The sequence below is a fragment of the Pseudomonas sp. P5_B3 genome, from assembly GCF_056400405.1.
On record NZ_JBFULI010000033.1, the window covers coordinates 1 to 57,671 of the forward strand.

A 57,671-nucleotide genomic window follows, 5' to 3' on the forward strand; every position below is an offset into this window, starting at 1 on the left:
CCCTTTAGTCCATCGCGAGCAAGCTCGCTCCTACAAAAAAATCACATCCGGAACACGCCGAAGCGGCTCGGTTCGATTGGCGCGTTCAACGACGCGGACAAGGCCAGGGCCAGTACGTCGCGGGTCTGGGCCGGGTCGATGACACCGTCGTCCCACAGGCGCGCGCTGGAATAGTAGGGGTGACCCTGCTCTTCGTACTGGTCGAGGATCGGTTGCTTGATCTCGGCTTCCTGCTCGGCGCTGAAACCCTGGCCGCTGCGTTCGGCCTGCTCACGCTTGACCTGCACCAGTACGCCGGCCGCCTGTTCGGCACCCATCACGCCAATACGCGCATTCGGCCACATCCACAAAAAGCGCGGGTCGTAGGCGCGACCGCACATGCCGTAGTTACCGGCACCGAAACTGCCGCCGATGATCACGGTGAACTTCGGCACCTTGGCGCAGGCCACGGCGGTCACCAGTTTCGCGCCGTGCTTGGCGATGCCGCCAGCTTCGTATTTCTGGCCGACCATGAAGCCGGTGATGTTCTGCAGGAACAGCAGCGGGATGCCGCGCTGGCACGCCAGTTCGATGAAGTGCGCGCCTTTCTGCGCCGCTTCAGCGAACAGGATGCCGTTGTTGGCGAGGATCGCGATCGGGTAACCGTGCAGGTAAGCAAAACCGCAGACCAGCGTTGTCCCGAACAGCGCCTTGAATTCGTCGAATACCGATCCGTCCACCAACCGCGCAATCACTTCGCGCACGTCGAACGGTTGCTTGGCGTCGGCCGGGACCACGCCGTACAGCTCGTCGCTGCTGTAGAGCGGGGCGATCGGAGTGCGTTGCTGAACCTCACCTTGCTTGCGCCAGTTGAGGTTGGCGACGCTGCGGCGGGCGAGTGCGAGTGCGTGCTCATCGCTCTCGGCGTAATGGTCGGCCACTCCGGAAATCTTGCAGTGCACATCGGCCCCGCCGAGATCTTCGGCGCTGACCACTTCACCGGTCGCGGCTTTCACCAGCGGCGGGCCGGCGAGAAAGATCGTTGCCTGTTCGCGGACCATGATTGCTTCGTCGGCCATCGCCGGTACATAGGCGCCGCCAGCGGTGCAGGAACCCATGACCACGGCAATCTGCGGAATGCCCATGGCGCTCATGTTGGCCTGGTTGAAGAAAATTCGCCCGAAGTGCTCGCGGTCCGGGAACACTTCATCCTGGCGCGGCAGGTTGGCGCCGCCCGAGTCCACCAGGTAGATGCACGGCAGACGGTTCTGTTGGGCGATGGTCTGGGCACGCAGGTGTTTTTTCACCGTCAGTGGGTAATACGAGCCACCTTTTACCGTGGCGTCGTTGGCGACGATCATGCATTCGACGCCCTCCACTCGGCCGATCCCGGCAATCACGCCAGCGGCAGGGACGTCTTCGCCGTACACCTCGTACGCCGCCAGTTGGCTGATCTCCAAAAATGGCGAACCCGGATCGAGCAAGCGGTTAATGCGCTCGCGAGGCAGCAGTTTGCCCCGCGAGGTGTGGCGTTCCTGAGCCTTCGGGCCACCACCTTGCGCCACTTGGGCGAGCAGGGTGTGCAGGGCGTCGACTTGTTTGAGCATCGCCGCGCTGTTGGTGGCGAACTCCGCTGAACGGGGGTTGAGCTGGGTATGCAGGGTAGCCATGGGCAGCTCCGTTTAGCGGGTTTCGTTGAACAGTTCGCGACCGATCAGCATGCGACGGATCTCACTGGTGCCCGCGCCGATTTCGTACAGCTTGGCGTCACGCAACAGACGGCCGGCCGGGAATTCATTGATGTAGCCGTTGCCACCGAGAATCTGGATCGCGTCGAGGGCCATTTGCGTGGCGCGTTCGGCGCTGTAGAGGATCACGCCGGCGGCGTCCTTGCGCGTGGTTTCGCCGCGCTCGCAAGCCTGGGCCACGGCGTACAGGTAGGCGCGGCTGGCGTTGAGTTGGGTGTACATGTCAGCGACCTTGCCCTGGATCAGCTGGAATTCGCCGATGCTTTGGCCGAACTGCTTGCGGTCGTGGATGTACGGCACGATCAGGTCCATGCACGCCTGCATGATCCCGGTCGGGCCACCGGAGAGCACGACGCGCTCATAGTCGAGGCCGCTCATCAGCACTTTCACGCCGCCGTTGAGCACGCCGAGGATGTTTTCTTCCGGCACTTCGACGTCATCGAAAAACAGTTCGCAGGTGTTCGAACCGCGCATGCCCAGCTTGTCGAACTTGTTGCTGCGGCTGAAGCCTTTCCAGTCGCGTTCGACGATGAAGGCGGTGATGCCGTGGGGGCCCTTTTCCAGATCGGTCTTGGCGTAGATCACGTAGGTGTTGGCGTCCGGACCATTGGTGATCCAGGTCTTGCTGCCGTTGAGCACGTAATGATCGCCGCGCTTGTCGGCGCGCAGCTTCATCGAGACCACGTCGGAGCCGGCGTTCGGTTCGCTCATGGCCAATGCGCCGATGTGCTCGCCGCTGATCAGCTTGGGCAGGTATTTGGTTTTCTGTTCGTGGTTGCCATTGCGATTGATCTGGTTGACGCACAGGTTGGAGTGGGCGCCGTAGGACAACGCCACCGAGGCCGAGCCACGGCTGATTTCTTCCATGGCCACCACGTGGGCCAGGTAACCCAGGCCGGCACCGCCGTACTCTTCCGGCACGGTAATGCCCAGCAGGCCCATGTCGCCGAATTTGCGCCACAGGTCGGCGGGGAACAGGTTGTCGATGTCGATCTGAGCGGCGCGCGGGGCGATCTCCTTGGCGACGAAGGACTGAACCTGATCGCGCAGCATGTCGATGGTTTCACCGAGGGCAAAGTTCAGGGATGGATAGCTCATGGGTCACCTTTTGGCTTTTTTATCGGTTGGTGAGACTGTCAATGGGTTCTCACCTTTACGTTAACGTAAGCCTGTGATGAATGGCTGTCAATCACCCTTTACGTTAACGTCAACTTGAGCGAGAGTAGAGCCAGTTCAAGATAGAACGCGGACCACGCCTGTGGCACCGCCGGTAGCCCATAAATAAAGACAATAGGGGTCGTCATGGATCAAACCAGTGCAAGCCCGCAACGCAGTTATACCCGCGGTTCCCAGGACAAAGCCTTACTGGCGATGACCATCGGCCAGGCTTTCGACAACACGGTCGCGCAATACCCGGACGGGGAGGCGCTGGTGGTGCGTCATCAACAGCTGCGTTACACCTGGCGGCAATTGGCAGAGGTCGCGGACCTGCACGCCAGAGCACTGCTGGCGCTGGGGCTGCAAGCCGGGGACCGCCTTGGCATCTGGGCACCGAACTGTGCGCAGTGGTGCATCAGTCAGATTGCCACCGCGAAAATCGGCGTGATCCTGGTCAACATCAACCCCGCCTATCGCAGTTCCGAACTGGAATACGTGTTGAAGCAATCCGGCTGCCAATGGCTTGTGTGTGCCGGGGCCTTCAAGTCCTCGGACTATCACGCGATGCTGCAAGGCCTGGTGCCGGAACTGGCCGGGCAATCCATCGGCAAACTGCACAGCGAGCGGCTGCCGGAGTTGCGTGGTGTCATCAGCCTGGATGCACAACCACCGTCAGGGTTCCTGCCATGGTCGCAACTGGCCGATCTGGCGGGCAGCGTCACGGTCGAGCAACTGCATGAGCGTCAGGACAGCCTGCACTTCGATCAGCCGGTGAATATCCAGTACACCTCCGGCACCACCGGTTTCCCCAAGGGCGCGACCCTCAGTCACTACAACATTCTCAACAACGGTTACATGGTCGGCGAAAGCCTGGGCCTGACGGCGGCCGATCGGCTGGTGATCCCGGTGCCGCTGTATCACTGCTTCGGCATGGTCATGGGCAACCTCGGCTGCATCACCCATGGCAGCACGATGATTTATCCAAACGATGCATTCGATCCGTTACTGACCCTAGGCACCGTCGCGGAAGAAAAAGCCACGGCGCTATACGGCGTGCCGACCATGTTCATCGCCGTGCTCGATCAGCCTCAGCGTGCCGGGTTCGACCTGTCGAGCCTGCGCACCGGGATCATGGCGGGCGCGACCTGTCCTATCGAGGTGATGCGCCGGGTCATCAGCGAAATGCACATGAGCGAAGTGCAGATTGCCTACGGCATGACGGAAACCAGTCCGGTGTCATTGCAGACCGGTCCTTCAGATGACCTGGAGCTGCGCGTAACCACCGTCGGTCGTACCCAGCCGCAGCTGGAAAGCAAGATCATTGACGAGGCGGGCAACCTGGTACCGCGCGGCACCATCGGTGAGCTGTGCACCCGCGGTTACAGCGTGATGCTGGGTTACTGGAACAACCCTGAAGGCACGGCGCAAGCCATCGATCAGGCCGGCTGGATGCACACCGGTGACCTGGCGAGCATGAACGATGAGGGCTACGTGTGCATTGCCGGGCGCAACAAGGACATGATCATCCGCGGCGGTGAGAACATTTACCCGCGGGAGCTGGAGGAATTTTTCTTCACTCATCCGGCCGTTGCGGATGTTCAGGTGATCGGTATTCCTTGCTCGCGTTACGGCGAAGAGATCGTCGCCTGGATCAAGTTCCACCCCGGCCACAGCGCCACCGAGCAAGAGCTGCAAGCCTGGTGCAAGGAGCGCATCGCGCACTTCAAGACGCCGCGTTACTTCAAGTTCGTCGAGGAGTTTCCGATGACCGTGACCGGCAAGATCCAGAAATTCCGGATGCGCGAGATCAGTATTGAGGAATTGCGCAACAAGCAGGGTTGATGCGTAACCCTGAGGGAGCGGGCTTGCCCGCGATGACGGCAGCACATTCAACATGGATGTTGGCTGACCCACCGCTATCGCGAGCAAGCTCGCTCCCACAGGGGGCGGTGGTGGAAACACAAATGCCAGACAGCACAAAGGGGAGCCGAAGCTCCCCTTTAATTTTGTTGCGCGTGCTCTTTTTTTATTATTGAGGGTCGGTCTGTTGTTGTTTTTGGCAACCGTTGCCCTTTACCGCTGTTTTTGGCGATCCCCATCCGGGATCAAGAGCAAACGTATTTTTTTGAGCGCTGATCTACTTTCTCGCTGAGCGATCCAACCGAATCGGGAGCTACCTGAAGGTAGTTTTATTATTCTCTGCCCGGTTGCGGGTAACTCCGAAAAGCACCCTGAAAAGCACATCTTCTCCAAAAAAATCTGTTAGCTGCGTCTCTGCCGTGTTGTTTTTGTTATGTCAGAGTCGTTACGTCTTGTTTTTATTAGGTTTGCCGCAATTTTTTTATTCTTGTTGTGCGATAGATATAGCAGGAGCCATGCCAACTTTTTAAAAGCCTTTAAAATCAACGGTTTGGAGATTTTCAGAGTTTTACGCTTCAGGCAAAACCCTACATTTTGTTTCCGTGTTACTCGCTTGCGCCCACGTTTGAGTCCGTGCGGTAACACCCGGACACACTCAGCGCACTCACTGTGCGCTGCGGGCCTTGGCCACGCGGGAACCGGTAGGGCGACCCAGTACGGTACAAATCTGTTGACCGGCAACCATCAAGGCGTCGAGGTCGATTCCGGTGTCGATGCCCAGGCCGTTGAGCAGGTAAACCACGTCCTCGGTCGCGACGTTACCGCTGGCGCCCTTGGCATAGGGGCAGCCGCCGAGACCTGCGATGGAGCTGTCGAACACCGAGATGCCTTCCAGCAGGCTGGCGTAGATGTTGGCCACAGCCTGACCATAGGTGTCGTGGAAGTGTCCGGCGAGTTTTTCCCGGGGCACATCCTTTGCTACCGTTTCAAACATCTTGCGGGTTGCGCCGGCGGTGCCGGTGCCGATGGTGTCCCCCAGCGAGACCTCATAGCAGCCCATGGCATAGAGCTCGCGAGCGACTACGGCGACTTGTTCCGGGGCGACGTTACCTTCATAGGGGCAGCCCAGCACACAGGAAACATAACCGCGCACGGTCACCCCGTGTTGTCTGGCAGCGTCCATGATCGGTGCGAAACGCTCCAGGCTTTCGCTGATCGAGCAATTGATGTTGCGTTGGGAAAACGCCTCTGAAGCCGCGGCGAACACGGCCACTTCCTTGACCCCGGCGGCGAGGGCGTCTTCGAAACCGCGCAGGTTGGGAGCGAGCGCGCCGTAGACCACGCCCGGCTTGCGCTGGATCTGCGCGAAGACCTCGGCGGAGCCGGCCATCTGCGGCACCCACTTGGGCGACACGAAACTGCCGACTTCTATATAGCCGAGCCCGGCTGCGGTCAGTGCATCGACCAGTTGTACCTTGTCGGTAACACTGATGGGCCGGGCTTCGTTTTGCAGGCCGTCGCGTGGGCCGACTTCGACAATGCGTACGTGGGTGGGGAGGGACATGGGCTTCGACCTGTTGTAATTGTCTGAATGCGCTGAGAACCCTGTGGGAGCGAGCTTGCTCGCGATGAGGGCATCACATTCAACATTTTTGGTGACTGACACTCCGCTATCGCGAGCAAGCTCGCTCCCACAGTGGATAGTGTGGATTTATTGAACCGATTCCTGGCTTTTGAGCGTCTGCTCCAGCGCCTGCACACAGCGCTCTTCAGCGGTATCCAGCTCAAGCTTCATCTGTTCGATGTCCAGCAACTGCTGTTCAAGCTGCTCACGGCGTTCGCTGATTTTCGCCAGCATGCTGTGCAACTGCTTGGTGTTACCGCTGGAGGGGTCGTAGAGCTCGATCAGTTCGCGGCATTCAGCCAGCGAAAAGCCGATGCGCTTGCCCCGCAGGATCAGCTTCAGGCTGACCTTGTCGCGGGGTGAGTAAATGCGTTCCTGGCCACGACGCTCGGGGCTGAGCAGGCCTTGCTCTTCATAAAAGCGAATGGCCCGGGTGGTGATGTCGAGCTCGCGGGCGAGATCGGAAATGCTGTAGGTCTGGCTGCTCATGGAAGCGCTCGCAAAAGGTCATGGCGCTAAGCTAATGGCAGGTTGACGTTTACGTCAAGGGGCAGGGGTTTTCGCTGTTCTTGCTGGCCTCATCGCGAGCAGGCTCGCTCCTACAGGGGATCTTCGTAGAACACAGATTTCGTGTTCACAGCAGATCCAATGTGGGAGTGAGCCTGCTCGCGATGAACGATAACTCGGTACAAGGCATTACACCTTCTCGAGCTTCTTCTCCTGCGCCGTCACCTGCTGGCACAGCTCGATCATCTGCTCGCGCATCCAGCGATTCGCCGGGTCCTGGTCAGTGCTTTCGTGCCAGTAAAGATGGGTTTCCACCGGCGGCACATCGTTGACTGGCAGATAAAAGGCGTGCAGGTCGTTACGCCGGGCGAAGCGTTCCGGCACGGTCATGACCATGTCCGTCTGTTGTAGCACTTGCGAGGCCATCAGGTAATGCTGGGAGCGCAGGGCGATCTTGCGCTGGATGCCCATCTTGCCCAGCGCCAGGTCGACATAGCCGAGGCCGCTGCGGCGGCTGGAAATATGGATGTGGGTCAGGCCCAGGTAATCATCCAGGGTGAGTTTCTCTTTGCCCGCCAGCGGGTGCCCCTTGCGCATGGCGCACACGTAGCGGTCTTCCATCAACTTGACATGACGTACCTGCGGGTCGGTGTTGAGCGGCGCATCGACCGCGAAGTCGAGGCGACCGGCCGCCAGTTCCTTGGTGGTTTCGCGGCGTTTGGACAGGAAGCTTTCGATGATCACCGTCGGCGCCAGGCGGCGCAGGCGCTGGAACAGCGGCGGCAGGATCACCGCTTCGGTGAGGTCGGTCATGCTGATGCGGTAGGTCTTGACCGCTTGCTGCGGGTTGAAAATGCGGCTTTCCTGCACCGATACGCGCAGCAGCGAGAGGGCGTTGCGCACCGGGCCGATGATGTTCTGCGCCATCGGCGTGGGCACCATGCCCTGGGCAGTGCGCACGAACAACGGGTCGTTGAAGGTCTCGCGCAGACGCGCCAGCGCGTTCGACACCGCCGGCTGGGTGATGCCGACGATTTGCCCGGCGCGGGTCAGGTTGGCTTCGGTGTAGATCGCGTCGAAGACGATGAAAAGGTTGAGATCGACCTTGCTCAGATTCATTACGCGGCTCTCTTATTGTGTGTGCGGGCTGACCTTGACGATCAGCCGATCATATATCGGTGATGAATGTTTATACACGCCGAGAATAGGCTAGGTAAATGTTCATGGCTGTTCTAGCATCGATTGCATGATCTAAACAACCTCCCCCAAGAAGGTATCTCGCTCATGGATTTCGCTTATTCGCCCAAGGTTCAGGAACTGCGCGAGCGCGTGACTGCGTTCATGGACACCTACGTTTATCCCGCCGAAGCCGTGTTCGAACGCCAGGTCGCCGAAGGCGATCGCTGGCAGCCGACCGCGATCATGGAAGAACTCAAACTCAAGGCCAAGGCCGAAGGCCTGTGGAATTTGTTTCTGCCTGAGTCCGAGCTCGGTGCCGGCCTGACCAACCTCGAATACGCGCCGCTGGCGGAAATCATGGGGCGCTCGCTGCTGGGGCCAGAGCCGTTCAACTGCTCGGCACCGGACACCGGCAACATGGAAGTGCTGGTGCGTTACGCCAACGAAGAGCAGAAACAACGCTGGCTCGAACCCTTGTTGCGCGGCGAGATCCGCTCGGCCTTCGCCATGACCGAACCGGACGTTGCGTCCTCCGACGCCACCAACATGGCTGCCCGTGCGGTGCGCGATGGCGACGAGTGGGTGATCAACGGCAAGAAATGGTGGACCTCGGGTGCTTGCGACCCGCGCTGCAAAATCCTGATTTTCATGGGGCTGAGCAATCCTGACGGGCCACGCCACGCGCAGCACTCGATGATTCTGGTACCGGTGGACACCCCCGGGGTAAAAATCCTGCGTCCACTGCCGGTGTTCGGCTACGACGATGCGCCTCACGGTCACGCCGAAGTGCTGTTCGAAAACGTCCGGGTGCCGTACGAAAACGTCCTGCTGGGGGAAGGTCGCGGCTTCGAAATCGCTCAAGGTCGCCTTGGTCCGGGCCGGATTCACCACTGCATGCGTTCGATCGGCATGGCCGAGCGTGCACTGGAACTGATGTGCAAGCGCTCGGTGAGCCGCACCGCATTCGGCAAACCCCTGGCGCGGCTGGGCGGTAACGTCGACAAGATCGCCGACTCGCGGATGGAAATCGACATGGCTCGCCTGCTGACGTTGAAAGCGGCGTACATGATGGACACAGTCGGCAACAAAGTGGCGAAAAGCGAGATCGCGCAGATCAAGGTCGTCGCTCCAAACGTTGCGTTGCGAGTGATCGACCGGGCGATCCAGATTCATGGTGGAGCAGGGGTTTCCAACGATTTCCCGCTGGCCTACATGTACGCCATGCAGCGCACCCTGCGCCTGGCCGACGGCCCGGACGAAGTGCACCGAGCGGCGATCGGTAAATTCGAGATTGGCAAATATGTGCCGAAGGAGATGATGCGTAGCGGGCAGTAAGACCGCGTTATCGTTCATCGCGAGCAGGCTCACTCCYACAGGTTCACTGCGATCCCTGTRGGAGTGAGCCTGCTCGCGATGGCGTCAGTAAATTCACCCTCTCAACCTCAACCTCAACCTCAACCTCAACCTCAACCTCAACCTCAATATACCCAAACCTCAACCCGCCGATTCTTGATCCTTCCCTCATCAGCGCTATTGGCCGCCACCGGCATTTCGGCACCGAATCCGCGAATCTCGCGAAACACCACGCCGCTCTTCACCAACTCCCGCCGTACCGCCATGGCCCGCAGTTTCGACAACAGGTCGGCACGCGCCGGGTCGCTTTTGGCGTCACCAAATCCCACCAGCGTGACCTGTCCATCGGTCTTGTCGTGCTGCTTTATATAGTCGAGCACCCGCCACAGGTCTTGCCGCGCCTTGTTGTCCAGGCTGGCACTGCCTTCCTCGAAACGGAAATTCACCGACAGCCGTTGAGCATGTCGACTCAGTGCCTGATAACCCTCGGGCATCAATGCATTGGGGGTAACGGCCATGGCCTGGACGGTTTGGGCAATAAAACCGTTGGCGGCCACAATGGCCTGGCCGTCAGTACTTTGGGCAAAGGTCACCAGTGCTTTAGCCCAGGGATTTTTGCCATTGGGTGGCAGGTAGAAGAACAATCGACGGGACAGCGGATAGTCTTCCGTGGCAATCAGGCTGTTGAGCGGCAACATGGCTTGCGATTGCCCGTCGACAATGGCCACGGTTTTGGCCTGGCGCACATAGGGCAATCCGATAAATCCGATGCCTTGCGGGTCGGCGCTGACCGCATCGGACAGTTGCTCGCTGGACTCGAAGCGTTTCGCCGTGCTGCTCAGAGCTTTCCCACGGCTACTGAGGAGCAGTTCCTTGAAGGTGTCGTAAGTCCCGGACTGATCATCCCGCGCATACAGATGAATGGGTCCGCCGCGGCCGCCGATGTCTTCCCAGTTTTTTACCTCGCCATTGAAAATGCGCGCCAGTTGCACGGTGTCGAGTTGGTTCAGCGGATTGCCCGGATGCAGGATGATCGCCAGGCCATCGATGGCAATGACCTGTTCGGCGCTCGGGCTTTTCAGGTCACCGAGGGATTGCAGGCTGCCCAGTTCGCTGTCCTTGATCGGGCGCGACGAGGCGGCCAGGTCGGCGCTGGCTGCTTTGAGCGCAGTGAAGCCTGTGCTGGAACCATGGGCCGCCACCTCCACCATGACCCGCCGGCCTTGAACGGTTTCGCCGACGATGCGCAGTTCATTGGCGGTGTCCGGGGTTTCGCGGTGAATCCTGCGCAGGCCCTGTTCGCTCAGCAGGCCCTCGACCAGTGCCGGTCCCAATGCCGCGCCGATGGTGTTGGAACCCTGGATGCGCAGCACTGTGCCGTGTTCGGGTATCGGCAAGTCGCCGGCCGGGGCCGCCTGCGGCAAGCCCATGCACAGCATCAACAGGAACAACACGCGCAGCATCATGCCGGCACCTTACATAGCCAAAGGAGGTGCCGGGAGAATAAGTCAGTAAGGTTTCCGAAAAATGACAGGTTGTGCGATGGACCAATGTGGGAGCGAGCTTGCTCGCGATGGGGCCTTAACATTCAATATCGATGTTGAATAAAAGACCGCTATCGTCGGAACGCCGCCCGGAGCAAGCTCGCTCCCACAGGGTATTGATGTGATCAGGAGAAATCAGCTCAACTCAAGCCAGATCGGCGCATGGTCCGAAGGTTTTTCCATACCGCGCAGTTCGTAGTCCACCCCTGCGGCCTTCACCCGTGGCAGCAAGCCCTGGGAGGCGAGGATCAGGTCGATGCGCAGGCCACGCTTGGGTTCGTCTTCGAAGCCACGGCTGCGGTAGTCAAACCAGCTGAAGGTGTCGGTCACGTCCGGGTTCAGGTGACGGAAACTGTCGACCAGGCCCCAGTTCTTCAAGCGGGCCATCCACTCGCGCTCTTCCGGCAGGAAGCTGCATTTGCCGGTTTTCAGCCAGCGCTTCATGTTGTCCGGGCCGATGCCGATATCGCAGTCTTCCGGGGAGATGTTCACATCGCCCATCACCACCAGTGGCTGGTCGTTCTCGAACTGGCTTTCCAGCAGTTGCTGCAAATCGCTGTAGAAGCGTTCCTTGGCCGGGAATTTGGTCGGGTGGTCGCGGTTTTCGCCCTGTGGGAAATAACCGTTCATGATGGTCACCGGCACACCATTGGCGTCGGCGAAGGTGCCCCAGATGAAGCGTCGTTGGGCGTCTTCTTCGTCGGTGGCGAAACCCTTGTGCAGGGCCAGCGGCTCCTGTCGCGAGAGCAGGGCGACGCCGTAATGCCCCTTTTGTCCGTGGAAGTACACGTGGTAGCCCAGTGCTCTGACTTCATCGAGGGGAAACTGGTCGTCGTGGACCTTGGTTTCCTGCAAGCCGATCACATCGGGCTGGTGCTTTTCGATCAGCGCCGCCAGCTGATGGGGACGGGCGCGCAGCCCGTTGATGTTGAAGGAGACGATCTTCATGGTCGGCAGTCCTGGCAAAAGGGCGATGCTAGCTGACATGTGGGAATCGGGCCAGTGTGGGGTGAGGGGATTTACTGTGTTCTGTCGGACCTGTGTTGACCATCCCGGCCTCTTTGTCGATTTCATTGCCTACACTGATTTCGGATCTGTAAGGAACTGTGTCAGCGCCGATCCGCTCGTAACAACAAGAGTGCAGCCACCCGAGCTGTACCGGGGAGATCAACCGTCATGCCCGAAACCTCGACCGCCATCGCCGATATTCACATGCTTGACAGCGGCTACGCCCGCGAAGCGCGTTCGCTCCTGTACCAGGCTTATCGACACGAGCCGACTTTCGGCTATTTGTTCGAAGCCGAACGCCCCGGTTACGAACAGCGGGTTCGTGCCACCGTGCGCGAACTGGTGAGCCAGCATTTTCTCCAGGACCTGCCCGCCATCGGCCTGCTGGTCAACGACCGCCTGATCGGCATCGCTCTGATCGCACCGCCGCAACGTCGGCTTGGCGTCACCGAAAGTTGGGCCTGGCGCCTGCGCATGGTGCTCAGTACGGGATTTCGCTGCACCCGTCGCTACCTCGAATATCATGCTGCCGTGGAGGCCTGTGTGCCGAACGACTCGGTGCACGTCCTGCCATTGCTGGGGGTGCATCCACAATTCCAGGGCAAACATTTCGGCGAGCAGTTGTTGCAGGCCGTGCACAACTGGTGCGCGGTGGATGAAAACTCACAGGGCGTGATCCTCGACACCGGGAATCCGCGTTATCTGGAGTTCTACAAGCGTCAAGGCTACGAGGAAATTGGTGAGGTCGCCGTAGGACCGATCCGCGAACACGTGTTTTTTCACCCCAATCCCCAGGTGTTACAAACAGCAACTGCTTGAACGGCGAACTTTCCGGGCATGTCAGGCTCTATCACGCTCTCAAGCTCGTGATAGCATCCGCGCCTATGAAGTTTCCAGGAAGAATTACCAGTGGCGTGCTCATGCTGTTATCCAGCTGCACGGCGCTGGCGCAAAGTGAATTGGATGTGCGGATCAAACCGTCCAACGATGAACTGAAGGCCAATATAGAGGGCTATATCGGCAGCCTCGGCGATCGTGACGAAGAAGCCTTGCAGCGCTTCGGTCGTGGCGCCGAAGAGCAGGCGCGCAAGGCCTCCCAGGCCTTGGGTTATTACCAGCCGCACATCGACAGCGAGGTGAAAGGTGGCAAGACACCACGCCTGGTGTTGACCATCGATCCTGGCGAGCCGGTGCATCTGCGCAATGTGACGATACGCGTCGACGGACCGGCGGCCTCCCTCAAAACCTTTCGTGTACCCAAGAGCGACGCGCTCAAACCAGGGGCGGTGCTCAATCATGGGCATTACGAGGACGCCAAGCGCCTGATCCAGAATCAGGCTTCGCGCTATGGCTTTTTCAGCGGCCGTTTCACCCGTTCAAAATTGTCGGTCGACCCGCGAGCCGGCGTCGCCGATATCGAACTGATCTATGAAAGTGGCCCGCGCTATACCTTGGGCAAGGTCAGTTTCGAGGGTGATACGCCGTTCGATGACGAGCTGCTGCAACGCATGGTGCCATTCAAGGCCGGCGAGCCGTATGACTCGGAACTGATCGCCGAACTCAATCAGAATCTGCAATCGAGCGGGTACTTCGAAGGCGTGCGCGTGGACGCGGCACCCAAGGCGTCCAAGGACGATGCGATCCCGGTGGACGTCAAGCTCGAAACCCGCAAGCCGCGGACCATGGGCCTGGGCCTGGGTTTCTCCACCGACGTCGGCCCACGCGCCAAGGCCAACTGGACCCGACACTGGGTCAACGCCCAAGGGCACAGTTATGGCTGGGAGACCGAAGTCTCGGCGCCGCGGCAAAACGTCGGGCTGTTCTACGACATTCCACTGGACCCGCCACTGACCGACAAACTGCGTTTTGCCGGCGGTTATCAGAATGAGGACATCGCCGGCACCGACACCCACAGCAAGTTGCTGACCCTCGGCCCCGAATGGCACAGCAAATTGCCCAGCGGCTGGCAACGGGTGGTGTCGCTGAAGTGGCAGCGCGAGGATTACCAACTTGGCGATGACTCCGGACTCAGTAACCTGCTGATGCCCGGCGTGAATTATTCGTACCTGAAAAGCGACAACCGCATCGACCCGCATAACGGCTATCGGCTGCAATTCGAATCCAGAGTGGCCAAGGAAGGTTTGGGTTCCGACAGCAACCTGCTCTACGGCACGGCGCTGGTCAAAGGCTTGACCACGGTGTTCGACAACCATCGTTTTCTCGGGCGGGTGCAGGTCGGCGGCAGTGCCACCAACGGCTTCAAATCGGTGCCGCCATCGCTGCGCTTCTTCGCCGGTGGCGATCAGAGCGTGCGCGGTTACGACTATCAGAGCCTGTCCCCGGAAAACTCCGACGGTGCCCGTATCGGTGGTCGCTACATGGTGGCCGCCAGCGCGGAATATCAGTATTCCATCGCCGAAAAATGGCGGGTCGCGACCTTTGTCGATCAGGGCAACTCCTTCAATACACTCGAACTGCCGAATCTCAAGACCGGGGTCGGTATCGGCGTGCGCTGGGTATCGCCGGTGGGGCCTATCCGCCTCGACCTGGCCCGCGCGCTGGACGACGATGGCGGCTTTCGACTGCACTTTTCCATGGGGCCTGAGCTGTGAAGCGTGGTTTGAAAGTAACGCTGCTGGCGATAGCGGCATTGTTGATGCTGGTTGTCCTGACGCTGGTCACGGTGCTGGGCACGGCGACGGGCAGCCGCTGGGCATTGGGCTTCGTGCCGGGCTTGACCCTGGACAACTTCCAGGGCCGGCTGGGCGGGCAGTGGAGTGCCGACCGGGTGTTGTGGCAACAGGCCAACAACCGGGTTGAGCTGAGCAAGGTGATTTTTGCCTGGTCGCCGTTGTGCCTGACTCGCATGACCTTGTGCATCGAGCAATTGCAGGCCGATCAGGTCAGCCTGACGTTCCCGCCGGGTGCCGAAGAGTCAGACAGCGGCCCGATCACACTTCCGCAGCTCAAGTTACCCTTGGCCATCGAACTGGGGGAGATCAAGGTCGGCAGCCTGTTGTTCAACGGCAGCGAAGAGCTCAAGGGCTTGCAACTGGCGGCGCACTGGACGACGGCCGGTTTGAGGATCGATTCGGCGGCGTTGCAGCGCGATGACCTGAGCCTGAACCTGTCCGGCCTGCTGCAACCCTCCGGCAACTGGCCCCTCAGTGCCGAAGGCAAACTGACCCTGTTGTCGACGCCTGAACCCTTGGCGCTGGCGCTGAAAGTCGACGGCGATCTGCTCAAAACCCTGAACTTGAAAGCCGACAGCAGCGGTTACCTCAACGGGCAACTGAGCGGCGAACTGCAACCGCTGGTGGAAAACCTGCCGGCCAAGGTGCGGATCACCGCCGATGGCTTCAAGCCGAGTACCGATCTGCCGGACACCCTGCAACTCAATCAGCTGGAGCTCACCGGCGCTGGCGACCTGAAGAACGGCTACGCGCTGCTCGGCAAAGCCACGCTGCCCGCCGAGCAAGGGCCAGTCGCCCTGGTGCTGCAAGGCAAGGTCGACGCCAAGGGCGCGCAGATCGCCGCGCTGGACCTGACCGCCAACGACAAGCAAAGCCTCAAACTCACTGGACAGCTGGATTGGAGCAAGGGCCTGAGCGCCGAGGCGAAGATCGACTGGCTGGACTTCCCATGGCACAGGCTCTATCCGCTCATCGACGAACCGCAAGTAGCGCTTCGCACGTTCACCGGCGAAGTCTCCTACACCGACGGTAAGTACCTTGGGCATTTCGCCGCCGCGGCGGACGGTCCGGCCGGCGCTTTCACCCTGGCCAGCCCGTTCGCGGGCGACCTGACGAAAATCTATCTGCAGCAGATTCAACTCCAGGCTGGGCAGGGTAAGGCCGAAGGTCACCTCAACCTGCAATTCGCCGACGGCATTGCCTGGGACACCGCGCTGGACCTGTCGGCGATCAACCCTGCGTACTGGGTCGCGGAGCTGCCGGGTACGCTGGCCGGGCCGTTGCGCAGCACGGGCGAAATGAAGAATGACACGCTCAGCCTCAATGCCGACCTGGACCTCAAAGGCAAACTGCGCGGGCAACCGGCGGTGATCCAGGCCAAGGCCGATGGCCGTGGCGAGCAATGGAACCTCAATGCCCTGCAAGTTCGACTCGGCGATAACAGCATCAGTGGCAAAGGCAGCCTGCAACAGAAACTCGCCGGCCAGATCGATCTCAAGTTGCCGCGCCTGGCCCAGCTCTGGCCGCAACTGCGCGGCCAACTCAATGGCCGCGTGGATGTCGCCGGCACGCTCAAGGCGCCCCAGGGCAAGCTTGACCTGCAAGGCTCGCAACTGGCTTTCCAGGACAATCGCCTGCAAAGCCTGAACCTGGACGCCACCCTGGACAGTGCGCAAAGGGCGAAAATCGACCTCAAGGGCAGCGGCATCCGGGCCGGTGACACCTCGCTGGGAACGCTGACCGCCAGCGGCCAGGGCGATATCAAGAACCAGAAGCTGAACCTCGATCTGCAAGGGCCGAAGCTGAAACTGGCGCTGGGTCTGGACGGTGCGCTGGACAAGGGCAATTGGCGCGGACGCCTGGCCAGCGGTGACATCCAGGCCGGTGGCCAGGACTGGAAGCTGCAAGGGCCGGCGAAACTCGAACGCCTGGCGGACGGCAAAATCAGTTTTGGCGCCCATTGCTGGGCATCCGGCCAGGCCAGTCTGTGCGGTGAAGACTCGCGCCTGATGCCCGAGCCGAAGCTGCGTTATCACCTCAAGCAGTTCCCGATCGACAGCCTCGCGCAATGGTTGCCGAAGGATTTCGCCTGGCAGGGTCGTCTCAACGCCGACCTGCAACTGGACCTGCCGGCCAGCGGCCCGAACGGCCAGATCAGCGTCGATGCCGGCGGCGGCACGTTGCGCATCAAGGAAAAGGAGCAGTGGCTGGACTTCCCGTACCAGACCCTGAAACTCACCAGCAAACTCACGCCCAAACGCATCGACACCGAGCTCAATTTCGTCGGTGGCAAACTCGGTGAGTTGATGGTGCAGGCGCAGCTCAATCCGTTGCCGAAGAACAAACCGTTGAGCGGCTCGTTCCGCTTGAGCGGGCTGGACCTGTCGGTGGCGCGACCGTTCGTGCCGATGGTCGAGAAACTGACCGGGCGCTTGAACGGCAGCGGCACGATTTCCGGCGGGCTGCTGGCGCCGCAAGTCAACGGCAGTCTGCAACTCAGCGACGGTCAGATCTCCGGGCCTGAATTGCCGATGGAGCTGAAAAACCTGCACGTTCAAGCTCTCATCGCCGGTGAAAGCGTAGAACTGAACGGCGGCTGGAGCAGCGGCAAGGCCGGGCAGGGCAGCCTGAACGGCAACATAGCCTGGGGTCAGGCACTGGTGGTGGACCTGGCGCTCAAGGGCTCGCAGTTACCGGTCACCGTCGAGCCATACGCCAAGCTGGAAGTCGCACCGGACCTGAAAATCTCGATGAAGGGCGACGAGTTGGCCATCGTCGGCAAAGTGCTGGTGCCCAAGGGCGAAATCACCATTCGCGAGTTGCCGCCGTCAACGGTCAAGGTCTCCGATGACACGGTGATCGTCGGTCAGCAAACCGAGGAGGGCAAACCGCCGCTGGCGATGAAGATGGACATCGAAGTGCTGGTCGGCGAGGACAAGCTGAGCTTCGCCGGGTTTGGCTTGACCGCGAATGTGCAGGGGCATGTGCACATCGGTGACAACATGGACACCCGTGGCGAGCTGTGGCTAAACGATGGCCGATACCGCGCCTACGGCCAGCGGCTTTCGGTGCGCCGGGCACGCTTGCTGTTCGCCGGGCCCATCGATCAGCCGTATCTGGACATCGAGGCCATTCGCAAGACCGACGATATCATCGCCGGCATTCGCCTGAGTGGCAGCGCCGAGCAGCCGACCACACAGATCTTTTCCGAACCGGCCATGAGCCAGGAGGAGGCCCTGTCTTATCTGGTGCTCGGGCGTCCGCTGAGCAGCAATGGTGAAGACAACAACATGCTCGCCCAGGCAGCCCTCGGTCTGGGCTTGATGGGCAGTTCCGGAGTGACCAGTGGTCTGGCCAAGAACCTGGGCATCCAGGACTTCCAGCTTGACACTCAGGGCAGCGGTACCACCACCAGTGTGGTGGCCAGCGGCAACCTTTCCGAGAAGCTCAGCCTGCGCTATGGCGTCGGTGTGTTCGAACCGGCCAACACCATTGCCTTGCGCTACAAGCTGAGCAAGAAGGTCTATCTCGAAGCTGCTGGCGGCGTGGCCAGTTCGCTGGATATCTTCTACAAGCGGGATTTCTAGGCCTGCGTTTTCTTTAAAACCGAGTCGCCCCCATCGCGAGCAAGCTCGCTCCCACAAGGTCCAGTGCGATCCTTGTGGGAGCGAGCTTGCTCCGGGCGGCGTTCCGACGATGGCGTCAGAGTGGCCGCAACAAATTCCGACACCGTTTGTCAACTATTTACAAAGCTTGCTAACTATTGCATTGACATTCGCTGCCTAGGCAGTAACATCTCGACATACATTCACTGCCTAGGCAGCTAATTGGTGGTCAGATGAAACATTTCTCTCCGGAAGATTTCCAGAATTGCCATCTCGGCCTGTTGCTCGGGCGCGCCGCGCTGCTCAAGGACCGGATCATCGACACCCACATGGAACCCCACGGCATTACCGCCGCGCAGTTCAAGGTGTTGATCATCATGGCCCAGTTCGGCGTCGATTCGCCGGGCGAGTTGTGCCGTCACCTGTCCCTCGACAGCGGCTCGATGACGCGCATGCTCGATCGCCTGGAACAGAAAGGTTTCCTTGCCCGCCAACGCTCCGAGGCGGATCGCCGCCAGGTGCAGTTGGTACTGACCGAAGAAGGGCAGAAGCTGGCCGACCGCCTGCCGCACATCGGCGCCGAAGCCATGAATGAACTGGCCGGTGCAATCACTCCAGAAGAATTGAAAACCCTGGAGCTGATCCTGAAGAAAATTCTGGTGGCAGCCGGTGACGCGATCACCCTGCTGCGGGTAGGTGACAAATGAGCAGTAACCCCTTGCGTACCGGCCTGAGCCTGGTGTTGTTGGCCATGAGCCTGGCCGGTTGCGCCAGTTACAGCGGCCTGAAAACCGAAGGCGTCAACCTCGATGCGAAGAGCCTCAAGGCCGGGCAATCCCTTGGCGGCGTGACCCTGTCGCCAGCCGCCTGGCCGAAAAGCGACTGGTGGAAAAGCCTCGGCGACCCGCAACTCGACGGTCTGATCCGCGAGGCCCTGCGCGACAGTCCGGACATGCAGATCGCCGACGCCCGTGCCCATCAGGCCAGCGCTGCCGCTTCCGCAGCCGACGCCGAGCGGATGCCGACCCTGGATGCCAGCGCCGGTGTCAGCCGCTCTCGCCTGGCCCGAGACCAGGACCCGCGCGGGCAGGGTGATGCATACGCCACCATTCGCAACATAAGCACCGGTTTCAATTACAACTTCGACCTGTGGGGTGGCCAGCGCGATGCCTGGGAAGCCGCTCTGGGCCAGGCTCGTGCCGCCGAAGTCGACCAGCAGGCCGCGCAACTGACGCTGGCCGCCGATGTCGCCCGGGCCTACAGCGATCTGGGGCAGGCGCACATCGTCTATGACCTGTCCAGCGAAGACCTCAAGCGCACCCGACAAATGCTCGAGCTGAGCCAGCGGCGCCTGACTGCCGGGATCGACAGCCAGTATCAGTTCCAGCAGACCGAAAGCCTCGAAGCCACATCCCAGGCCAATCTGATCGATGCCGAAAAACGCCTGAACAGCACGAAAATCGCGCTTGCGGTGCTGCTCGGCAAAGGTCCGGACCGAGGCAATGAAATTGCCCGTCCGAACATTCTTCAGCCGAGTGCGGTAGCGCTACCTTCAGTGCTGCCGGCCGAGTTGCTCGGGCGTCGCCCGGACCTGGTGGCCGCGCGCTGGCGGGTCGAGGCGGCGAGCAAAAACATCGATGCCGGCAAGACCCGGTTCTATCCCAACTTGAACCTCAGCGCCGCTGCCGGTGCCGAATCCCTGTTGGGCGATGCGATGTTTGGTTCGGCCAGCCGCTTCTTCAACATTGCACCGACGATCTCTGTGCCGATTTTCGACGGTGGCCGCCTGCGCGCCGACCTCGATTCGCGCGACGCCGATTACGACCTCGCCGTGGCGCAGTACAACAAAAGCCTGGTGAAGGCGCTGGGGGATGTCAGTGACAGCATCAACCAGCTGCGTGATATCGGCCGGCAGATCGCTGCCCAACAGCACGCCACCGACATCGCCCAGGATTCCTACAACACCGTGGTCCAGCGTTACGGTTCCGGCATCGGCAACTACCTGGACGTGCTCAGCATCGAGCAGCAATTGCTCCAGGCCCAGCGTCAGCTGGCCAACCTGAATGCCGAGCAGATTGACCTGTCGATCCAGTTGATGCAGGCGCTGGGCGGCGGATTCCAGCCTGAGGCCATCGCCTCGGCCAACGCCACGCCAGCCACGCTGACCCACTAATTCAAGGTACTTGTCATGGCCACTGCCGATACAACTCAACCTCCTGAAAACACCCAGGGCAACCCCAATTCGGGCAAGCGCAAATTCATGCTGTTGATCCTGGCGGCCTTCGTCGTGCTGAGCGGCGCGGGCGTCTGGGCCTACCACGAATTCTACGGGCGCTGGAGCGAAAGCACCGACGACGCCTATGTGAACGGCAACGTGGTGGAAATCACGCCGCTGGTCACCGGCACCGTGGTCAGCATCGGCGCCGATGACGGCGATCTGGTCCATGAAGGCCAGGTGCTGGTGAACTTCGACCCGAACGACGCCGAAATCGGGTTGCAAAACGCCCAGGCCAATCTGGCCCGCACCGTGCGTCAGGTGCGCGGCTTGTACAGCGATGTGGATGGCATGAAAGCCCAGGTCAACGCCCAGAAAGCCGAAGTGCAAAAGGCCCAGGACAACTTCAGCCGACGCAAGAATCTCGCCGCTGGCGGGGCGATTTCCCAGGAAGAGCTGTCCCACGCCCGCGACGACCTGACCTCGGCGCAAAACGCCCTGGCCAACGCCGAACAAAGGCTCAAGACCACCAGCGCGCTGGTCGATGACACCGTGGTTTCGTCGCACCCGGACGTGATGGCCGCCGCCGCGCAATTGCGTCAGGCCTACCTGAACAACTCGCGCAGCGTCCTGATTGCACCGGTCACCGGTTATGTGGCCAAACGCTCTGTACAGCTTGGTCAGCGTGTACAACCGGGTACCGCGCTGATGGCGGTGATTCCGCTGGATCAGCTGTGGATCGACGCCAACTTCAAGGAAACCCAGCTGCGTGACATGCGTATCGGTCAGCCGGTGGAGATCGAAACCGACCTCTACGGCAGCGACGTGAAGTACAGCGGCACCATCGACAGCCTCGGCGCCGGGACCGGCAGCGCATTTGCCTTGCTGCCGGCGCAGAACGCCACCGGCAACTGGATCAAGATCGTGCAGCGCGTGCCGGTGCGAGTCCACGTCAATGCCGAGGAGCTGGCCAAACATCCGCTGCGGGTCGGTTTGTCGACCATGGTCGATGTGAACCTGCGCGATCAGAGCGGGCCGGTGCTGGCGCAACAACCGCCGCAGAAGGCTTCGTTCAGCACCAACGTCTACGACCGTCAACTGGCCGAGGCCGACGCGATGATCACCCAGTTGATCCACGACAACAGCGCCGCGGTCAGCAAGACCGCGCAACGCTGATTCGCCAATCCGTCAGCTGCGCCGGCAACCGGCGCAGCGCCAGACCCGCTCCAAAAAAATCAGCTTCAAAGGATTCGCGATGAGCAATAACGCGTCTTTCACACCGCCCAGCCTGCTGCTCAGCACCATCGGCCTGTCGCTGGCGACCTTCATGCAGGTGCTCGACACCACCATCGCCAACGTGGCGCTGCCGACGATCTCCGGCAACCTGGGCGTGAGTTCGGAGCAGGGCACCTGGGTCATCACTTCATTCGCGGTGAGTAACGCCATCGCCTTGCCGCTGACCGGTTGGCTCAGTCGCCGTTTTGGCGAGGTGAAGCTGTTTGTCTGGGCGACACTGCTGTTCGTGCTGGCTTCTTTTCTCTGCGGGATTTCCACCTCGATGCCGGAGCTGGTGGGCTTCCGGGTGCTGCAAGGTGTAGTGGCCGGGCCGCTGTACCCGATGACCCAGACCCTGCTGATTGCAGTTTACCCCCCGGCGAAACGGGGGATGGCGCTGGCGTTGTTGGCGATGGTCACGGTGGTCGCGCCGATTGCCGGGCCGATCCTCGGCGGCTGGATCACCGACAGCTACAGCTGGCCGTGGATTTTCTTCATCAACGTGCCGATCGGCCTGTTCGCCGCGTGGGTGGTGACCCAGCAGATGAAAAAGCGCCCGGTGGTCACCAGCCGCCAACCGATGGATTACGTCGGCTTGATCGCGCTGATCATCGGCGTCGGCGCGTTGCAGATTGTCCTCGACAAGGGCAACGATGCCGACTGGTTCGAGTCCGGTTTCATCGTGATCGGTTCGGTGATTTCGGTGGTGGCCCTGGCGTTCTTCGTGATCTGGGAAATGACCGACGAACACCCGGTGGTCAACCTGCGCCTGTTCGCCCATCGCAACTTCCGTTACGGCACCATTGTGCTGATTCTGGGCTATGCCGGGTTCTTCGGAATCAACCTGATCCTGCCGCAGTGGCTGCAGACGCGCTTGGGCTACACCGCGACCTGGGCCGGTTTTGCCGTGGCACCGCTGGGGATCCTGCCGGTGCTGCTGTCGCCGTTTGTCGGCAAGTACGCGCCGCGATTCGACATGCGCGTGCTGGCGGGCGGGGCGTTCCTGGCCATCGGCCTGAGCTGTTTCATGCGCGCAGGTTTCACCAATGAAGTGGACTTCCAGCACATCGCCATGGTGCAGCTATTCATGGGGATTGGTGTGGCGCTGTTCTTCATGCCGACCTTGACCATCCTGCTCTCGGACCTGCCGCCGAGCCAGATTGCCGACGGTTCGGGGTTGGCGACGTTCTTGCGGACCCTGGGCGGTAGTTTTGCGGCGTCGCTGACCACCTGGATCTGGATTCGTCGTGCCGATCAGCATCACGCCTACCTGACCGAAAGCATCACCCCGTTCGATCCGGCGACCCGCGAAGCGCTGACCCATCTGGGCGGGGCAGGGGCCAGGGCCTATACGCAACTGGAGCAGACGGTGATCAGCCAGGCGTACATCATGTCCACGGTGGACTACTTCACCTTGCTGGGCTGGATGTTCATGGGGCTGATATTGATTGTGTGGCTGGCCAAGCCGCCGTTTACTGCCAAGGCGGGGCCTGCGGCTTCAGCGGGACACTAAACACCGCACAACCCCTGTAGGAGCGAGCCTGCTCGCGATAGTGGTGGATCAGTCAACAGAGATATTGAATGTTAATCCGCTATCGCGAGCAGGCTCGCTCCTACAGGGGTTTGTGTTTGGTAGTTAGTTCGCGGGTGCAGCCAGTTGTGGTGGCGGAGTGAAATCAAAGGGCGCCAGCGCAAACCCTTGCTCATCCACCTGTAACGCCCACCCTTGGCGATCCCAATCCCCCAGCACAATGCGCCGGGCCGCTTGCTCACCTAGCTGCAATTTGTGAATCGCGGGACGATGGGTATGCCCGTGGATCAAGGTCTTCACGCCGTACACCTGCATGATCCGTGGAATCTCTTCGGGCGTGACATCGACGATGTCGTTGGCCTTCATCCGTGTTTGTGCACGGCTTTCACTGCGCAGCTTGCGCGCCAGCTTGTGCCGGGTGCGCAGCGGCAGGTGCCGCAGGATAAACAGGGTGACCGGGTTGCGCAGGTAGCGACGCAGCTTCATATAGGCTTCGTCGCGGGTGCAGAGGCTGTCGCCGTGCATCAGCAGCACCGGCTCGCCGTTGAGTTGCACGACACTCGGATCTTTCAACAAGGTGCAGCCTGCCTGTTTGCAGAACGCCTTGCCGAGCAGGAAGTCGCGATTGCCGTGCATCAGAAAAATGGCCGTGCCGCTGTCGCTGAGGTCGCGCAGGGCCTGGCAGATGGAACGCTGGAAGGGTGTCATGGCGTCGTCGCCAATCCATACCTCGAAAAAGTCGCCCAGAATGTACAACGCACTCGCCGAGCGGGCGCGTCCGGCGAGCAAATCCAGAAACGCCCGGGTGATGTCCGGGCGCTCCTCTTCCAGATGCAAGTCTGAAATCAGCAATATCACTCAATGATCTCGGCTTTCTCGATGATCACGTCGTCTGCCGGTACGTCCTGGTGGCCGGACTTGGAGGTGGTGGCCACGCCTTTGATCTTGTCGACAACGTCGGTGCCTGCGGTCACTTTACCGAATACCGCGTAGCCCCAGCCTTGAACGTTCTTGCCGCTGTGGTTCAGGAAGCTGTTGTCCGCCACGTTGATGAAGAACTGGGCGGAAGCCGAATGCGGTTCCATGGTGCGGGCCATGGCGACGGTGTACTTGTCGTTGGAAAGGCCGTTGTCCGCTTCGTTCTGGATGCTTGGACGCTTGTCTTTCTTTTCTTTCATGCCTGGCTCGAAACCGCCGCCCTGGATCATGAAGTTACCGATGACGCGGTGGAAAACGGTGTTTTCGTAGTGACCGGCTTTGACGTATTCGACGAAGTTGGCCACGGTGATCGGGGCTTTATCGGCGTTCAGTTCGAGGACGATGTCGCCGAAGTTGGTAGTCAGTTTGACTTGGGTCATGATCGTTACTCTTTATAAGGAATTCGTGGTGTTGGAACATCATGTCCCGCCACCGGTTCAGCCTGTTTTGGCCAAGGTGCGCAGTTTAGCGTGCCAGACGCGAATTTCGAGGCTGTTTTTTCATTTACGGCCTATTAAATGCGACGGTTTACAGAGTGCGCTCTGTCAGGCACTTGACAGCATCGGCTATGATAGCGGCTTTGTTTTGTCCGGCCTTCATTACGGCCACGCACTTGTACGTTCAAGGATCCTATGAGCAAGCCCACTGTCGACCCTACCTCGAATGCCAAGACCGGCCCTGCCGTGCCGGTCAACTTCCTGCGGCCGATCATCCAGGCAGACCTGGACTCGGGCAAGCACACGCAAATCGTCACCCGTTTCCCGCCTGAACCCAACGGCTACCTGCACATCGGTCACGCCAAGTCGATCTGTGTGAACTTCGGCCTGGCCCAGGAGTTCGGCGGCGTCACGCACCTGCGTTTCGACGACACCAACCCGGCCAAGGAAGACCAGGAATACATCGACGCGATCGAAAGCGACGTCAAATGGCTGGGCTTCGAGTGGTCCGGTGAAGTGCGCTACGCCTCGCAATATTTCGACCAGTTGCATGACTGGGCGGTGGAGTTGATCAAGACCGGCAAGGCCTATGTTGACGACCTGACCCCTGAGCAAGCCAAGGAATACCGTGGCAGCCTGACCGAGCCGGGCAAGAACAGTCCGTTCCGCGACCGCTCGGTTGAAGAGAACCTCGACCTGTTCGCCCGCATGAAGGCCGGCGAGTTCAAGGACGGCGCACGCGTGCTGCGGGCCAAGATCGATATGGCCTCGCCGAACATGAACCTGCGCGACCCGATCATGTACCGCATCCGACATGCCCATCACCACCAGACCGGTGACAAGTGGTGCATTTACCCGAACTACGACTTCACCCACGGTCAGTCGGACGCCATCGAAGGCATTACCCACTCGATCTGCACCCTGGAGTTCGAAAGCCATCGTCCGCTGTACGACTGGTTCCTCGATAACCTGCCAGTACCGGCGCACCCGCGCCAGTACGAGTTCAGCCGCCTGAACCTGAACTACACCATCACCAGCAAGCGCAAGCTCAAGCAGCTGGTCGATGAAAAACACGTCAATGGCTGGGACGACCCGCGCATGTCCACGCTGTCGGGCTTCCGCCGCCGTGGCTACACGCCGAAATCGATCCGCAACTTCTGCGAAATGATCGGCACCAACCGTTCCGACGGCGTGGTCGACTTCGGCATGCTCGAATTCAGCATCCGCGACGACCTCGACCATAGCGCCCCGCGTGCCATGTGCGTGTTGCGTCCGCTGAAAGTCGTGATCACCAACTACCCGGAAGGCCAGGTCGAGAACCTCGAACTGCCGTGCCATCCGAAAGAAGACATGGGCATGCGCGTTCTGCCATTCGCCCGTGAGATCTATATCGACCGTGAAGACTTCATGGAAGAGCCGCCAAAAGGCTACAAGCGCCTGGAGCCGAACGGCGAAGTGCGTCTGCGCGGCAGCTACGTGATCCGTGCCGACGAAGCGATCAAGGACGCCGACGGCAATATCGTCGAACTGCGCTGCTCGTACGATCCGGACACCCTGGGCAAGAACCCTGAAGGCCGCAAGGTCAAAGGCGTGGTGCACTGGGTGCCGGCTGCGGCCAGCGTCGAGTGCGAAGTGCGTCTGTACGATCGTCTGTTCCGCTCGGCCAACCCTGAGAAGGCCGAAGACAGCGCCAGTTTCCTGGACAACATCAACCCTGATTCGCTGCAGGTACTCACCGGTTGTCGTGCCGAGCCTTCGCTGGGCAATGCACAGCCGGAAGACCGTTTCCAGTTCGAGCGCGAAGGTTACTTCGTCGCCGATCTCAAGGACTCGAAACCAGGTCAGCCGGTATTCAACCGTACCGTGACCCTGCGTGATTCGTGGGGCCAGTGATTCAAGGAACATAAAGTGCTTACGATCTACAACACGCTCACCAAGAGCAAAGAAGTTTTCAAACCGCTGGATGGCAACAATGTGCGCATGTATGTCTGCGGGATGACCGTGTACGACTACTGCCACATTGGCCATGGCCGCAGCATGGTCGCGTTCGACCTCGTGACCCGCTGGTTGCGGTTCAGCGGTTACAACCTGACCTACGTGCGCAACATCACCGACATCGAAGACAAGATCATCAATCGTGCCCGCGAGAACGGCGAGCCGTACGACGCGTTGACCGAGCGCATGATCACCGCGATGCACGAGGACGAGGCGCGCCTCAACATCCTCAAACCGGATATGGAGCCACGTGCCACGGATCACATCCCTGGCATGCTGAGCATGATCCAGACCCTGATCGACAAGGGTTACGCCTACGCGCCAGGCAATGGCGACGTGTACTACCGCGTCGCCAAGTTCATGGGCTACGGCAAGCTGTCGCGCAAGAAGATCGAAGACCTGCGCATCGGCGCCCGCATCGAAGTCGACGAGTCCAAGCAGGACCCGTTGGACTTCGTGCTGTGGAAAGCCGCCAAGCCGGGCGAGCCGAGCTGGGAATCACCGTGGGGCGCCGGGCGTCCGGGCTGGCACATCGAATGCTCGGTGATGTCGACCTGCTGCCTCGGTGAGACTTTCGACATTCATGGCGGCGGCAGCGACCTCGAGTTCCCGCACCACGAAAACGAAATCGCCCAGAGCGAAGCGGCCACCGGCAAGACCTACGCCAATGCGTGGATGCATTGCGGCATGATTCGCATCAATGGCGAGAAGATGTCCAAGTCCCTGAACAACTTCTTCACCATTCGCGACGTGCTCGACAAGTACCACCCGGAAGTCGTGCGTTACCTGCTGGTGTCGAGCCACTACCGCAGCGCCATCAACTACTCGGAAGACAACCTCAAGGACGCCAAGGGCGCCCTGGAGCGTTTCTACCACGCGTTGAAAGGCCTGCCGACTGTCGCGCCTGCCGGTGGCGAAGCCTTCGTCGAGCGTTTCACCCAGGTGATGAACGACGACTTCGGCACGCCGGAAGCCTGCGCGGTGCTGTTCGAGATGGTCCGCGAGATCAACCGCCTGCGCGAGAGTGATCTGAACGCAGCGGCCGGTCTGGCAGCCCGTTTGAAAGAACTGGCCAGCGTGCTGGGTGTGTTGCAGCTCGAGGCCGATGACTTCCTGCAGGCCGGTGCCGAAGGGCGCGTGGATGCCGCTGAAGTCGAGGCGCTGATCGCTGCGCGCCTGGCGGCACGTGCCGGCAAGGACTGGGCTGAATCCGACCGCATCCGCGACCAACTCACCGCCATGGGCGTGGTGCTGGAAGACGGCAAGGGCGGCACGACCTGGCGTCTGGCGGACTGATAGTTTTGCTTGTTACAGACAAAACCCGCCTAGTGCGGGTTTTTGTTTATGGGGTTGGACTCCAGGCTTGTGTTGACAGGGCTGACGCCTTCGCGAGCAGGCTCGCTCCTACATTGGATTTTCGTAATGTCTGAATGTGGTGTGCGACGCAGATCCCCTGTGGGAGCGAGCTTGCTCGCGATGGTCTCAAGCCAAACACCGCCAGTGCGGCCAACCTGTCATTCAGTCTGCCGCAACCGCTTGTAAAGGGTATTGCGGCTAACGCCCAGTCTGCGGGCGAGATACGAAATGTTCCCCCCAACCGCCTGCAACTGCCGGTTCAAATCCTCGGCATCATTCAGGTCCACGGCCAACGGCTCTGGCGCCTCCACCGGCTCCATTTCCAGATCGACAAAAAAATCATCCGGCAAATGTTCCGGTCGTACTGGTTGTTCTTCGGCCATCGCCAACGCCACCTGCATCACGCTGCTGACCTGGCGCAAATTGCCCGGCCATGGGTGGCGGTCGAACAGCTCTAATACTTCGCGGCTTAGGCCCGCCCACTGGCTCGGTTCGCGGTGCTGTTCCCACAGGCGCTTGAACAGAGCTTCTTTATCACTGCGTTCCCTGAGCGGCGGCAACTCCAGGGTCAAGCCGCCGATCCGGTAATACAGATCCTCACGAAACCGCCCCAACTGAACCTGCTCGCGCAGCACATGATTGGTTGCGGAAATGATGCGGATGTCCACCGGGAACAACTCACTGCTGCCCACCGGTTGCACGCAACGCTCCTGCAATACCCGCAGTAACCGCGCTTGGGTAGGCAGCGGCATGTCACCGATTTCGTCGAGAAACAGCGTGCCTTTGTCAGCCTTGCGGATCAGACCAATACTGCCTTTCTGGTTGGCCCCAGTGAACGCGCCTTTCTCATAACCGAACAACTCGGACTCCACCAATTCGGCGGGAATCGCCGCACAGTTGACGGCAATGAACGCTTGTTTGCTGCGCGAGCTGGCCTGGTGCAGCGCTTTGACGAACACTTCCTTGCCGACCCCGGTTTCGCCGTGGATCAGCAAGGGAATATCTTTTTCCAGCAAGCGCTCGGCCTGACGCACGGCCTTTTCCACGCGGCTGTCGCCGAAGTGCAGGGTGTTGAGGCTGATGGCCGCGGGAGCAGCTACAACCGGCTCGGCGAATACTCGGGGTTGAATTGATGCCTGTTTCGGCCGCTTCAACAGGCACTGGAAGCGGTTGCGCCCAGAGGTTTGCAAGGCGAAGGGCAGGCCTTCGGGCTGGTTCAGCAACTCCAGCAGCGAGACCTTGAACAGGCTTTCGACACTGACCCGCGACAGGCTGATGCCCAGCAGATTGTCGGCCCTGCGGTTCGCCGACAGCACCTGGCCGCTTTCATCGAAGATCAGCAACCCCGCCCACTGGCTGTCGAGGTTGTTCAGGCCGGTATTGAACGTCAACTGGAAATGCTGGCCATGGAACAGGTTGAGGATCAGCCGGTTTTCCACGGTCTGGCTCATCATCTTGACCATGCCCAGGGTGTGGGAGGGTGGCAGGTAGCTGTCGCTGGACACGTCCAGCACCGCGATCACCTTGCGCTCGGCATCGAAAATCGGCGCGGCGGAACCGGTCATGAAGCGGTTGGCCTTGAGGAAATGTTCGTCGTGCTCGATGTGTACCGCTTGTTCACAGGCCAGGGCGGTGCCAATGGCGTTGGTGCCGCTGCAGCGCTCCATCCAGCTGGCGCCGGCGCTGAACCCCCGGGCCAGTTTGGGTTCGATAAAGCGCTGTGTACCCCACGACGTGAGCACCTGGCCCTGATGGTCGGCGAGCATGATCAGGCAATTGGAGTTGCTCAGGATGTTCTCGTAGTAGGGCAGCACTTCCTGGTGGGTGGTTTGCACCAGTGAATGCTGGCTCTCCAGCAATTGCGCAATTCCCGCGGCCGGCAATTGGTCGAATGCCGGCGCGCTCTGATGGCTGAGGCCAAACGCGCGGCAACGGGACCAGGAGTCCTGGATGATCGCTTCGTGGGACAACGGCGATGCGGGTGCGGCCATGGCAGTCGATCTCTGAACAAGCTTTTATTGTTTTTATGCTGACTTCAACTACGCACGATCCCTGTAGGAGCGAGCTTGCTCGCGATGGACGTTAACGGAGAAGAGGGCTGCCTGAATAAACGAGGCGCTCTCAAGTGCATCGTCGGAACGCCGCCCGGAGCAAGCTCGCTCCTACAGGGRTCGTGAACAGTCCGTAGAGTGTTGTTCACTATTGTTCACTGTCAATGGGTGAACTGTTCAATTGTTCATTTCAGATTGTTCATTTGTGTTCAGCAACGAACGTTGTTCTGCCGTCCTCCCCGGAAATTTCAAGCGCAATCAATAACTTGAATTTTTTGGCACGGATGTCRCTTTATCGCTCCGGTCGCTTGACTCCAATAATAAAAAGGCCGAGCCATGTCACTCACCCTGGAGCACGTCAGCCGCACCGTCGAGGGCCAGATCTGGATCGACGATGCCAACCTGAGTTTTGAACCCGGTTCCTTCAACGTTTTGCTGGGTCGCACCTTGTCCGGCAAAACCAGCCTGATGCGCTTGATGGCCGGTCTGGACAAGCCCGACAGCGGCCGCATCCTGATGAACGGCGTCGATGTCACCCAGCGCCCGGTGCGCTTGCGCAACGTGTCGATGGTGTATCAGCAGTTCATCAATTACCCGACCATGACCGTCTTCGAGAACATCGCCTCGCCGCTGCGTCAGGCCGGTGTATCCAGCGAGCTGATCCAGAGCAAGGTGCTGGAAACCGCGAAGATGCTGCGCATCGAGAAATTCCTCCAGCGCCATCCCCTCGAACTCTCCGGCGGCCAACAACAGCGTACGGCCATGGCCCGGGCGCTGGTCAAGGACGCCGAGCTGATCCTGTTCGACGAGCCACTGGTCAACCTCGACTACAAGTTGCGCGAAGAGCTGCGCCAGGAAATGCGCGAGCTGTTCAAGGCGCGCCACACGATTGCCATCTACGCCACCACTGAACCCAACGAAGCCCTGGCTCTGGGCGGTACCACGACCATTCTTCATGAAGGCCGGGTGATCCAGAGCGGCAAGTCCTCCGAGGTTTATCACCAACCGCAATCGGTGCTGGCGGCCGAGCTGTTCTCCGAACCGCCGATCAATCTGATGCCGGGGCGCATTGCCGGCAACGAAGTCAGTTTCGCCAATTTCGTGCACTTTCCGTTAAACGTCGATCTGCGGCCGGTAGGCGAGGGCGAGTTCCGTTTTGGCGTGCGCCCCAGCCATATTTCGCTGGTGCCAAGCAACGACGATGACCTTGAGCTGGCAGTGACCGTCGAGGTGGCCGAGATCAGCGGTTCGGAAACCTTCCTGCACGTGCGCAACGAGTATTTCCTGCTGGTGCTGCACTTGCCGGGTGTTCACGAATACGACGTCGATGCGCCGATTCGCATCTATATCCCGACCCATAAACTGTTTGTGTTCGATATGCAGGGGCGGCTGGTTCAGGCGCCTGGTCGCCGCATTGCGAGGGTTGCCTGATGGCCGAAATCCGTTTGCAGAACCTCGCCCACAGCTACTCCAAAACCCCGGTGGGACCTGAGGACTACGCGATCCGTGAAATGGATCACATCTGGGAGCAGGGCGGTGCTTATGCGCTGCTCGGGCCTTCGGGGTGCGGCAAGTCGACCTTGCTCAACATCATTTCCGGGTTGCTCAGCCCGTCTCAAGGGCATGTGCTGTTCGACGGCAAAGCGGTCAATGATCTGACTCCCGAGAAGCGCAACATCGCCCAGGTTTTCCAGTTCCCGGTGGTCTACGACACCATGACGGTGTTCGATAATCTGGCCTTTCCGTTGCGCAATCAGGGCATGGTCGAAGCGAAAATTTACAGCAAAGTGCAGGAAATCGCTGAAGTCCTCGACCTCCAGGCACTGCTGTACAAGAAAGCTCGCAACCTCACCGCCGACGAAAAACAGAAAGTCTCCATGGGCCGCGGGCTGGTGCGCGATGACGTGTCGGCGATCCTGTTCGACGAGCCGCTGACGGTGATCGACCCGCACCTGAAGTGGAAACTGCGGCGCAAGCTCAAGCAGATTCACGAGCAGTTCAACATCACCATGGTCTACGTCACCCACGATCAGCTGGAGGCCTCGACCTTCGCCGACAAGATTGCGGTGATGTACGGCGGGCAGATCGTGCAGTTCGGCACGCCAAGGGAATTGTTCGAGCGCCCGAGCCACACCTTTGTCGGCTACTTCATTGGCAGTCCGGGGATGAACCTGATCGACGTGCAGCCGCAACCGGGTGGTGTCGGTTTCGCCTCGACGCACTTGCCGCTGTCCGAGGCGATGCAGCAGCGTATTGCTGAATCGGAGTGGAAAACCCTGAAGGTCGGCATTCGTCCGGAGTTCGTCCATGTGTGGGACGAAGCGTTCGATGACGCGTTGCGGGCACAGGTCGTACACGTCGAAGACCTGGGCACCTACAAGATCATGAGCCTCGACCTCGATGGCGTCCCCCTTAAAGTGCGCCTGGCCGAAGACAAACCGGTGCCCCAGGGCACGGCCTACATCAGTTTTCCGGCGCAATGGCTGATGGTCTATGCCGACGAATTCCTCCTGGAAACCCAAGCCAACATTGAGGTGCAGCCATGAACAAGGTGCAGAACAACAAGGCCTGGTGGCTGGTGTTGCCGGTGTTCCTGCTGGTGGCGTTCAGTGCGGTGGTCCCGATGATGACCGTGGTCAACTATTCGGTGCAGGATATTTTCGACCAGTCCAGCCGCTATTTCGTCGGTGCCGACTGGTACAAACAGGTACTGCTCGACCCGAGGCTGCATGACTCGTTGCTGCGTCAGTTCATCTATTCGGCCTGTGTGCTACTGATCGAAATTCCGCTGGGCATCGCCATTGCCCTGACCATGCCGACCAAGGGCCGCTGGTCTTCGGTGGTGTTGATCGTGCTGGCTATCCCGCTGCTGATCCCGTGGAACGTGGTCGGCACCATCTGGCAGATCTTCGGTCGCGCCGATATCGGCCTGCTGGGGGCGAGTCTCAAAGCCATGGGCATCAGCTACAACTATGCGTCGAACACCATGGACGCCTGGGTTACGGTGCTGATCATGGACGTCTGGCACTGGACCTCGCTGGTGGCGCTGCTGTGCTTCTCCGGGTTGCGGGCGATTCCCGATGTGTATTACCAGGCGGCGCGTATCGACCGTGCCTCGGCCTGGGCGGTGTTCCGGCATATCCAGTTGCCCAAGCTCAAGAGTGTGCTGCTGATCGCGGTGATGCTGCGCTTCATGGACAGTTTCATGATCTACACCGAACCGTTCGTACTCACGGGCGGCGGTCCTGGCAATGCCACGACCTTCCTCAGTCAGACCCTGACCCAGATGGCCGTAGGGCAATTCGACCTGGGGCCGGCAGCGGCATTCTCGCTGGTGTACTTCCTGATCATCCTGTTGGTGTCCTGGCTGTTCTACACCGCCATGACTCACTCTGACGCCAACCGCTGAGGCCCGCGCCATGAGCAAAAGAAAGCTTATCCCCTTGCTGCTCTACATCCTGTTCCTGCTGGTGCCGATCTACTGGCTGCTGAACATGTCCTTCAAGAGCAACACCGAAATCCTCGGCGGCCTGACGCTTTTCCCACAGGATTTCACCCTGGCCAACTACAAGGTGATCTTCACCGACCCGAGCTGGTACACCGGCTACATCAACTCGGCGTACTACGTGAGCCTGAACACGATCATTTCCCTGACCGTGGCGCTACCGGCGGCCTATGCCTTCTCGCGCTATCGCTTTCTCGGTGACAAGCACCTGTTCTTCTGGCTGCTGACCAACCGCATGGCGCCACCGGCGGTGTTCCTGTTGCCGTTCTTCCAGCTGTATTCCTCGATCGGGCTGTTCGACACCCACATCGCCGTGGCCCTGGCCCACTGCCTGTTCAACGTGCCGCTGGCCGTTTGGATTCTCGAAGGCTTCATGTCCGGCGTGCCCAAGGAAATCGACGAAACCGCCTACATCGACGGCTACAGTTTTCCCAAGTTCTTCGTGAAGATTTTCATCCCGCTGATCGGCTCCGGCATTGGCGTGACGGCGTTCTTCTGCTTCATGTTTTCCTGGGTCGAACTGCTGCTGGCACGAACCCTCACTTCGGTGAATGCCAAACCGATCGCAGCGGTGATGACCCGCACGGTCTCGGCATCCGGCATCGACTGGGGCGTGCTGGCGGCGGCGGGGGTGTTGACCATCCTGCCGGGCATGCTGGTGATCTGGTTCGTGCGCAACCACGTGGCCAAGGGCTTTGCCCTGGGCCGGGTATGAGGAACTGATGATGGAATGGATGAGCTGGACCGCCCCCACGGCGGCATTCTTCAGCGTGATTGCCCTGATCCTGGTGGTCATGACCACTTGGGAATTACGTTCGCCGAGCATCCTTCGGCGTGGTTTTCTGCCGATTGCCACCACCCGTGGCGATCGCTTGTTTATCGGTCTTCTCGGCAGCGCCTACCTGCACTTGCTGGTAATCGGCGTCACCGACTGGAGCATCTGGGTCGCCTTCGCGTTGTCCCTGGTGTGGCTGTTGGCTGTGATGCGTTGGGGCTAGTCGAATCGCTCGGCAATGTTGCTCCGAAATCTAAACAGGAGGTCTTATGTTCGATAAAAACAATAAGCTGCGACATAGCATTTCATTGGCAGCCATGCTGGCACTCAGCGGTTTGAGCGCTTCGGCCTGGGCCGATGCCTACGAAGATGCCGCGAAGAAATGGATCGGCAGTGAATTCAAGCCATCCACGCTGACGGCCGAACAACAACTGGAAGAGCTGAAGTGGTTCATCAAGGCGGCGGAGCCATTTCGCGGGATGAACATCAAGGTGGTGTCGGAAACCATTGCCACCCACGAATACGAGTCCAAGGTGCTGGCCAAGGCCTTCACCGAGATCACCGGGATCAAGCTGACCCACGACCTGCTGCAGGAAGGCGACGTGGTGGAAAAGCTGCAGACCGTGATGCAATCGGACAAGAGCATCTATGACGGCTGGGTCAACGACTCGGATCTGATCGGCACGCACTTCCGCTACGGCAAAACCGAATCGATCACCGACCTGATGGCCAACGAGGGCAAGAGCTTCACCTCGCCGACCCTCGACATCAAGGACTTCATCGGTATCTCGTTCACCACTGCGCCGGACGGCAAGATCTATCAGCTGCCTGACCAGCAGTTCGCCAACCTGTACTGGTTCCGCGCCGACTGGTTCGAGCGTCCGGAGCTGAAAGCCAGGTTCAAGGAAAAATACGGCTACGAGTTGGGCGTGCCGGTGAACTGGTCAGCCTATGAAGACATCGCCAAGTTCTTCAGCGAAGACGTCAAGGAAATCGACGGCAAGCGTGTCTACGGGCACATGGACTATGGCAAGAAAGACCCGTCCCTGGGCTGGCGTTTCACTGATGCCTGGTTCTCCATGGCCGGTGGCGGCGACAAGGGCATCCCCAACGGCTTGCCGGTGGACGAGTGGGGCATCCGCGTCGAGGACTGCCATCCGGTGGGCTCCAGCGTGACCCGCGGCGGCGATACCAACGGGCCAGCGGCGGTGTTCGCCACCACCAAGTATGTGGACTGGATGAAAAAGTACGCGCCACCGGAAGCGGCGGGCATGACTTTCTCCGAATCAGGTCCCGTGCCCTCCCAGGGCAACATCGCCCAGCAGATTTTCTGGTACACCGCGTTCACTGCCGACATGACCAAACCGGGCCTGCCGGTGATGAATGCCGACGGCACGCCGAAATGGCGCATGGCGCCTTCGCCGAAAGGTCCGTATTGGGAGGAGGGCATGAAACTCGGTTATCAGGATGCCGGTTCCTGGACGTTCATGAAGTCCACGCCTGAGAAGCAAAAACTCGCGGCCTGGCTCTATGCGCAGTTCGTGACCTCGAAAACCGTGTCGCTGAAGAAAACCATCGTCGGCCTGACGCCGATCCGCGAATCGGACATCAACTCGCAAGCCATGACCGACCTGGCGCCGAAACTCGGTGGCCTGGTGGAGTTCTACCGCAGCCCGGCCCGCGTGCAATGGACCCCGACCGGGACCAACGTGCCTGATTATCCTCGCCTCGCGCAGTTGTGGTGGAGCCACATCGCCGAAGCCGCCAGCGGCGAGAAAACCCCGCAACAGGCACTCGACGGCCTGGCCAAGGATCAGGACGCGATCATGACCCGCCTGGAACGCTCCAAGGCACAAGCCACCTGCGCCCCGAAAATGAACCCCGAGCGCGATGCGCAATACTGGTTCGACCAGCCGGGCGCACCGAAGCCGAAACTGGAAAACGAGAAGCCTAAGGGCGAAACCGTGAGCTACGCCGAACTGCTGAAATCGTGGGAGGCGGCGCGTAAGTAAAATGGTTGTAATTTGAAAGGCGAACGGCACCGGAAGGTGCCGTTTTTGTTTGTGTCGGGACCAAAAACGAACGCCCGCTTTTCTACAAAAAACTCTATTTAAGGGCTGTTGTAGGAAAAGGATATTTTCTTTTGGCGAAAATTCTGAATCATTCTTTTGACCCTGCCGTGAGGGTCGCGACGCTGATAGCGTCCGCCGCATTATTTCTGAACACCCTTCCAAAGCTAAGGATTTTGAAATGAATGCACCCTTGCAGCCCTTGTATACCAACGAAGTCTCTCCTGAATTTCTCTGCCTCCTGGACGACTCTCCCTTCACCGAGGAACAACTTGCAAGATTTGACGACGAAGACATGACGATCATCCATCAACAGCAGGCTTACGCTGAAGCACATCCCCCTTGCGCCATCTACCGTGTGGCAACCCAAGGCAGCCAAACCCGTGATGGCGGAGTAATCCAACAGGCAGTAGCGCCGCTCACGTTCACATTGGATAACGGTCAGAAAGTAACTGCGGCACAGAAAGGCGATTATGTCGTGTATGCCGATGGAGGTACGGCGCAGATCGTCACGGGCGCGGGACAAGGGAATAACGATTTAGCGCTGGTTGGCAGCCGTCTTTGCAATGGCGACGAAATCATCAACACATTGCAAGGGGGTTACCTGTTCGTTGTGCGTGAAGGTGTATCGATGGCCGAGGATTTTTTGCCCTCTATTGAGGGAGCAGAAACCAATGAGTAAGGGATATTTCATTGGCCTGGACGACAAGACCACCTGTGGCGGCAAGGTCCTGGATGGCGATACCCGGATCATGATGTATGGCATCGCCCATGCTCGCGATGGTGATCGAGTCACCTGTGGCCAGGACGGCAAGATTTACAAAATCGTCGGTGGCATTTCGCACATGATCAGTCATGGCAAAGCCATGGCTGGCACGCTGGATAGCCATAGTGGTTGCCCCTGTAAAGCCCGACTGATTCCCTCGGTGTTCACTGCGACCTATCAAAACGAGACACGCCCCGCGCCGCGTGCGACCAGCGGCGTCGGCTCACTGGCGCCCCAAACTGATAACAGGTTTGCATCGAGACAGCAGGTGGCTGATCCGAAACCTGCAACGAAGGCCACGGCCTTTCTCGTCGATCCAGCTTCCTGCAATCATCCGGACCGAATGGAAGAACTGGCTTGGTACATCGCCAACGAGATGAACCGCAACATCACGCACCCTTCGGTTCTGAAAATGAAGGAGCTGAACAGCTACAGCCCGGAGGCTGAAACAAATAAATATATGGAAATCCCGTTTTATCTGCGACTCGGCCATCAACCCAACTTCCACAGCATCGCCCTTGTCAAGCGAGCCGAGGCGTTTGCGCTGTGGACAGAGCGCGTTGGGCAGAATCGGCCTTGGGATCATAAGCCGAAGATAAAAGTTAATTTTGGGGGCGATGTTCGTCACAAGCAGGGAAAGTATGACTATTTTTACGATATTTGGTCGAATATTCATTACGGATATATAGGAATGGCTGCGGGTTTTTCGGAACAGGTGTTATTGGATGGTGCAGGTGCTGAGCAGATCATTTCCGACACGGTACGTAAGCTTCAAGATTGGGAAAATAGGCCCGGACCTCATCGCTCAGAGGACATAGAGGGATTAAGGGCGTGGGATGACATACCGGACAGGAAGTCCATTGCTATTGGCGTCAACCTCTTCATCACTTATTCAACCGGTGGAGTCAGCGCCAAGACTATTATGGATGAAGTGCTTGCGGGTGATCCGTCTGATTGGGGGAAAGGTATAAGTGTCCACAAATGCGGATAAAAGGTGCCGTTTTTATCTCAAACGCAGACTGCTAACACTATTGCTACTGATATATCTTGTCTGGTATGTCGCTGTCCCGAGGGTCAAAGTCTATTTCTCAGATGATGGAAGTGGTAAATTAGAATTTGTTCTAAATACTCAGAACGATATCTTTAGAGGGGAGATCTTTCCCGGCGAATCTACAGGAGGACCTGGTCATCTTTTTTTCGATGGTGATTTCTTTATGCGGCTTGACTGGACTGCCTCAAATAAAAGTCATTGTATAATGATAAATCCTAGCTGGCCGACGACCAATATCTACATTGCAGCAGATGGAGCTCTCGACAAAAGCTCTAGCAGCGGAACAGATTTAGAGCAATTAGATAAATGCCCTTAGTCAGCGGGATGCGCAGTGTTGGTTTGACCAGCCGGGTGCGCCGAAGCCGAAACTGGCGGACGAGAAGCCCAAAGGGGAGACCGTGAGCTACGCCGAAGTGCTGAAATCGTGGGAGGCGGCGCGTAAACGGCTGAGGCTGTGAAAGGCGAACGGCACCGAAATGTGCCGTTTTATTGGCGGCTGTTTTATCGCCTTCGCGAGCAGGCTCGATCCCACAAGTAATTGAAGGCGCTCCCAGTTGCGTTTAAAAGAGAATCACTGTGCGATATTGGTATTTTTTCAAATTTTTCCAATGAGCAAGAGTCAATACTTATATAGCCCTATGTCCAAAAAACATAGAAATTAAATATAGAAACCAGCCAGTGCAAAGACTGTATATTATTGTTCTCATGTATATTTTTGAGTAAGGTCGGTTCTTGTAGTGTGCTATAGATATTGCTAACAAGCCTATTGATAACAAAGTCAGGATCAGTATGGGGATGATCATTTCCATTTTAGTGAATTCGTACCATACTACTGGGCTACCCTTCATGAGATAGGGGAATGCTATGTGCTGGTTATAAATTGATTTGGCTGAGATCAAGGTGAAAGTGAAAGCAGTAGTGCTGAGTATTAAAGTTAATCGCCAGCGTGGTGCTTTTTTTGTAATTATGGGGTGCGCTTTTTTTCTACACGAATAGCAATTTCCGTGTTTGATTCTGGATGTTCCTGTGTTGTTTGGCGCGTGGCAGCTGTTACATCTATTTGTTTTTGACTTCATTGATCAATGTTGTCCATTCGTCATTATTTCAGCCAATCCACTAGCGTCCGAAGTGGTCGTACAGCTGTGGCGAGGGAGTTTGCTCTCGCCGTCCGGTCAGCGCTCGGGAGAAGTAGGCGCCAAAAACTTCAGTCTGCTGCTGTTTTCCGAGCACACCGGCCTCACCGGGATTGGGACTTCTGCGTAGTCCAGCGGAAGCGAGGTCCCTCGCCACAGACGTGTGTTGTTGACGCTTTTTGGCCGTGGACTCAAAGCCCTCGACCAACTCAGACATAACACTTCGCTTCATTGTCTACACCTGAAAGCCGGCCACTAGCTTAGAAGCAACTGCGCCGGTTGTATGTCAGTTGCATCCGGTCTCCTTGCAGGCACTTTCCGAGAAAGGGGAGAGCAATCCCCCAAACGCAAAAACGGCACCCGAAGGTGCCGTTTCTGTTTGCTACCGAGAGTCGCCTAAGCGATCAACCCACCAGGCCCGACTGCTGAACCAGGTTCAACAACGGTTGTGGGTACAGGCCGAGGAAGAAGGCCAATACCGCGATGGCCAGCAGCATCACGCCACCTGCGCGTTGTTCCCAGTGCAACTGGGCGTCGACGCGACGCAGGTTCGGTTCGATCAGGTACAGGGTGACCATCACACGCAGGTAGTAGAACACGCCGATGGCGCTGCCCAGTACCAGGGAGCCGACCAGCCACCACTGATGGGACTCGACACCGGTGGCGATGATGTAGAACTTGCCGATGAAGCCCGCGGTCAGCGGGATACCGGCCAGGGACAGCATCATCACGGTCAGCACAGCGGTCAGGTACGGACGGCGCCAGAACAGGCCGCGGTATTCGTACAGGGCGTCTGCGTCACGGCCTTTGTACGGCGAGGACATCAGGGTGATCACGCCGAAGGCGCCAAGGCTGGTGATCACGTAGGTGACCAGGTACACGCCGATGGCTTCCACGGCCAGGCCCTTGCTCGCCACCAGGGCGATCAGCAGGTAGCCGAAGTGGGCGATGGACGAGTAACCCAGCAGACGCTTGAGGTTGCTCTGGGTCAGGGCCAGCAGGTTACCGAACAGGATCGACGCGATGGCGATGATGGTCAGTACGTTGCTCAGCACGCCACTGCTCGCCGCTGGCGAGATCTGGAATAGACGCACCATCACCGCGAACACGGCCACTTTCGAAGCAGTAGCGAGGAACGCGGCAACCGGTGCCGGAGCACCTTCGTAGACGTCCGGAGTCCAGAGGTGGAAAGGTACCAGCGACAGCTTGAACGCCAGGCCGATCAGCATCATGCCCAGGCCCAATTGAGCCAGCGAGCTTGGCAGGCCAGTGGCCGCCAGGGCCTGGCCGATACCGACAAAGCTCAGGGAACCGGCGTCAGCGTAGAGCAGGGCCATACCGAACAACAGGAACGCCGAACCGGCCGCCGACAGCACCATGTACTTGATACCGGCTTCCAGCGAGCGCTTGTTGAAGAAGGCATAAGCCACCAGACCGTAGACCGGTACCGAGAGCAGTTCCAGACCGACGAACAATCCGGCCAGGTGCTGCGCGCTGACCAACACCAGGCCGCCGGCGGCGGCCATCAGGATCAGCAGGTAAAGTTCTTCACGGTTGCCCGGGTAACCCGTACCGCCATCGCCGAGGTAGGCGTGGGCGAGGGTCACACAAGCGAGGGTGGCGACCAGGATCAGCGCCATGTACAAGCAAGCGAAGCTATCGATTTGCAGCAGTGGGGTCACAGCCAATGGCGCGACCTTCAAGGCTGGCAGGATCGACAGCAACGCCAGGTTCAGACCCGCCACCGACAGCAGGAAGGTCTGGGAGTGGTTGCGGCGCCAGGCAATTGCCAGCATCACCACGATGATCGTGGCGCTGGTAATCAACAGCGGCGCTAGCGCGATAAAGTGTTGAGTCGTGAATTCCATAGCGCTCTTACCGGGCCGAAGCGAGTTGAGTGAAGGCGGTGCCGAGCCACTGCTGCACGCCATGCATCGTAGCGGCAGAGGTATCGAGGAACGGTTGTGGGTACACGCCGATGTAAATCAGCAGTGCGGCCAGACCGACCACCATGATCATTTCGCGACCGTCCATGCCATGCAACACCGCGTCCGATTTCGACGGGCCGAAGTAGGCACGGTGGATCATGATCAGCGAGTAGACCGAACCGAACACCAGGCCGGACGTCGCGATGATGGTGACCCATGGAGCGATCGGGAAGGTGCCGATCAGGATCAGGAACTCACCGACGAAGTTACCGGTCGCCGGCAAGCCCAGGGACGCGGCGGCGAAGAACAGGCTGAGGGCCGGCAGGTAGGCGATTTTCGACCACAGGCCACCCATTTCACGCATGTCGCGGGTGTGGGTGCGTTCGTACAGCTGACCACTCAGGATAAAGAGTGCCGCCGCCGACAGGCCGTGCGCCAGCATCTGCATCACCGCACCCTGCAGCGCCAGTTGGCTGCCGGAGTAGATGCCGATCAGTACGAAGCCCATGTGGGAAACGGACGAGAAGGCAATCAGGCGCTTGATGTCGGTTTGCGCGAACGCCAGGAACGCACCGTAGAAGATCCCGATCAGACCCAGGGCCATGGCGAACGGCGCAAACTCGGCCGAGGCATTCGGGAACAGCGGCAGGGCGAAACGCAGCAGGCCGTAGGCCGCGGTTTTCAGCAAGATACCGGCGAGGTCGACGGAACCTGCAGTTGGCGCCTGGGCGTGAGCGTCAGGCAACCAGGAGTGGAACGGCACCACGGGCAGCTTCACCGCGAAGGCGATGAAGAAACCGAGCATCAGGATGTACTCGGTGGTCGTCGACATCCTGGTTTTCAACAGATCGGCGTAGTTGAAAGTAATCACGCCGGTGTCGTTGAAGTTGACCAGTACCAGACCCAGGATCGCCACCAGCATGATCAGGCCGGAAGCCTGAGTGAAGATGAAGAACTTGGTCGCCGCGTAGATCCGGGTTTTCTTGCCGTCCGAAGAACTGTGACCCCAGAGCGCGATGAGGAAGTACATCGGCACCAGCATCATTTCCCAGAAGAAGAAGAACATGAACAGGTCGAGGGCGAGGAACACGCCGACGACACCGCCCAGGATCCACATCAGGTTCAGGTGGAAGAAGCCCACGTGACGCTGGATCTCTTTCCACGAGCAGAGAACCGAGAGGACACCCAGCAGGCCGGTCAGCATGATCATCAACAGCGACAGGCCGTCGAGGGCCAGGTGCACGTTGATGCCGAAGCGCTGGATCCAGACGTGCTTGAACTCAAGCGCCCAGGTCGGATCGGCGCCTGGCTTTGGTGCAAATGAATAGTCACCGTTGGCCCACAGCCAGAGGCCGAGGGAGAGCAGCAGGGACATGGTGATCAGCGCAATCCAGCGCGGGAGGGTGGCGCCGAAGCGCTCACCCATCCAGCACAGCAGGCCGCCGATGAAGGGGATCAGGATTAGCCAAGGCAGAATCATGACGGGTTCGTTTCCTTTCGCAAATTCGCAAGGTTCATATCAGACCGCTACCAGCACGACGGCGCCAATGACCAGCACGGCACCAGCAGCCATCGAGGCGGCATACCAACGCAGTTGACCGGTCTCGGTACGGCTCAGGGCGGTGTGACCGCCTTTGGCCATGCGCGGGATCAGACCGATGGTCTGGTCGAGCGGGTCTTTGCGCAGGATATGGTTGATCGCCAGGTAAGGCTTGACGAACAGTTTGTCGTAGATCCAGTCGAAGCCCCAGGCAGCGAACCACCAGGCCGAGAGGACACGGCCGATGCCGCTGTTGGCGATGGCGGTGACGAAGCGACGCTTGCCGAGGAACAGCAGCGCGGCCAGCAGGATACCGGACAGGGCGATGGCGCCCGAAGCGATTTCCAGGCTGTGCTTGGCTTCGCCGCCGGCATGGCCGACGCTTTCCGGCAGTACACCGTGCAGCGGTGGAACGATCATCGCGCCGATGGCGGTGGACAATACGATCAGCACCGACAGTGGCAGCCAGTGGGCAATGCCGTGACCGGCGTGGGCTTCGGTCTTCACTTCACCGTGGAACGCGATGAAGATCAGGCGGAAGGTGTAGAGCGAAGTCATGAACGCGCCGACCAGACCTGCATATAGCAGGCCGTTGTTGCCGCTGGCGAACGCTTCCCAGAGGATTTCGTCCTTGGAGTAGAAGCCTGCGGTCACCAGAGGCAGTGCCGCCAGGGCCGCGCCGCCGACGATGAAACTGGCGTAGGCCAGTGGCAGTTTCTTCCACAGACCGCCCATCTTGAAGATGTTCTGCTCGTGGTGGCAGGCAACGATCACCGAACCGGACGCAAGGAACAGCAGGGCCTTGAAGAAGGCGTGGGTCATCAGGTGGAAGATCGCGCCGTCCCAGGCACCGACGCCCAGGGCCAGGAACATGTAGCCGATCTGGCTCATGGTCGAGTAGGCGAGGATACGCTTGATGTCGGTCTGAACCAGGGCTGCAAAACCAGCCAGGACCAGGGTCACGCCACCGACTATTCCTACCAGATGCAGGATTTCCGGCGCCAGGGTGAACAGGCCGTGGGTACGGGCAATCAGGTAGACGCCAGCGGTCACCATGGTTGCGGCGTGGATCAGTGCCGAAACCGGGGTAGGGCCGGCCATCGCATCCGCCAGCCAGGTTTGCAGCGGCAGTTGCGCCGATTTACCGACAGCGCCGCCCAGCAGCATCAGGGTAGCCATGACCATCCAGAAATCGCCGGACTGGAATTTCTGCGGAGCCAGCACCAGCAGTTCCTGGATGTTCAGGGTGCCCAGTTGGGCAAACAGAATGAACAGGCCGATGGCCATGAACACGTCGCCGATACGGGTCACGATGAAGGCCTTGAGTGCGGCGTTACCGTTATTGCGGTTGCTGTAGTAGAAACCGATCAACAGGTACGAGCACAGGCCCACGCCTTCCCAACCGAAGTACACGAACAGCAGGTTATCGGCCAGGACCAGGAACAGCATGCTGGCGATAAACAGGTTGGTGTAGGCGAAGAAGCGCGAGTAACCGTCTTCACCGCGCATGTACCAGGAGGCGAACAGGTGGATCAGGAAGCCCACGCCGACGACCACACCGAGCATGGTCACGGACAGGCCGTCCAGGTGCAGGGCGAAGTTCGGCGTGAAGCCTTCCACCGCCATCCATTGCCACAGAACCTGGGTGTAGTGACCACCTTCCGGCGGGGCGACGTTGAATTGCCAGATCACATAGGACGCGACGATCGCAGACAGGCCAATGGAGCCGACGCCGATCAGCGCCGAGAGGTTTTCCGAGAGACGGCCGCGAGAAAACGCCAGCAGCACAAAACCGATCAGAGGGAACAGGAAAGTCAGATAGAGAAGGTTCATCCGCGCATCTCACTGGCAGCGTCGATATCGAGCGTGTGGAAGCGGCGATACAGTTGCAGCAGGATCGCCAGGCCAATACTGGCCTCGGCCGCTGCCAGGCTGATCACCAGGATGAACATGATCTGTCCATCCGGCTGCGCCCAGCGGCTACCGGCAACGATGAACGCCAAAGCGGAGGCATTCATCATGACCTCCAGGCTCATCAGCACGAAGAGGATGTTGCGGCGGACCATCAGGCCGACCAGACCGAGGCAGAACAGGATGCCGGCGACCGCCAGACCATGCTCCATAGGGATAGCAGGCATCGTCATTGCTCCTTGGCTTCGTTGCGGCCCAAGTGGAACGCCGTGACGGCTGCGGCGAGCAGCAGCATCGAGGCGAGTTCGACCACCAGCAGGTAAGGACCGAACAGACTGATGCCCACGGCCTTGGCGTCTACGGTGGTGTGGCCGATGGCTTCACCGGTCTGGTGGGAGAACAGCACGTACAGCAGTTCCGCCAGCAGCAGCGCGGCGAGGAGGACCGGGCCGCCCCAAATGCCGGGCTTGAGCCAGACGCGCTCTTGCTGAACCGAGGCCGGGCCCAGGTTCAACATCATCACCACGAACACGAACAGCACCATGATGGCGCCAGCGTAGGCGATCACTTCCAGGACACCGGCAAACGGTGCGCCGAGGACGAAGAACGTCATCGCCACGGCGATCAGCGAAATGATCAGGTAGAGCAGGGCGTGCACAGGGTTGGTGTTGGTGATCACGCGAAGCGTGGACACCACAGCGATACCCGATGCGAAATAGAAAGCGAATTCCATCTTTCTTCCTTAAGGCAGCAAGCTCTTCACGTTGATCGGTTCGGCTTCATTCTGCGCGGAGCCTTTCGGCTTCCCGGCAATCGCCATACCTGCAACACGATAGAAGTTGTAATCAGGGTTTTTGCCGGGGCCGGAGATCAGCAGATCTTCTTTCTCGTAAACCAGGTCCTGACGTTTGAACTCGGCCATTTCGAAATCCGGTGTCAGCTGGATCGCGGTGGTCGGGCAGGCTTCCTCGCAGAGGCCGCAGAAAATGCAGCGCGAGAAGTTGATGCGGAAGAAGTCCGGGTACCAGCGACCGTCTTCGGTTTCAGCTTTCTGCAGCGAGATGCAACCGACCGGGCACGCCACGGCGCACAGGTTGCACGCAACACAACGCTCTTCACCGTCGGGATCGCGGGTCAGGACGATACGTCCACGGTAGCGCGGCGGCAGGTAGACCGGTTCTTCCGGGTACTGCAGCGTGTCGCGCTTGCGGAAGGCGTGGCCGAAAATCATCACCAGGCTGCGAAGCTGGGTGTAGAAGCCATGCACGATGTCAAATATGTACTTCATGATTCTATCCTCACTGAGCCGCGACGGCGGGCGTGTTGAGCAACACGATCGCAGCGGTCACCAGCATGTTGACGAGGGTCAGCGGCAAGCAGAACTTCCAGCTGAAATCCATCACTTGGTCATACCGTGGGCGCGGAATCGAGGCGCGCAGCAGGATGAAGAACATGATGAAGAACGCGGTTTTCAACGCGAACCAGATGAACGGGATCTGCGGCAGGATGCCGAACGGACCGTGCCAGCCACCGAAGAACAAGGTCACCAGCAGCGCCGAAATCAACACGATGCCGATGTACTCGCCGACGAAGAACATGCCCCATTTCATGCCGGCGTATTCAATGTGGTAACCGTCGGCCAGTTCCTGCTCCGCTTCCGGCTGGTCGAACGGGTGACGGTGAGTCACGGCGACGCCAGCGATGAAGAAGGTCAGGAAACCGAAGATCTGCGGAATGACGAACCACAGGTTCTGCGCCTGGTATTCGACGATGTCACGCATGTTGAACGAGCCAACCTGGATCACGATGCCCATCAGCGACAGGCCCATGAACACTTCGTACGACACGGTTTGCGCCGAGGCCCGCAAGCTGCCCAACAGGGCGAACTTGTTGTTGCTCGACCAGCCGGCGAACAGCACCGCGTAGACCGACAGACCGGCCATGGCGAAGAAGAACAGGATGCCGATGTTGATATCCGCGACACCCCAGGTCGGGGTGATCGGGATGATCGCGAAGGCAATCAGCAAGGCGCTCATGGCCACGACCGGCGCCAAAGTGAAGATTACTTTGTCGGCGAACGGCGGGGTCCAGTCTTCCTTGAAGAACATCTTGATCATGTCGGCCGCGATCTGGAACGCGCCGAACGGACCGACGCGGTTCGGACCGTAACGGTCCTGCCAGAGGGCGAGCAGACGACGCTCGACCCAGCTCAGCAGGGCGCCGCAGACCACTACGGCGAGCAGAATCACCACGGCCTTGAGGACTGCGATGATGATGTCGATCACTTCAGGAGTGAACAAGGTCATTGAGCTGCCTCCTGCAGACCGTCAACGGATTGGCCAAAGATGGCTGGCGGAATGCCGGCGATGCCCGCAGGCAGTGCCACCAGACCAGCACCCAGCTCTTCATTGATGCGCAGCGGCAGACGCAGGGTCTGGCCGGCCACGTTCAAGCTCAGCATGGCGCCATCATTGACACCCAGGCGGTCGGCTTCGGACTTGGCCAGTGCGACGTAGGCGGCCGGGATGCGTTCCTGAACCGGAGCGGCTTTCGAAGAGTTCTCTTCGCTGCCGAACAGGTGGAAGAACGGCACAACCTGCCAGGTGCCCTGGGCCGGGTTGAACGCGCGCGGAACGCTGGCGAACCAGTTCAGCGAGTCACCGCTGGTTTCGATCAGGCGGGTGCCCGGGTCACCAGCGCGGATGTGACCACCGACTTCGTCCTGGAACTTGTTCCAGGCTTGCGGCGAGTTCCAGCCCGGAGACCAGGCGAATGGCACTTGCTGACGCGGTTCGGCGGAACCCGAGTAACCTTCCATTGAGAAGGCGAACGCGGTGTCCTTGTCCTGCGGGGTACGCGGTTCGTGCACGTTGATGTCGGCACGCATGGCGGTACGACCGGAGTAACGCAACGGTTCGCGGGCCAATTTCATGCCCTTGATGCGGAACGCGGCGGACGGTGCGGCATCAACAATGCGGTTCAGGATCGAGGTGCTGGAAGCGACGGCGGCGGTGGCGTGGTCCAGTTGGGTCCAGTCGATCGGCTGGTTCAGCAGGGTCGCGCGCAGGGCATGCAGCCAGCGCCAGCCTTCATGAACCAGGATGCTCGCATCCATGTACTTCGGATCGAAAACCTGGAAGAAACGCTGGGCGCGGCCTTCCTGGCTGACCAGGGTACCGTCGCCTTCAGCGAAGCTGGCGGCTGGCAGAACCAGGTGCGCGCGATCGCTGGTGGCAGTCTTCTGATGGTCGGCGACGATCAGCACTTTGGCGGCGGTCAGTGCAGCATCGACCTTGGCCTTGTCGGTACGGGTGTACAGATCGTTTTCCAGCACGACGATGGCGTCGGCCTTACCGTCGATAACGGCTTGCAGCGCGGCATCGACCGATTCGCCACCGAGCATGGCCAGGCCGAGGCTGTTGGCCTCTGGCACGATCAGGCTGATGGAACCGTTCTTCTCGCGCAGCTTCAGAGCTTTGGCGATGTTCGCGGCGGCTTCGATCAAGGCTTTGGAGCCCAGGGAAGTACCGGCGATGATCAGTGGACGCTTGGCTGCGAGCAGGGCGTCGGCGATGCGCTTGGCCAGTTCGAGGGCTTCAGCGTCCAGGCCTTCAACGGCTGGAGCGCTGGCGTCGAGGGCGTGAGCCACGGCGAAACCGATGCGGGCCAGGTCGTCTGGAGCGGCGTGAACACATTCTTCGGCGATGTCGTCGAGCTTGGTTTCAGCCAGGCTTGCGATGAACAGCGGGTTCAGCGCGTGCTGACCGATGTTCTTCACCGCGGCGTCGAGCCAAGGCTGGACGCGCATGGCGTCGGCCATGTCTTCGGCCTTGCCCTTGACCGATTGACGCAGGGACAGGGCCATGCGTGCAGCAGTCTGGGTCAGGTCTTCACCAAGGACGAACACGGCGTCGTGGTCTTCGATGTCACGCATGTTCGGTACTGGCAGCGGGCTGTCTTTCAGCACTTGCAGGACCAGGCGGATTCGCTCCAGCTCGGCAGCTTCGATGCCCGAGTAGAAGTGCTCGGCGCCCACCAGTTCGCGCAACGCATAGTTGCTTTCGAGGCTGGCGCGTGGCGAACCGATACCGACGATGTTGCGACCGCGCAGCAGGTCAGCGGCTTTGTCCAGCGCTTCGTCGAGGCTCAGCTTGGCGCCGTTGGCCAGCAGCGGCTGACGCGGGCGGTCTTCGCGGTTGACGTAGCCATAGCCGAAACGGCCACGGTCGCACAGGAAGTACTGGTTCACCGAACCGTTGAAACGGTTTTCGATGCGACGCAGTTCGCCGTAACGCTCGCCCGGGGAGATGTTGCAGCCGCTGGAGCAGCCATGGCAGATACTCGGCGAGAACTGCATGTCCCACTTGCGGTTGTAGCGCTCGGAGTGAGTCTTGTCGGTGAACACACCGGTCGGGCAGACCTCGGTGAGGTTGCCGGAGAACTCGCTTTCCAGGGTGCCGTCTTCAACGCGACCGAAGTACACGTTGTCGTGGGCGCCGAATACGCCGAGGTCGGTGCCGCCAGCGTAATCCTTATAGAAGCGCACGCAGCGGTAGCAAGCGATGCAGCGGTTCATTTCGTGGGAAATGAACGGGCCCAGTTGCTGGTTCTGGTGGGTACGCTTGGTGAAGCGGTAACGGCGCTCGTTGTGGCCGGTCATGACCGTCATGTCTTGCAGGTGGCAGTGACCGCCTTCCTCACAGACCGGGCAGTCGTGAGGGTGGTTGGTCATCAGCCATTCAACAACACTGGCGCGGAATGCCTTGGACTCTTCATCTTCGATGGAGATCCAGGTGCCATCGGTGGCAGGGGTCATGCAGGACATGACGATACGACCACGGGTGTCGTTTTCGTCGGTGTACTGCTTGACCGCGCACTGGCGGCAAGCGCCAACGCTGCCAAGGGCAGGGTGCCAGCAGAAATACGGAATATCGAGGCCTAGCGACAGACATGCCTGTAACAGGTTGTCTGCCCCATCGACTTCGAGCTCTTTGCCGTCTACGTGGATAGTGGCCATGGTTCAAAGTTCTTCGTTGGCCCGGTGTCAGCGGGCGTGGCTAATGGAATCTTGTTATCCGCGTGAATCAACACAGCCGTTAAAGGCGTCATCACACGAAAAGCGAAGGGCACGGACCCTTCGCCTTTTTTAAGCGTTTACGCGCCGACCAGGATCGGCCTTGCCAGAGGCGGGACGGTGGCGCTGACAGGCGCGATACCGGCTTCGAACTCTGGACGGAAGTATTTGATTGCGCTGCCCAACGGCTCCACGGCACCCGGTGCGTGAGCACAGAAGGTCTTGCCCGGGCCGAGGAAACCGACCAGACCCAGCAGGGTCTCGATGTCGCCTGGCTGGCCTTCGCCGTTCTCGATGGCCATCAGCAGCTTGACGCTCCATGGCAAGCCATCGCGGCAAGGGGTGCAGAAGCCACAGGATTCGCGAGCGAAGAACTGCTCCATGTTGCGCAGCAGGGACACCATGTTGACGCTGTCGTCCACCGCCATGGCCAGGCCGGTACCCATGCGGGTGCCGACTTTGGCGATGCCGCCGGCGTACATTTGTGCGTCCAGGTGTTCCGGCAACAGGAAGCCGGTACCGGCGCCGCCAGGCTGCCAGCACTTGAGCTTGTAACCGTCGCGCATGCCGCCGGCGTAGTCTTCGAACAGCTCGCGTGCGGTGACGCCGAACGGCAGTTCCCACAGGCCCGGATTCTTGACCTTGCCGGAGAAGCCCATGAGCTTGGTGCCCATGTCTTCGCTGCCTTCACGGGCCAACGATTTGTACCAGTCCACGCCGTCGGCAATGATCGCCGGCACGTTGCACAGGGTCTCGACGTTGTTCACGCAGGTCGGCTTGCCCCACACGCCAACGGCGGCAGGGAAGGGCGGCTTGGAGCGCGGGTTGGCGCGGCGGCCTTCGAGGGAGTTGATCAGTGCGGTTTCTTCACCGCAGATGTAACGCCCGGCGCCGGTGTGGACGAACAGCTCGAAGTCGAAGCCGCTGCCCAGGATGTTCTTGCCCAACAGGCCAGCTGCCTTGGCTTCTTCCACCGCACGGTTCAGGTGCTTGGCGGCGGTGGTGTATTCGCCACGCAGGAAGATGTAGCCACGGTAGGTTTTCAGGGCGCGGGCACTGATCAGCATGCCTTCGATCAGCAGATGGGGCAGTTGCTCCATCAGCATGCGGTCTTTCCAGGTGTTCGGCTCCATTTCATCCGCGTTGCACAGCAGGTAGCGGATGTTGATGGATTCGTCCTTGGGCATCAGGCCCCACTTAACGCCAGTGGGGAAGCCTGCACCGCCGCGACCCTTGAGGCCGGAATCTTTCACGGTCTGGACGATGTCGTCCTGGCCCATGTCGGCGAAGGCCTTGCGCGCAGCGGCGTAACCGTTCTTGGCCTGGTACTCGTCGAGCCAGACGGCTTCGCCGTCGTCACGCAAACGCCAGGTGAGCGGGTGAGTCTCGGCCGAACGCTTGATGCGGTTGGCAGGACCGAAGGAAGTCAGGGTCATACATAGCCCTCGAGCAATTTGGCAACGCCTGCTGGCTGCACATCACCGAAAGTGTCGTCGTCGATCATCAACGCCGGCGCCTTGTCGCAGTTGCCGAGGCAGCAGACCGGCAGCAGGGTGAAACGACCGTCGGCGGTGGTCTGACCCAGGCCGATGCCCAGCTTGCTCTGGATTTCGCTGACCACGGACTCGTGGCCGCCGATGTAGCAGACCATGCTGTCGCAGACGCGAATGATGTGACGGCCCACTGGCTGACGGAAGATCTGGCTATAGAACGTCGCCACGCCTTCAACGTCGCTGGCCGGGATGCCGAGGATCTCGCCAATGGCGTACAGGGCGCCGTCCGGCACCCAGCCGCGTTCCTTCTGAACGATCTTCAGGGCTTCGATCGACGCCGCGCGCGGGTCTTCGTAGTGATGCAGCTCGTGCTCGATGGCCGAGCGCTCGGTTTCACTCAAGGTGAAACGGTCTGTCTGGATAAGCGTGCTATTCATGCTTAGCGGTCCACGTCGGCCATAACGAAATCGATACTACCCAGGTACGCAATCAAGTCCGCGACCATGCTGCCTTTGATCACCGAAGGGATCTGCTGCAAGTGCGGGAAGCTTGGGGTACGAATCCGGGTGCGGTAGCTCATGGTGCCGCCATCGCTCGTCAGGTAATAACTGTTGATGCCCTTGGTCGCTTCGATCATCTGGAAGGATTCGTTGGCCGGCATGACCGGGCCCCACGAAACCTGCAGGAAGTGCGTGATCAAGGTTTCGATGTGCTGCAGGGTGCGCTCTTTCGGCGGCGGCGTGGTCAGCGGGTGATCCGCCTTGTACGGGCCTTCCGGCATGTTGCGCAGGCACTGGTCGATGATCCTGATGCTCTGGCGCATCTCCTCGACACGCACGATGCAGCGGTCGTAGGCATCGCCATTGGCGGCCAACGGCACTTCGAACTCGAAATTCTCGTAGCCCGAGTACGGACGCGCTTTACGCAGGTCGAAGTCGCAACCGGTCGAACGCAGGCCGGCACCGGTGACACCCCATTCCAGGGCTTCTTTGGTGTTGTAGTCGGCGACGCCGATGGTCCGGCCACGCAGGATGCTGTTGTCCAGTGCGGCTTTCTGGTATTCGTCCAGACGCTTGGGCATCCACTCGACGAAATCCTTGACCAGTTTTTCCCAGCCGCGCGGCAGGTCGTGGGCGACGCCACCGATGCGGTACCAGGCCGGGTGCAGGCGGAAACCGGTAATGGCTTCGATCACCGTGTACGCGCGCTGACGGTCGGTGAAAGTGAAGAACACCGGGGTCATGGCGCCGACGTCCTGGATGTAGGTACCCAGGAACAGCAGGTGGCTGGTGATCCGGAAGAACTCGGCCATCATGATACGGATGACGTCGACCTTCTCCGGCACCTTGATGCCGGCCAGCTTCTCGACCGACAGCACGTATGGCAGGTTGTTCATCACGCCGCCGAGGTAGTCGATACGGTCGGTGTACGGAATGAAACTGTGCCAGGACTGGCGCTCGGCCATCTTCTCGGCACCACGGTGGTGGTAACCGACGTCCGGTACGCAGTCGACGATCTCTTCACCGTCCAGCTGCAGGATGATGCGGAACGCACCGTGCGCGGACGGGTGGTTCGGGCCGAGGTTGAGGAACATGTAGTCCTCGTTCGGACCGGAACGCTTCATGCCCCAGTCTTCCGGCTTGAAGCGCGCGGACTCTTCCTCGAGCTGCTGCTTGGCCAGGTTCAGGGTGAACGGGTCGAACTCGGTGGCACGGGCCGGGAAGTCCTTGCGCAGCGGGTGACCTTCCCAGGTCGGCGGCATCATGATGCGCGACAGGTGAGGGTGGCCGGTGAAGTGGATGCCGTACATGTCCCAGACTTCACGCTCGTACCAGTTGGCGTTCGGCCAGATGCTGGTGATGGAAGGCAGGTTGAGGTCGTTCTCGGACAAGGCGACCTTGATCATCACGTCACTATTACGTTCGATCGACATCAGGTGATAGAACACGGAGAAGTCGACGCCGTTCGGCAACCCTTGACGCTTGGTACGCAGACGCTCGTCCACGCCGTGCAGGTCATAAAGCATGACGTACGGCTTGGGCAGGTTACGCAGGAAAGTCAGGACTTCGACGAGTTTGGCGCGGGCAACCCAAAGCACCGGCATGCCGGTGCGGGTAGCCTGGGCGGTGAACGCCTCCGGGCCAAAACGGTTGTTCAGTTCGACGACCACATCCTGGTCGTCTGCCTTGTAAGGCGGGATGTACAGAGCACTGCCTGTAGTCATGGTTATTTTATCGCTTTCGGTCAACGTAAAGAATGAAGCCAGGTTCTCGTTCCATGGAAAGAGGCAGATCTGGATCAGACTTCGTCGGGGCTGCGCAGGTTGGTTACCTGAATACGCTGTTCGCGGCGTTTTTCCTTTTCGGAAGGCATCTCGGCGCGATAGACGCCTTGATCACCAACGACCCAGGAAAGTGGACGACGCTCCTGGCCAATCGACTCCTGCAACAGCATCAAGCCTTGCAGGAAAGCTTCAGGGCGGGGCGGGCAGCCAGGCACGTAGACGTCCACGGGCAGGAACTTGTCCACCCCTTGAACGACGGAGTAGATGTCGTACATGCCACCGGAGTTGGCGCACGAACCCATGGAGATGACCCATTTAGGCTCGAGCATTTGCTCGTAGAGACGCTGAATGATCGGCGCCATCTTGATGAAGCAAGTACCGGCGATAACCATGAAATCCGCCTGGCGCGGCGATGCCCGGATAACTTCGGCGCCAAAGCGCGCGATGTCGTGGGGCGCCGTGAAGGCGGTGGTCATTTCCACGTAGCAGCACGAAAGACCGAAGTTATACGGCCACAGGGAGTTCTTGCGCCCCCAGTTGATCGTGCCGTTAAGCACGTCTTCGAGCTTGCCCATGAAAATGTTTTTGTGGACTTGATCTTCTAACGGATCGGAAACGGTTTCCCGCTGGCCAATCGGATACTGCTCGTTAGGAGCATCGGGGTCGATCCTGGTGAGATTGTATTGCATTGCCAAAGCCTCATTGTTTCAGCTTCGCTTGCCGCTTGCGCCGAGCTTCCGGAGCCCAGTCAAGGGCGCCCACTCGGAATAGGTAGACAAGGCCTGCCAACAGAATTGCTATGAAAACGAGAGCTTCGACGAATCCGGTCCAGCCGCTTTCGCGGACGGACACAGACCAGGCAAAGAGAAAGAGGGCTTCGATATCGAAGATCACGAAGAGCATCGCGACCAGATAGAATTTGGCTGAGAGCCGCAAGCGGGCGCCACCTGTAGGTAGCATGCCGGACTCGAACGGTTCGTTTTTGCTGCGGCCCCAGGCTTTTGACCCGAGGAGGCTGGAAACACCGAGCATGAAGGCGCAGAGGCCGACAACGCCTAGAAGGAAAATGGCAAAGCCCCAGTTGTGGGCCATGAGTCCTGTCGCTTCGGGCATGCTGGTAATCCTTAACAGAGAGCAAAGGTCTCTGAGCTTGAAAAGAAACAAAAGCAGTGACGATATGTCGCAGCAATCAATCCAGCTGATTTTATGGCTAAACACCCGGCAAGTAAAATTCCTATGGCGAAATTTATTATAGGAATAAGGACATAGCGAGCCTAAACCCCCCCACAGGCCTTGCGGCTCGGGCATTAGCCGGCATTTCGTCAATTATGTTTTGTAGGGAATGTAACGAACATTGTTCACGCTAAATGATAATCAATATTGTTTGACTTGGTTTTTAAACTGCTTGTCCGTCGGATACTCGGGAAGTTGTCTTATATGAGCGTTACAGCAAGTAGCGCCAGTGAGCGTTTTAGCGGATCTTTCTGACAGTCGTACCGCTCTGGATCAATGTTTTTCCGGTCGCCGCTTTCCCATGTGGGAGCGAGCTTGCTCGCGATGGCGGTGTGTCAGACACAGCATCTTTGCCCGAAGGATCGCTATCGCGAACAAGCTCGCTCCCACAGGGTTTGGCGGTGCTGATTAAATCGCAGGCAAAAAAACGCCCCGAACCAGTCGGGGCGTCAGATGTGCAGCGCTGCGGTTAGCTTTCTATTCGGTCCGCAGCGGCTGATGTCTCAGTCGAAGCAGATCAGTGGAACTGTTCTTCTTCGGTCGAACCGGTCAGCGCGGTTACCGAGGACGAGCCACCCTGGATCACGGTGGTCATGTCGTCGAAGTAGCCGGTGCCCACTTCCTGCTGGTGAGCCACGAAGGTGTAACCCTTGGCGGCGTCAGCGAATTCCTGCTCTTGCAGTTTCACGTAGGCAGTCATGTCGTTGCGGGCGTAGTCGTGCGCCAGGTTGAACATGCTGTGCCACATGTTGTGAATGCCAGCCAGGGTGATGAACTGGTGCTTGTAGCCCATGGCGGACAGTTCGCGCTGGAACTTGGCGATGGTCGCGTCGTCCAGGTTTTTCTTCCAGTTGAAGGAAGGCGAGCAGTTGTAGGACAGCAGTTGGTCCGGGTATTCCTTCTTGATCGCTTCAGCGAAGCGACGAGCCTCGTCCAGGTCCGGCTTGGCGGTTTCGCACCAGATCAGGTCGGCGTACGGAGCGTAGGCCAGGCCGCGAGCGATGGCCTGGTCGAGACCGGCGCGAACCTTGTAGAAACCTTCCTGGGTACGTTCGCCAGTCACGAATGGCTGGTCGTACGGGTCGCAGTCGGACGTCAGCAGGTCGGCGGCGTTGGCGTCGGTACGGGCCAGGATGATGGTCGGAGTGCCGGCAACGTCAGCAGCCAGGCGAGCAGCGGTCAGCTTCTGTACGGCTTCCTGGGTAGGAACCAGTACCTTGCCGCCCATGTGGCCGCATTTCTTCACGGAAGCCAGCTGGTCTTCGAAGTGAACGCCGGCGGCGCCTGCTTCGATCATGCTCTTCATCAGCTCGTAAGCGTTCAGTACGCCGCCGAAACCGGCTTCAGCGTCAGCCACGATTGGCGCGAAGTAGTCGATGTAGCCAGCGTCGCCCGGGTTCTTGCCGGCTTTCCACTGGATCTGGTCGGCACGACGGAACGAGTTGTTGATGCGCTTGACCACGGTTGGAACCGAGTCCACCGGGYACAGCGACTGGTCCGGGTACATCGATTCGGCGGAGTTGTTGTCCGCAGCCACTTGCCAGCCCGACAGGTAGATCGCCTGGATGCCGGCTTTGACTTGTTGTACAGCCTGGCCGCCGGTCAGGGCGCCCATGCAGTTGACGAAATCTTTCTCAGGACGGAAGGCCGGCTTGGCACCCTGGGTCACCAGGTTCCACAGCTTCTCGGCGCCCATTTTTGCAAAGGTGTGCTCAGGTTGAACCGAGCCACGCAGGCGGACGACGTCAGCAGCGGAGTAAGTGCGTGTCACGCCTTTCCAGCGCGGGTTTTCAGCCCAGTCTTTTTCGAGGGCTGCAATTTGCTGTTCGCGTGTCAGTGCCATGGGAGATAAACCTCGTCGCGTCTTTATGAAAAGTTGTTCTGCGGTGGAAAATTCCTGCGCTCGCTGACCAGAAGCTTAAGCGGTCAAGTCGGATTCGGCGGGGAGGGCGACGGGATGAACGATCGGCTCGAGGGGAAGTGAGCAGGTAAAGGCGAACTGCGGGCGCATTCGGGCGTCGTGGGCCTTGGTGCGAACAACAGTGTGGTGCCGGGTTACCTATTACGCTTCCGTCCCTCGGGACAACTTCGTTCCAGTCGACAACCTCGTCAAACACACCTTGTGGGCGGTACAGACACGAAGCGGTTCGCGGGGGTAGGTTGCGAACATCGCCTCGAAGGCCCTTGCCAGGGCCTCTGATTAGCGGGAGCGAGGCCATCATGCCTTCGCTTTTTTGGCTCGTCAAACGTTTTGTAGTGCTTTTTTTATGGCACTACATCTTTGGTCTAATACGACTCGTCAGTCAGTTTTTGGTGCTTTAGTCCAAGGTGTCGACTTTCACCCGCAGTGTCATGTCGTTGCGGCTCTGGGTCGAGTAGCTGTGGGTCTGGCCCTGTTTGTCGGCCTGGGTCTGGCCATTGACCCCGGCCAGCAGGATCCACTCACCGAGGTGACCGGTGACGGTTGTGTCGGTGCTTTGTACGTTCACTACATCGGGACGTTCCTGGCTCATGCGGTCACGGTTGGTACTGATCGACAGGTGAACGATGTCGCCGGTGACGTTTGCCGTGACGTAGAAACCCTGGGTGACGTTGCGATACTCGGTCTGGCTGCTGTAACCGCCATAGGAATCGCTTTGGCTGCTGGTGATCGGCACGCTCTGGCCGACCTGGATCAGTGCCGGTGCGCCTTCGCTGGCCTGCACTTGCTGAATGCCGCCGTCGCGACTGTCGGTGCTGTAGTTGATGATGCGGGTCTGGCCGGGCTTGGCACCGTTCACCGAGTAACCCTGGTCGCCCTGGAAGTTGTTGTC

The 57,671-nt window shown here is 59.6% G+C and carries 44 protein-coding genes (1 of these 44 running past the window's edge); 19 read left to right on the forward strand and 25 right to left on the reverse strand.

Going from position 1 to position 57,671, the window contains the following annotated elements:
- Positions 1 to 41: 41 nt before the first annotated feature.
- Positions 42 to 1,649, reverse strand: coding sequence for a carboxyl transferase domain-containing protein (locus AC1DRN_RS19130; protein WP_056724065.1), 1,608 nt, complete (start codon positions 1,647 to 1,649; stop codon positions 42 to 44).
- Positions 1,650 to 1,661: 12 nt separating this feature from the next.
- Complete coding sequence (locus AC1DRN_RS19135; RefSeq protein ID WP_108219085.1) at positions 1,662 to 2,825, reverse strand: isovaleryl-CoA dehydrogenase; 1,164 nt, start codon at positions 2,823 to 2,825, stop codon at positions 1,662 to 1,664.
- A 204-nt stretch (positions 2,826 to 3,029) separates the two neighbouring features.
- On the opposite strand from AC1DRN_RS19135, the gene AC1DRN_RS19140 reads away from it, so the two are divergent.
- A complete protein-coding gene (locus AC1DRN_RS19140; RefSeq protein WP_223461503.1) occupies positions 3,030 to 4,727 on the forward strand; it encodes an AMP-binding protein in 1,698 nt (565 codons plus the stop codon).
- Positions 4,728 to 5,409: 682 nt separating this feature from the next.
- Here the strand turns inward: AC1DRN_RS19140 and AC1DRN_RS19145 are convergent.
- From AC1DRN_RS19145 to AC1DRN_RS19155, 3 genes are all read right to left on the reverse strand, one after another.
- Entirely contained in the window at positions 5,410 to 6,309 is a 900-nt protein-coding gene (locus AC1DRN_RS19145) for a hydroxymethylglutaryl-CoA lyase (protein WP_223461505.1), read from the reverse strand.
- 147 nt (positions 6,310 to 6,456) lie between these two features.
- The gene (locus AC1DRN_RS19150; RefSeq protein ID WP_007992801.1) at positions 6,457 to 6,858 is read right to left on the reverse strand and encodes a MerR family transcriptional regulator; all 402 of its coding nucleotides are present in this window, start codon (positions 6,856 to 6,858) and stop codon (positions 6,457 to 6,459) included.
- A gap of 207 nt (positions 6,859 to 7,065) precedes the next feature.
- Entirely contained in the window at positions 7,066 to 7,995 is a 930-nt protein-coding gene (locus tag AC1DRN_RS19155) for a LysR family transcriptional regulator (protein WP_008053617.1), read from the reverse strand.
- Positions 7,996 to 8,160: 165 nt separating this feature from the next.
- On the opposite strand from AC1DRN_RS19155, the gene AC1DRN_RS19160 reads away from it, so the two are divergent.
- A complete protein-coding gene (locus tag AC1DRN_RS19160) occupies positions 8,161 to 9,390 on the forward strand; it encodes an acyl-CoA dehydrogenase (protein ID WP_223461507.1) in 1,230 nt (409 codons plus the stop codon).
- A gap of 143 nt (positions 9,391 to 9,533) precedes the next feature.
- Here AC1DRN_RS19160 and AC1DRN_RS19165 read toward each other — a convergent pair whose 3' ends face one another.
- Positions 9,534 to 10,874 (reverse strand): phosphate ABC transporter substrate-binding/OmpA family protein, encoded by a 1,341-nt coding sequence (locus AC1DRN_RS19165; protein ID WP_223461510.1) that lies wholly within the window; start codon positions 10,872 to 10,874, stop codon positions 9,534 to 9,536.
- A 213-nt stretch (positions 10,875 to 11,087) separates the two neighbouring features.
- The gene (gene xthA, locus AC1DRN_RS19170) at positions 11,088 to 11,900 is read right to left on the reverse strand and encodes an exodeoxyribonuclease III (protein ID WP_223461512.1); all 813 of its coding nucleotides are present in this window, start codon (positions 11,898 to 11,900) and stop codon (positions 11,088 to 11,090) included.
- Positions 11,901 to 12,128: 228 nt separating this feature from the next.
- Here xthA and AC1DRN_RS19175 point away from each other — a divergent pair, with 228 nt between their 5' ends.
- From AC1DRN_RS19175 to AC1DRN_RS19205, 7 genes are all read left to right on the forward strand, one after another.
- Positions 12,129 to 12,779 (forward strand): GNAT family N-acetyltransferase, encoded by a 651-nt coding sequence (locus AC1DRN_RS19175; RefSeq protein ID WP_223461514.1) that lies wholly within the window; start codon positions 12,129 to 12,131, stop codon positions 12,777 to 12,779.
- 65 nt (positions 12,780 to 12,844) lie between these two features.
- On the forward strand, positions 12,845 to 14,572 hold the full coding sequence (locus AC1DRN_RS19180; RefSeq protein WP_223461516.1) for an autotransporter assembly complex protein TamA: 1,728 nt from the start codon (positions 12,845 to 12,847) through the stop codon (positions 14,570 to 14,572).
- Positions 14,569 to 18,240: a translocation/assembly module TamB domain-containing protein gene (locus AC1DRN_RS19185; protein ID WP_223461518.1), complete on the forward strand. Its 3,672-nt coding sequence runs from the start codon at positions 14,569 to 14,571 to the stop codon at positions 18,238 to 18,240. The genes AC1DRN_RS19180 and AC1DRN_RS19185 overlap by 4 nt, the downstream gene beginning before the upstream one ends.
- A gap of 251 nt (positions 18,241 to 18,491) precedes the next feature.
- Complete coding sequence (locus AC1DRN_RS19190) at positions 18,492 to 18,965, forward strand: MarR family winged helix-turn-helix transcriptional regulator (RefSeq protein WP_223461520.1); 474 nt, start codon at positions 18,492 to 18,494, stop codon at positions 18,963 to 18,965.
- Complete coding sequence (locus AC1DRN_RS19195; RefSeq protein WP_223461522.1) at positions 18,962 to 20,431, forward strand: efflux transporter outer membrane subunit; 1,470 nt, start codon at positions 18,962 to 18,964, stop codon at positions 20,429 to 20,431. The genes AC1DRN_RS19190 and AC1DRN_RS19195 overlap by 4 nt, the downstream gene beginning before the upstream one ends.
- A 15-nt stretch (positions 20,432 to 20,446) precedes the next feature.
- On the forward strand, positions 20,447 to 21,649 hold the full coding sequence (locus AC1DRN_RS19200; RefSeq protein ID WP_223461524.1) for an HlyD/EmrA/EmrK family protein: 1,203 nt from the start codon (positions 20,447 to 20,449) through the stop codon (positions 21,647 to 21,649).
- A gap of 58 nt (positions 21,650 to 21,707) precedes the next feature.
- Positions 21,708 to 23,261, forward strand: coding sequence for a DHA2 family efflux MFS transporter permease subunit (locus AC1DRN_RS19205; RefSeq protein ID WP_223461646.1), 1,554 nt, complete (start codon positions 21,708 to 21,710; stop codon positions 23,259 to 23,261).
- Between the two features lie 123 nt (positions 23,262 to 23,384).
- Here AC1DRN_RS19205 and lpxH read toward each other — a convergent pair whose 3' ends face one another.
- Together lpxH and AC1DRN_RS19215 are read right to left on the reverse strand one after the other, a co-directional pair.
- Positions 23,385 to 24,137, reverse strand: coding sequence for a UDP-2,3-diacylglucosamine diphosphatase (gene lpxH / locus AC1DRN_RS19210; protein ID WP_223461526.1), 753 nt, complete (start codon positions 24,135 to 24,137; stop codon positions 23,385 to 23,387).
- Positions 24,134 to 24,637: a peptidylprolyl isomerase gene (locus AC1DRN_RS19215; RefSeq protein ID WP_008053603.1), complete on the reverse strand. Its 504-nt coding sequence runs from the start codon at positions 24,635 to 24,637 to the stop codon at positions 24,134 to 24,136. The genes lpxH and AC1DRN_RS19215 overlap by 4 nt, the downstream gene beginning before the upstream one ends.
- A 252-nt stretch (positions 24,638 to 24,889) precedes the next feature.
- On the opposite strand from AC1DRN_RS19215, the gene AC1DRN_RS19220 reads away from it, so the two are divergent.
- The gene (locus AC1DRN_RS19220) at positions 24,890 to 26,587 is read left to right on the forward strand and encodes a glutamine--tRNA ligase/YqeY domain fusion protein (protein ID WP_223461528.1); all 1,698 of its coding nucleotides are present in this window, start codon (positions 24,890 to 24,892) and stop codon (positions 26,585 to 26,587) included.
- A 15-nt stretch (positions 26,588 to 26,602) separates the two neighbouring features.
- Entirely contained in the window at positions 26,603 to 27,985 is a 1,383-nt protein-coding gene (gene cysS, locus AC1DRN_RS19225; RefSeq protein WP_223461530.1) for a cysteine--tRNA ligase, read from the forward strand.
- A 218-nt stretch (positions 27,986 to 28,203) separates the two neighbouring features.
- Here cysS and AC1DRN_RS19230 read toward each other — a convergent pair whose 3' ends face one another.
- Positions 28,204 to 30,036, reverse strand: a complete 1,833-nt coding sequence (locus AC1DRN_RS19230; RefSeq protein ID WP_223461532.1) for a sigma-54-dependent Fis family transcriptional regulator — start codon at positions 30,034 to 30,036, stop codon at positions 28,204 to 28,206.
- Between the two features lie 396 nt (positions 30,037 to 30,432).
- On the opposite strand from AC1DRN_RS19230, the gene AC1DRN_RS19235 reads away from it, so the two are divergent.
- The 8 genes from AC1DRN_RS19235 to AC1DRN_RS19270 all read left to right on the forward strand — a co-directional run bounded on the left by AC1DRN_RS19235 (position 30,433) and on the right by AC1DRN_RS19270 (position 38,202).
- On the forward strand, positions 30,433 to 31,527 hold the full coding sequence (locus AC1DRN_RS19235; RefSeq protein ID WP_223461534.1) for an ABC transporter ATP-binding protein: 1,095 nt from the start codon (positions 30,433 to 30,435) through the stop codon (positions 31,525 to 31,527).
- Positions 31,527 to 32,642, forward strand: a complete 1,116-nt coding sequence (locus AC1DRN_RS19240) for an ABC transporter ATP-binding protein (RefSeq protein WP_223461536.1) — start codon at positions 31,527 to 31,529, stop codon at positions 32,640 to 32,642. The genes AC1DRN_RS19235 and AC1DRN_RS19240 overlap by 1 nt, the downstream gene beginning before the upstream one ends.
- Positions 32,639 to 33,505, forward strand: coding sequence for a carbohydrate ABC transporter permease (locus AC1DRN_RS19245; RefSeq protein ID WP_223461538.1), 867 nt, complete (start codon positions 32,639 to 32,641; stop codon positions 33,503 to 33,505). Before AC1DRN_RS19240 ends, AC1DRN_RS19245 begins: the two co-directional genes overlap by 4 nt.
- A 10-nt stretch (positions 33,506 to 33,515) precedes the next feature.
- A complete protein-coding gene (locus AC1DRN_RS19250) occupies positions 33,516 to 34,316 on the forward strand; it encodes a carbohydrate ABC transporter permease (protein WP_110662253.1) in 801 nt (266 codons plus the stop codon).
- A 10-nt stretch (positions 34,317 to 34,326) separates the two neighbouring features.
- The gene (locus AC1DRN_RS19255) at positions 34,327 to 34,599 is read left to right on the forward strand and encodes a DUF2160 domain-containing protein (RefSeq protein ID WP_110662252.1); all 273 of its coding nucleotides are present in this window, start codon (positions 34,327 to 34,329) and stop codon (positions 34,597 to 34,599) included.
- Between the two features lie 46 nt (positions 34,600 to 34,645).
- Positions 34,646 to 36,388 carry an ABC transporter substrate-binding protein gene (locus tag AC1DRN_RS19260; protein WP_223461540.1) on the forward strand — a complete coding sequence of 581 codons (1,743 nt, stop codon included), beginning with the start codon at positions 34,646 to 34,648 and terminating at the stop codon, positions 36,386 to 36,388.
- Between the two features lie 238 nt (positions 36,389 to 36,626).
- Positions 36,627 to 37,127, forward strand: a complete 501-nt coding sequence (locus tag AC1DRN_RS19265) for a hypothetical protein (RefSeq protein ID WP_223461542.1) — start codon at positions 36,627 to 36,629, stop codon at positions 37,125 to 37,127.
- Positions 37,120 to 38,202 (forward strand): polymorphic toxin type 44 domain-containing protein, encoded by a 1,083-nt coding sequence (locus AC1DRN_RS19270; RefSeq protein WP_223461543.1) that lies wholly within the window; start codon positions 37,120 to 37,122, stop codon positions 38,200 to 38,202. Before AC1DRN_RS19265 ends, AC1DRN_RS19270 begins: the two co-directional genes overlap by 8 nt.
- Positions 38,203 to 39,799: 1,597 nt before the next feature.
- Here AC1DRN_RS19270 and nuoN read toward each other — a convergent pair.
- The 15 genes from nuoN to AC1DRN_RS19345 all read right to left on the reverse strand — a co-directional run.
- Positions 39,800 to 41,263: an NADH-quinone oxidoreductase subunit NuoN gene (nuoN, locus tag AC1DRN_RS19275; RefSeq protein WP_223461545.1), complete on the reverse strand. Its 1,464-nt coding sequence runs from the start codon at positions 41,261 to 41,263 to the stop codon at positions 39,800 to 39,802.
- A 7-nt stretch (positions 41,264 to 41,270) separates the two neighbouring features.
- Positions 41,271 to 42,803: an NADH-quinone oxidoreductase subunit M gene (gene nuoM, locus AC1DRN_RS19280; RefSeq protein ID WP_223461547.1), complete on the reverse strand. Its 1,533-nt coding sequence runs from the start codon at positions 42,801 to 42,803 to the stop codon at positions 41,271 to 41,273.
- Positions 42,804 to 42,842: 39 nt separating this feature from the next.
- Complete coding sequence (nuoL, locus tag AC1DRN_RS19285) at positions 42,843 to 44,696, reverse strand: NADH-quinone oxidoreductase subunit L (protein WP_223461548.1); 1,854 nt, start codon at positions 44,694 to 44,696, stop codon at positions 42,843 to 42,845.
- A complete protein-coding gene (nuoK, locus tag AC1DRN_RS19290) occupies positions 44,693 to 45,001 on the reverse strand; it encodes an NADH-quinone oxidoreductase subunit NuoK (protein WP_007946416.1) in 309 nt (102 codons plus the stop codon). Before nuoK ends, nuoL begins: the two co-directional genes overlap by 4 nt.
- Positions 45,002 to 45,003: 2 nt before the next feature.
- Complete coding sequence (nuoJ, locus tag AC1DRN_RS19295) at positions 45,004 to 45,507, reverse strand: NADH-quinone oxidoreductase subunit J (protein ID WP_223461551.1); 504 nt, start codon at positions 45,505 to 45,507, stop codon at positions 45,004 to 45,006.
- 9 nt (positions 45,508 to 45,516) lie between these two features.
- Positions 45,517 to 46,062, reverse strand: coding sequence for an NADH-quinone oxidoreductase subunit NuoI (nuoI, locus tag AC1DRN_RS19300; RefSeq protein WP_007970449.1), 546 nt, complete (start codon positions 46,060 to 46,062; stop codon positions 45,517 to 45,519).
- A 10-nt stretch (positions 46,063 to 46,072) separates the two neighbouring features.
- Positions 46,073 to 47,080, reverse strand: a complete 1,008-nt coding sequence (gene nuoH, locus AC1DRN_RS19305) for an NADH-quinone oxidoreductase subunit NuoH (protein ID WP_046037838.1) — start codon at positions 47,078 to 47,080, stop codon at positions 46,073 to 46,075.
- The gene (gene nuoG, locus AC1DRN_RS19310) at positions 47,077 to 49,791 is read right to left on the reverse strand and encodes an NADH-quinone oxidoreductase subunit NuoG (RefSeq protein ID WP_223461553.1); all 2,715 of its coding nucleotides are present in this window, start codon (positions 49,789 to 49,791) and stop codon (positions 47,077 to 47,079) included. The genes nuoH and nuoG overlap by 4 nt, the downstream gene beginning before the upstream one ends.
- Positions 49,792 to 49,928: 137 nt before the next feature.
- A complete protein-coding gene (gene nuoF / locus AC1DRN_RS19315) occupies positions 49,929 to 51,284 on the reverse strand; it encodes an NADH-quinone oxidoreductase subunit NuoF (protein ID WP_223461555.1) in 1,356 nt (451 codons plus the stop codon).
- Positions 51,281 to 51,778 carry an NADH-quinone oxidoreductase subunit NuoE gene (gene nuoE, locus AC1DRN_RS19320; RefSeq protein ID WP_008020715.1) on the reverse strand — a complete coding sequence of 166 codons (498 nt, stop codon included), beginning with the start codon at positions 51,776 to 51,778 and terminating at the stop codon, positions 51,281 to 51,283. The genes nuoF and nuoE overlap by 4 nt, the downstream gene beginning before the upstream one ends.
- A 2-nt stretch (positions 51,779 to 51,780) precedes the next feature.
- Entirely contained in the window at positions 51,781 to 53,565 is a 1,785-nt protein-coding gene (gene nuoC / locus AC1DRN_RS19325) for an NADH-quinone oxidoreductase subunit C/D (RefSeq protein ID WP_223461557.1), read from the reverse strand.
- Between the two features lie 74 nt (positions 53,566 to 53,639).
- Positions 53,640 to 54,314: a NuoB/complex I 20 kDa subunit family protein gene (locus AC1DRN_RS19330; RefSeq protein ID WP_007970441.1), complete on the reverse strand. Its 675-nt coding sequence runs from the start codon at positions 54,312 to 54,314 to the stop codon at positions 53,640 to 53,642.
- 10 nt (positions 54,315 to 54,324) lie between these two features.
- Positions 54,325 to 54,738 carry an NADH-quinone oxidoreductase subunit A gene (locus AC1DRN_RS19335; RefSeq protein WP_003223812.1) on the reverse strand — a complete coding sequence of 138 codons (414 nt, stop codon included), beginning with the start codon at positions 54,736 to 54,738 and terminating at the stop codon, positions 54,325 to 54,327.
- A gap of 637 nt (positions 54,739 to 55,375) precedes the next feature.
- Positions 55,376 to 56,701 (reverse strand): isocitrate lyase, encoded by a 1,326-nt coding sequence (aceA, locus tag AC1DRN_RS19340; RefSeq protein WP_477786774.1) that lies wholly within the window; start codon positions 56,699 to 56,701, stop codon positions 55,376 to 55,378.
- Between the two features lie 475 nt (positions 56,702 to 57,176).
- A protein-coding gene (locus AC1DRN_RS19345) for a secretin N-terminal domain-containing protein (protein ID WP_223461559.1) crosses the window boundary here: on the reverse strand, positions 57,177 to 57,671 show its 3' portion. Its footprint extends 267 nt past the window's final position; only the last 495 of its 762 coding nucleotides appear in the window; the start codon falls outside the window, past its right edge — the gene reads right to left on this strand; its stop codon occupies positions 57,177 to 57,179.

Excerpts from the sequence above, each read along its gene's own strand:
- AC1DRN_RS19200 (WP_223461524.1), top strand. The coding sequence starts at position 20,447 with ATGGCCACTGCCGATACAACTCAACCTCCTGAAAACACCCAGGGCAAC.
- AC1DRN_RS19155 (WP_008053617.1), bottom strand. The coding sequence starts at position 7,995 with ATGAATCTGAGCAAGGTCGATCTCAACCTTTTCATCGTCTTCGACGCG.
- AC1DRN_RS19240 (WP_223461536.1), top strand. The coding sequence starts at position 31,527 with ATGGCCGAAATCCGTTTGCAGAACCTCGCCCACAGCTACTCCAAAACC.
- nuoI (WP_007970449.1), bottom strand. The coding sequence starts at position 46,062 with ATGAAGTACATATTTGACATCGTGCATGGCTTCTACACCCAGCTTCGC.
- AC1DRN_RS19230 (WP_223461532.1), bottom strand. The coding sequence starts at position 30,036 with ATGGCCGCACCCGCATCGCCGTTGTCCCACGAAGCGATCATCCAGGAC.
- AC1DRN_RS19180 (WP_223461516.1), top strand. The coding sequence starts at position 12,845 with ATGAAGTTTCCAGGAAGAATTACCAGTGGCGTGCTCATGCTGTTATCC.
- AC1DRN_RS19195 (WP_223461522.1), top strand. The coding sequence starts at position 18,962 with ATGAGCAGTAACCCCTTGCGTACCGGCCTGAGCCTGGTGTTGTTGGCC.
- AC1DRN_RS19190 (WP_223461520.1), top strand. The coding sequence starts at position 18,492 with ATGAAACATTTCTCTCCGGAAGATTTCCAGAATTGCCATCTCGGCCTG.
- AC1DRN_RS19245 (WP_223461538.1), top strand. The coding sequence starts at position 32,639 with ATGAACAAGGTGCAGAACAACAAGGCCTGGTGGCTGGTGTTGCCGGTG.
- AC1DRN_RS19265 (WP_223461542.1), top strand. The coding sequence starts at position 36,627 with ATGAATGCACCCTTGCAGCCCTTGTATACCAACGAAGTCTCTCCTGAA.
- AC1DRN_RS19255 (WP_110662252.1), top strand. The coding sequence starts at position 34,327 with ATGGAATGGATGAGCTGGACCGCCCCCACGGCGGCATTCTTCAGCGTG.
- nuoN (WP_223461545.1), bottom strand. The coding sequence starts at position 41,263 with ATGGAATTCACGACTCAACACTTTATCGCGCTAGCGCCGCTGTTGATT.
- nuoK (WP_007946416.1), bottom strand. The coding sequence starts at position 45,001 with ATGCCTGCTATCCCTATGGAGCATGGTCTGGCGGTCGCCGGCATCCTG.
- AC1DRN_RS19140 (WP_223461503.1), top strand. The coding sequence starts at position 3,030 with ATGGATCAAACCAGTGCAAGCCCGCAACGCAGTTATACCCGCGGTTCC.
- AC1DRN_RS19335 (WP_003223812.1), bottom strand. The coding sequence starts at position 54,738 with ATGCCCGAAGCGACAGGACTCATGGCCCACAACTGGGGCTTTGCCATT.
- AC1DRN_RS19160 (WP_223461507.1), top strand. The coding sequence starts at position 8,161 with ATGGATTTCGCTTATTCGCCCAAGGTTCAGGAACTGCGCGAGCGCGTG.
- xthA (WP_223461512.1), bottom strand. The coding sequence starts at position 11,900 with ATGAAGATCGTCTCCTTCAACATCAACGGGCTGCGCGCCCGTCCCCAT.
- AC1DRN_RS19235 (WP_223461534.1), top strand. The coding sequence starts at position 30,433 with ATGTCACTCACCCTGGAGCACGTCAGCCGCACCGTCGAGGGCCAGATC.
- AC1DRN_RS19260 (WP_223461540.1), top strand. The coding sequence starts at position 34,646 with ATGTTCGATAAAAACAATAAGCTGCGACATAGCATTTCATTGGCAGCC.
- AC1DRN_RS19330 (WP_007970441.1), bottom strand. The coding sequence starts at position 54,314 with ATGCAATACAATCTCACCAGGATCGACCCCGATGCTCCTAACGAGCAG.
- AC1DRN_RS19150 (WP_007992801.1), bottom strand. The coding sequence starts at position 6,858 with ATGAGCAGCCAGACCTACAGCATTTCCGATCTCGCCCGCGAGCTCGAC.
- AC1DRN_RS19165 (WP_223461510.1), bottom strand. The coding sequence starts at position 10,874 with ATGATGCTGCGCGTGTTGTTCCTGTTGATGCTGTGCATGGGCTTGCCG.
- AC1DRN_RS19250 (WP_110662253.1), top strand. The coding sequence starts at position 33,516 with ATGAGCAAAAGAAAGCTTATCCCCTTGCTGCTCTACATCCTGTTCCTG.
- nuoC (WP_223461557.1), bottom strand. The coding sequence starts at position 53,565 with ATGACTACAGGCAGTGCTCTGTACATCCCGCCTTACAAGGCAGACGAC.
- nuoG (WP_223461553.1), bottom strand. The coding sequence starts at position 49,791 with ATGGCCACTATCCACGTAGACGGCAAAGAGCTCGAAGTCGATGGGGCA.
- nuoL (WP_223461548.1), bottom strand. The coding sequence starts at position 44,696 with ATGAACCTTCTCTATCTGACTTTCCTGTTCCCTCTGATCGGTTTTGTG.
- AC1DRN_RS19130 (WP_056724065.1), bottom strand. The coding sequence starts at position 1,649 with ATGGCTACCCTGCATACCCAGCTCAACCCCCGTTCAGCGGAGTTCGCC.
- AC1DRN_RS19270 (WP_223461543.1), top strand. The coding sequence starts at position 37,120 with ATGAGTAAGGGATATTTCATTGGCCTGGACGACAAGACCACCTGTGGC.
- nuoH (WP_046037838.1), bottom strand. The coding sequence starts at position 47,080 with ATGACCTTGTTCACTCCTGAAGTGATCGACATCATCATCGCAGTCCTC.
- nuoM (WP_223461547.1), bottom strand. The coding sequence starts at position 42,803 with ATGATTCTGCCTTGGCTAATCCTGATCCCCTTCATCGGCGGCCTGCTG.
- AC1DRN_RS19145 (WP_223461505.1), bottom strand. The coding sequence starts at position 6,309 with ATGTCCCTCCCCACCCACGTACGCATTGTCGAAGTCGGCCCACGCGAC.
- AC1DRN_RS19135 (WP_108219085.1), bottom strand. The coding sequence starts at position 2,825 with ATGAGCTATCCATCCCTGAACTTTGCCCTCGGTGAAACCATCGACATG.
- nuoF (WP_223461555.1), bottom strand. The coding sequence starts at position 51,284 with ATGACCCTGACTTCCTTCGGTCCTGCCAACCGCATCAAGCGTTCGGCC.
- nuoJ (WP_223461551.1), bottom strand. The coding sequence starts at position 45,507 with ATGGAATTCGCTTTCTATTTCGCATCGGGTATCGCTGTGGTGTCCACG.
- AC1DRN_RS19220 (WP_223461528.1), top strand. The coding sequence starts at position 24,890 with ATGAGCAAGCCCACTGTCGACCCTACCTCGAATGCCAAGACCGGCCCT.
- AC1DRN_RS19215 (WP_008053603.1), bottom strand. The coding sequence starts at position 24,637 with ATGACCCAAGTCAAACTGACTACCAACTTCGGCGACATCGTCCTCGAA.
- AC1DRN_RS19175 (WP_223461514.1), top strand. The coding sequence starts at position 12,129 with ATGCCCGAAACCTCGACCGCCATCGCCGATATTCACATGCTTGACAGC.
- nuoE (WP_008020715.1), bottom strand. The coding sequence starts at position 51,778 with ATGAATAGCACGCTTATCCAGACAGACCGTTTCACCTTGAGTGAAACC.